The organism is Bacillota bacterium (genome assembly GCA_013314855.1).
In the GTDB taxonomy this organism is placed as follows: Bacteria; Bacillota; Clostridia; order Acetivibrionales; family DUMC01; genus Ch48.
The window spans coordinates 1-42,506 of record JABUEW010000027.1 but is presented as its reverse complement, the minus strand read 5'-3'; the positions used below and the strand labels follow the sequence as shown (position 1 = coordinate 42,506).

Sequence of the window (42,506 nt, the reverse complement as noted above, 5' to 3'; positions counted from 1 at the left end):
CCTTAATTGCACCTGATAAAATACTGTAATGATTTTGTACCAGCTATTTTCCATGCTGGAATATGTCACTGAAGATTAAATTGTCTTAAAATATTGCTTTTACTGAAAATTATTCTGTCCTATAACAAGAATCAAACAATAAATAGAAAGTCAGAGCCTATGCTTTTATGTATGTATAAAACATCCTTCGGATTTTATTAAAGCTTATGCGATAGTATATACATAATTATTTAAGTTTTACCGAGGAGTAAAATTTGGCTTTCTGATATTAATACCTGTGGATTTGATGGGTAACCTGCCAGAGTCTGATGGATAATGCATGGAAAACTTGACGCTAAAGCTTGAATTGGGTATGGATAACAAAAACCGTGTTACCCACACCCAATTCACAAGTTTCCCACACCTTATCGCACAGCCTCAAAACGGCAGGTTACCCACAAGCTCCACAGGTACTATGACTACTACTTTATATGCTATTCTAAAAAACAAAATGATATAGAGGTTTTAATTTTATGAGCTCTTTTATACAAAATTGAACTTTATTATTTACATGCATTCGTATGAAAATTGTAAAAACCTATTGAAAAATATGATTTAAAAATGTAAAATTAAAACACTCGACAAGGTGTCCGGATGTTTCCGGTTTAGTGTCCGGATGCCTCCGGATTCACTGTCCGGATAAACCGGAATACGCAGAAGCCCCACATTCTAAAAGTATACAAAGAATTTTACGATGAAATTGAAAGCATCTATGAAATGTTAGAGCAGGACGAAATAAAAGTATACTGGGATTATATTAAGAATTACAAAATGAAAGGTTGCATTCTTCATTAAGCAATAGAAAAAAGGCATTAGCAGGAATTAAATTCTGCCAATGCTTTTCTTCTTATTAGATTTAGCCTGTAGTTTAGTGAAAAAGAAAGGGTAGGAAATTTTACAACTGAAAAGATAACCAAAAGGTTTGTAAAAATATTTTTTACAAACTGTATTTTTTTTTACACTTTTGGTGTATAATAAAGTAGGAGGTGTAAAAAATGAGCATGGAATTATTATTCGAAAATCGAAAACTAATTGGCAAAAATATATTAAACATCATTAAAGATAATGGATATACAAAGTCTTCCTTCTCAAGGCTTACTAATATTTCAAGACCTACTTTGGATAAATTAATAAAAGGAGAAGTTGACAGCCTTGCCACATTTAAAACTCATGTTCGAAAAATCTTGGAAACACAGGGCATGGATGAAGAACAACTACTAAACTATGTTCCAAAGTATAATGCAAAAAAGGAACTTGTTTTTGCACTGTCTGACAATGCTCCAGAGAATCATGCCCTGAACCCTAAGGCTCAAGAGATGTTTGGTATTTTAGAGGATATAGTTCATATGTATGAACTGTATTACAATTAAGAAGGTGCGGATTATGTCGGAATTGATAACGAGTAATAACCTTGAGCAGGTTATTGAAAAGAATAAACTGATTAAAGATGATATGTTAAGATTAACAAATGATTTTACAGTCAGGTTTAATAAGTCGGGAGTAACGGGGCAGGATAAACTATCTTTTTCGGTACTAAAGGAGAACCATTTAATCCAGATTCCCATCGATGATGAATATTGGGGCGGGGCTATTATTACAAAGGGAAATATTAAAATACCAGTTATCAATACAGCCCAGCCCCGTGTCTATCAATATTTTGTTGCATGGCATGAAATATATCATTTGTTCTATGACCTCAGTTTAAGAGATGAGACCCATAATATTGCCGTTGATATGGATTTAAATGAAAGAAGAGCAGATTATTTTGCTGCAAAAATGATTTTTGGCAATGTGTACGACTACTACTATTCATTAGATGATGAGGATTTTATCGATAGAGTTATAAAATGCATGGATGTATATAAGGCACCATATAAGGCAGTACTGATAGAACTGTTTGAAGAAGCCGTTACAAAATATAATGATATAGATTTAAAAGAAAAAATTCTTGAGCATTTCGATAATAAGCCTGAGGATTTAGTGCAAAAATTTATAGATTTAGAACTAGATTCAGAGTTAGTAAAACCCTCCTATGTTGTAAGTTTAGGTGGATTGGAGAAGAAAATACAAAGTGTTATGAAGGAGAACCCAGATGTTTCCCACCATAAAGATAACTATCAGTTTTTATTGACGCTAAAGAATAAAATTAAAAAAGGAGTGGAGGGGTTTGCCAAATGAAAGGAGAAAGCATGAATGACTTAAAAAAATACCTTTCCATAGGTAAGTCTCTCAAAATTTGCATCCTGGATAATAACTCTGTTGAATTTTTGACATGGGTACGCAAGAACGTCATCCTTGAAAAGATATTTAGCCAGTATGATATGATTCTTATTCCCCAATGGGTATGGACTGAGGTTTGTGATAGCGAAAATAGAAAAAGTTACATAAATGATCTAAAACATTATTCGAAGGTCCAAATTATAGATGAAGTTGATTATTTAACATTGGTGGATTACAAAGAAGCAGAATTATACTATCTGTTCCTGTACTGCTGTTACAATGTGAGCAGGCTTGTTAGTTTTATCAAGAAAAACATCTTAAAAAATAGACCTGTAGAGGATTTAGACCCTTATGAGGAATGGCTTGGTGTATTTTATGAAGAGGGACTAGACCAAAGAAAACTTTCAAACGGCAGAATTCAAAGGAAGAATGCAGGAGAGATTTCAATTGCCATTTTAAGTTACATCCTTTCCTATTATTACAGTGGAAGCATTGATATTATAACTATCTTCAGCAGTGACAGGGATACATATGAATTTGTTTCTAAGGCTAAAGAAATACTTTATAAAGACGAGCGCTTTAAAGACAGAAGCAATACTTCCATAACTTTCAAATCGAATGACTTTTTGATTTATGAATGGACAAGGCTTGGGTATATAGATGAGCAAAATATTCATACCTTTGTGGACAGTTACAGGCAAACGAGAAGAATAAAATTCACGAGAAAAAAGCAGGATAATTCAATTGAGGAACAAGACAAATTGATAGATAATGCAGCATTTTTAGAGATGTTAAAGGACAGCACGATACATTTAATCTTTTGAATATACTGGACTATAGCAAAAAGGTTTTAGTAGATTTTAAGCCTACTAAAACCTTTTTCTCATAACTTTAATGTTCCTTATCTTTCTCAAAGACCGATTGAACTTTTGCGGTAAAAGAAAGAAATATAATAAGTGACATGCCTAATAAAGAACCTGCAATAAAGCGAATAATTATATTTTCTGCAATTACAGTAAATGGTATTAAAAATATGCTCATGAGAATTACCAATTTTATAGTCAAAAAACACTATGCCTCATAAAATACCTCCTTAGTCATAGAGTTATAGAATTTTACATATTTCCTATATAGCATTTCAAGGAAGGTTTTACGTTTAAAACAAAATAAATTTGTGATAAAATATTATACACACAATAAATGGTTCAAATGCCATTGACACAGACACCCTTAGAGGTGTTCAACTGTTGTCAGTGGCATTTTTTGTTTTGAAATTTAGGTGTTCAGGGATAAGGACTATTACCATTATACTAATTCTTGCCCCCATAAACCTAGTCTCTAATCCCTATTACGGAGGTGTTTGCATGGCTAAAAGAAATATAAGTTGGGATAAAAATAAATTAAATAAATGGATACAGGAGGGCAGGGGGCAGGGAAAAGGAAAAGACTACAAGCCCTGGCTTACTGTCCAGGACTTCCCTTCTAAAGGAAGGGTTACACGTATATTTGGATGGAAAACAAAAAGAACGCATCACTTTTTCACGGATACAGAGACAAGATATTTTTATTTGCTTGAATGGCAAGATGATGTATTGGATATCAGGGAACATTTTCCTTTATTCAACTGTGAAGAAGTGATAGAAAATAAGGCTGGTTTAAATTTTGACTTATTTAAAGATAAAGATACAGGAACCCCTTATATTCTATCTACATCATTTTTAATAACATTGAAAAAACCAAACGGCAAAATAACGTATCTTGCAAGAAGTCTTAAAGCGGATTATGAACTTGAACGAAAGACAGCCCTAGAAAGGCTGGAAATTGAAAGAAGATACTGGCAGAGCCAAAACATTGATTGGGGAATAGTAACACAAAAAGAGATTCCAGTAGTTAAAGCAAAGAATATCGAATGGATTCACTCATCCTTATATCCTACTGATGAAAGAGGATTTACAGATGAAGAAGCAGACTATTACTGCAATGCTTTTGTTGAAAAATTGGCAGGAAGCAATACTTCGATTAGAAATTTCGCTATCCAATTTGACAGGTTATTTAACTTGGATACAGGGTCAGGGGTGTATATATTCAAGCGTTTAATTGCCCTTAAAAGAATAATGGTGGACATGAATAAGAAAATAGACATTAATGATTCGACCCAAAGTATAGAAATTGCACAACAAAGTTTGCCAGAGAGGGTGGGGGTACTTTGATTGCAGTAAATACACTAATTAAGTGGGTACAGGATAATGGTAAAGAAAGTGTGGAAAGGATTTTGTGGCTTAATAGGCAGCAAAACCTTGCATACGTTATAAACATATATTTAAATGAAAGTCCTTTCCCAAGAAGTATTTCTGATATCGAAGAGGGCATAAAGCAGGAAATTGCATTTATATTGGAAAACGACCCATTTGTTAAGGTTGTTCATGAAGAAGAATTGTCAGAGAAATCAAGACAAATACGGGATAAAGCATGGGAATTTATTAAAGAACTTGTTAGACTTGAACCTGCTATTTTTGATAAGAAAGAACGGAGAGAACTAGTTTTAAAAGTCTCGTCTATTTATAACCTACATGAAAAAACTGTTTTAAATTATCTTAAAAGATTCTGGAAGAGAGGGAAAATAAAGAACGCTTTACTTCCAGACTACTATTTATGCGGAGGTCCAGGTAAAGAAAGACGGGCAGGAGATAAAAAGCGTGGCCGAAGACGGAAAAATGTGGAACTGATGGGTGATGGAATCAATGTAGATGAAGAAATTAAAAAGATATTTAATATCGCTATCAATAAATACTATCACACAGGTACTAAAAATACTCTTAAACTTGCATATGAACTGATGAGGAAAGAATTTTTCAGCGATGAATTCAAAATAGAAAACGGCATAAAAGTTCCTGTTATAAAACCTGTGGGTGATGTACCTACATATGCACAATTTCGTTATTGGTATTATAAAAATGTGAACTATAAAAAACAAATCACATCCAGACAGAGCAACAAAAAATATGAACAGCAATACAGGCCTCTTCTGGGAAATTCAACTTCAGAAGCCATTGCACCAGGAAGCATCTATCAAATCGATGCAACTGTAGGAGACATTTATCTTGTAAGCCGCTTTAACAGGAACTGGATAATTGGAAGACCAGTGATTTATGGGGTTATAGATGTTTTTAGCCGAATGGTTGTTGGTATTTATGTTGGTTTAGAGGGTCCCAGTTGGATAGGAGCCATGATGGCTCTGGCTAATGCTGCAGCCGATAAAGTTGCCTTTTGCAGGGAGTATGGAATAGATATTGAAGAAAAGGACTGGCCAGTCCACCATCTTCCAGAGGCTATTTTGGCGGACAGAGGGAAACTTGAAGGTAAGAATGTTGAAAACATCATAAATTCCTTACATATAAAAGTACAGAATACTCCTCCGTATAGGGCAGATTGGAAAGCGGTTATTGAACAGCATTTCAGAATAACCAATTTAAGGGTAAAACCACTTTTGCCTGGTACTGTAAACCCTGATATTCGGGAACGAGGCGACAGGGATTACAGACTGGATGCCAAACTGGATATTTACCAGTTTACACAGATTATTATCAAATGTGCCCTGTACCAAAATAACCAGTATTACCTTAAAAATTATGACAGGGAAGAGTTGATGGTTGCTGATGAAGTAGAATGCATCCCACGGGAAATATGGAACTGGGGAATTGCAAACCGTGCAGGCAGATTGCGGAGTGTACCAGAGGATATTGTTAAACTAAATCTCATGCCTTCGGATACGGCAACAGTAACAGCAAAGGGAATAAAATTTAAGGGCTTGTATTATGCTTCCCAAAAAACTCTCAAGGAGAGGTGGTTTGAAAAGGCGAGGAATAAAGGGACATGGAAAATTGATGTATCCTATGACCCCCGCAATATGAACTTTATTTATATTAAGGACCAAAATGGTATGGACTTTGAGAAATGTTTTCTCCTGGAACACCAAAACAGGTATAAGGATAAAAATTTTGAGGAAATTCAATACCTTCTTGAGGAGGAGAAACTTCATCTAAAGATGGCAGAAGATAAGGAACTTCAGGCTAAGGTTGATTTAATTGCTGAGATTGAAAATATAGCAAAAGAAGCAGAGAAATCCTTCAAAGAAGAAAAGTCAGATGAAAGCGATTCGAAGCGTAAAAAAGGCATTAGAAATAATAGAAGGCTAGAGAAAATGATAAATAGAGAAAAGGAAGCCTTTGAACTGGATAGAAAAGATATAGGAAATAACGCAGAAATTATATCGTTTAATAGGACAAAGCAGAAGGAACAGTTGAACGAGAATAACACAATAGACCTTTTGATAAGGAAACAGAAGGAGGCCTTAAAGAAAATCCATGAATAAAGTGATAATACCTAATGGCGCTAATGCTGTAGTTGCAGAATACAAGGAACAGTTGATACCTGAATACTGCGGAAACCCGTTTATTGAAGCACTGCCACCAATTTATTCCCAGGAAGAAGTAGTGGAGAAACTTGCACTTTATCCGCGCTATAACCCAGAAGAAAGGCAATTGGAAAGCCACTACCGCATCCATATGGTTCAGCGGTTGTTCCAGTGTTTCCAGCCGCTTGGTATTCATCTTGACCTTGAAAGCAGGATAAGCAGGGTTATAAGGCAGGGATACCTGGCACGTAACCCATTTAAACCTTCCTATGCTGAAAGTCTTCAGGATGGATATAAGGCGATACAAAGCCTGAAATGGGAATTAAGCAGCAATGAGTCCTTCAGGACTACTGCAGCAGGCTTTACGATGATAGGGGTAAGCGGAATGGGCAAGACAACGGCTATCAACCGTGTATTATCCCTTTTTCCTCAGATAATTGTTCATTCACAATATAAGAATATCAATTTTAGCATGTACCAACTGGTTTGGCTGAAATTAGACTGTCCTTTTGACGGCTCTTTGAAGGGGCTCTGTATAGAGTTTTTCCATAAGGTAGACGACCTGTTGGGTACGGATTATTATAAGAAGTTCGGGGTAGGGAGGAAAACCGTAGACAATATGCTCTCTATAATATCCCAGATAGCCAGAAATACAGCCTTAGGCGTATTGGTCATAGACGAGATTCAGCATTTGAATGGGTCAAAAAGCGGTGGGGATGAAAAGATGCTTAACTTTTTTGTAACCCTTGTCAATACCATTGGAGTACCAGTCATACTTATCGGAACTACAAAAGCATTATCGGTTCTACAATCGGAATTCCGTCAGGCAAGGCGAGGCAGCGGTCAGGGGGATATGATTTGGGAAAGGCTGAGCAAAGATAAAAGTTGGGAACTGCTAATCAATGCACTTTGGGACTATCAGTGGACCAAAAAGGAAGTACCTTTAACACCTGAATTAAACGATGTAATTTATGAAGAGTCACAGGGCATCATTGACATTGCGGTAAAACTTTATGCTATGTCCCAAATACGGGCAATCCTCTCAGGCAGGGAGGATATTACTGTAAATCTGATTAAGCAGGTTGCAAAGGATAATTTGAAATTGGTCCGCCCTATGCTGGAAGCCTTAAAATCGGGAAACATTAAAGAAATCGCCAAGTATGAGGATATTTGTACTGTAGACATTGATTTTCTGGGATTTGTAGACAAAAGCAAACAATCATTAGAATGGGATATGAGGATGAAGATGCTCCAAAGGCAGCAGAAGGAAAAAGAAAAGGAAGTGAACCTTTACAGGAAGGAACAGGCGATTTTAAAATTATTGGACTTAAATATTGATGCAAAAAAGGCTCAAAAAGCAGTAGAGCAGGTTCTTGATGGTGAAGAAGGACTTGAAGTCTCAGAGATTGTAATAAAGGCTGTGCAGATGATATCAACCAATGATAAACCAAAGCGAAAGGAAAAGAGTAAAGCAAAGAAGATGGATGAAAATGATATAAGGTTTATTGTGGAAGAAGGCAGGAGAAATAAAAAATCAGCCTATGAATCATTAAAAGAAAAAGGACTTATCAGGCAAGTGGAAAATGATTTTTTCAAGGCGGTGTAGCACAAAATGATGACGTTTTTTCCTGTGCCTTATGAGGATGAAGTATTATATAGCGTCCTTGCAAGGTACCATGTGCGAAGTGGAAATACAAGTTATAAGGCGACAATGAAAGACCTTTTCGGTTCAACTTCCGTAACAGCAGTGATGGACCTGCCTTCCAATATACAGAACCTTGTTAATAATATGCCCCTTAATTCCCGATATACAGAAGAATATCTCATAAAAAGCCATACACTTTTTCCCTTCTACTCTGCCTTTTTGCCTCCAAAACGTGCAGAACAGATTTTTAAATCAATGATAGGGGAAAAGGGAGGTGGCATATACAGCCGAATTGGAATTATGGCCAGTTCCATTACATTAAACCAATATTTTAAGTTCTGCCCTGTCTGTGTTAAAGAAGATAAATTGCGGTATGGAGAGTTATACTGGCATAGGGTTCATCAAATTCCTGGAGTACTGATATGTCCAAAACATCATGTTCCTTTATATGACAGCCAGGTGCCTATCAGGGGATATAATAAACACGAATATCGGGCTGCTGGCGAGGAGAACTGTGTAGAACCCGATATTGTTATCAACTACTCTGATGATGTTTTTGAAAAACTGATTAGGCTCGCAGAGGATGCTCAGGTTTTGCTTAACAGCGACTTTGAAAAGAGAGATATAGAATGGTATAAAGAGCAGTATCTTGCAAAGATGATGGAAATGGGATTTGCAACTTCAAACGGAAAAGTGCATCAAAAGGAGTTTATAAAAGAGTTTATTGATTATTATGGCGAAAAATTTTTAGAAATTGTTCAGTCCAGGGTTGATGTCGATAACAATTCAAATTGGCTAATGGATATGATAAGGAAGAAAAACAAGACTGCTCATCCTATCAGACATTTGCTTTTGTCCCGTTTTCTTGGTATTTCTCTTCCTGATTTATTTTATAAAAAGATGGAATATCAGCCTTTCGGAGATGGACCATGGCCTTGCCTGAATGCAGCGTCAGACCACTACCTAAAACCAGTTGTTTCTGACTTAAAAGTCTCATACAGTACGGATTTGAAATGTCCTGTTGGGACTTTTTCTTGCACTTGCGGATTTGTTTATACAAGGAGTGGACCAGATGAGTCTGAGGATGCAAGATATAGGTTTGGAAGGATAAAAAAATTTGGGCAAGTGTGGGAGGAGAGACTTAAAGAATTAGTAAACCAAAAGTTGAGTTTAAGAGAAACAGCGAGGTTATTAGGTGTAGACGCTAATACGGTCAAGAAGTATACCAAGAAACTTGGGTTAACTACCTACTGGGAAAAGCGGAGTGAGTCCGATAAAGAATGTGATAGCAATCGTAATAATACTTCTTCAATGAATTTGGAAAGGAGTTATTACAGACAGAAGTGGAAGGAATTAAGAATGCAGCACCCAGAGATGGGGAAGACGCAATTACGGGAAATGGATAAGGCTTTATTTTCTTGGCTTTATAGAAATGACAGGGAGTGGTTGAACCGGAACTCGCCTGATAAAAAGACGACTAATACTATTAATAGCAGAGTTGACTGGAACCAAAGGGATAATGTGATATTGTCTCAGGTAAAAGAGATTGTTGATAAGATACTAAATTCAGATGGAAAGCCTGAAAGAATTACTGTTAGTCTAATTGGCGGTAAATTAGGTGTAAGGGGCTTGCTTGAAAAGCATTTAGATAAAATGCCAAAGACAAAGGCATATCTGGACTCTGTTAAAGAGACTAATCGTGACTTTCGTTTGAGGAGGATGCGCTGGGCAGTTAGAGAATTAGAAAAAGAAGGACAAGAACTTCAGTTGTGGAAGATAATGAGGAAGGCTGGAATAAGGGAGGAATATAAATTTGAATTTAGTAAAAGGGATGAAGAGTAAATAGTTACAAGAGCAATAAATATGGTTATATACTTGTTAGTTGTGCTATTATTTATATTATTGTTTAGTGATTGGAATTATGAATTCCTGCAAGAAAAGCAGGAAAATAAAGGTTAATGACGAAATATTAATTATAATTAATTATATGGTTGTATAAGATAATATGATAGACTTTCTTTAAAGAGAAGGTGATATAAGAATGCATAACTATGAGAAACTATTAAATAAAATTAGAAATAATGAAGTAGTTCTTTGGGTAGGAGCAGGATTCTCTAAATATGCAGGAGTGCCGACGGGAGGAGAATTAGTACAGAAAATTAAATCATATGCAACGCCAAGTGAAAAGGAACTGTTGAGTTATTATAACACTTTACCAGAAGTAGCAGAAGAATTTGTGAAAATGCGTAATAATAAAAAAACAGAGTTATTTTCAATAATTAAAAGTGCTTTACAAGTAAATATTAATATTTCAGATTTATATGTACATAATTCATTAAAAAACATACCGCAAATACAAACAATAATTACGACAAATTTTGATGATTTATTCGAAAAAGCATATGGAAACGATATAGAGGTAATTATTAGAGATGAATCTATTGCTACAGCATTTTCATCGATTAATTCTGACAAAGTTAAATTATTTAAAATACATTCTGATTTTACTAATCCAGATTTAATTATAATAACAAAATCTGATTATCTGAAATTTTTTGATGGCGATATATACAGGCCATTATGGACAGAGATAAAATCTATTATTGCCAAAAAATCAATTTTCTTTGTTGGATATTCTTTAGAAGACCCTAATATCCAATTTATTTTTGATAAGATAATTGAGAAGTTGGGACAATTTAGTAATGAATGTTTTTTAGCAAGCCCACAATTACCAGAGTATAAACAAATTAATTTATCTACAAAAAATATATCGTATATTCCAATGACTGCAGAAGAAATTATTCCCAAATTAGAAAAGGATATTAAAGATAAATTAATAGAGGATTGTAGTAAACGATTAGTAGACTTTCAGAAAGTAAAAAAGGTTTTTGAAAACGAAGGTATTAAATTGGATTTTCAAATTATTGGACAGAACCCATATTTATCTTCTATAGGTTTATTAAAAGGTAATGCTGATAACGTTGACATGAATGTTAGTATTAGTTTCGAAAATAATAAAAAAGACGAAGAGTATATTAATACAATGAAAAAATTATATGATTTTTTAAATGGTAAGAGTTTTGAACCTATTACTATACCTGGCGAGTTTATTAAGGGAGTTGATAGTAAAATTAATGGCTATAACATAAATCCAGTTTCACAAAATTTACAGAAGTTTACCAGTTTCTATCTATCTCCTTATCCAGAGGAGGAATATGCAGGACATCTATATTTTCAAGACATAGATGAACCTGAAAATGTCATATTTAAAAGATATGTTTCTAAGTATTTAATACAAACTGAAATAAATCATAAAAGTTTTAAAATAGTATTCAAGTTTTCGCTAATAAGTGTTGACGAGCATCATAGTAAAATTGATGACAAAAAACTTAATATTCAATGGTTAAAACCTTCAGATATATTTGAAGGAAGTAAAATTTCAAAGTTGCTTTTGAAATGGTTTAATGGGGAAAAAGTGTCATTATATAAAGCAGACGATTACAGTATTCATTTTGATTTGCCTGATATATCGGTTGAAAAAGATAATTTGAAAGAATTTGTTGAATCGTTTAAACTACAAGAGTATGTTTATTCTAATCTTGTAAAAATACAAAGATATTATCATGTGAATTTTAAAGTGCCAGATAATATATTATATGATGATATTGATAAAATTAATAGATTAAGCAGTATTGTTAAAAACGATGGTAAATTATATATTAAGGAATTACCAATTTCAGATGAAAAGATAATTGCTTTACATAATAAAGAAAAAAGTGATGTGTTTGAATTTGATATAGTGGGTGAGGATGAAGAAACTATAGAACTCTTTGGCACTGAATTGACATTAGGTCGTCCGCATATTCACTGTGATGATGCTTATATAGAAACTCAAAATATGGTGTTAGATGAAAAAGAAAAAAACTCCTCGGTAATAATAAAAAGTAAATCAGGAAATTTATTTATTGAGTATAAGCAGAATATATAAATTTTTGCACTTATATAATATTTCGTCGCATTAAATATTTTTTATAATTGTGTACGTTAATTGTATGATTAAGATAAGAATATAGATATTTAGGTAAAGTTTGAATTAAAGGGGAATCGAATGATATGAGTGTTATGGTTAAAAGAGGGGATATATTTTATGCGGATTTAGGGAGTGGAGTAGGAGCAGTACTAAAAGGTATAAGACCAGTTATCGTTATTCAAAATGATATTGGAAACCAATACTCACCAACAGTAGTAGTGGCAGCAATTACATCACAGTTGAATAAGGCAAAATTACCTACTCATGTTGCCATATTTTCGGGAGAATTTGGGTTATCTAAAGATTCAGTAGTTTTACTTGAACAGATTTTCACTTTAGATAAAAAAATGTTAAGACAAAAGATAGGAACAGTTAATGATGCTGTTTTAAAAAAAATAGAAAATGCTTTGAGTATATCTGTAGGGGTAGGTAAAGGTACGGAACCTCTTGAAATTCAAGAACTTAAAAATTATATATCACAATTAACAAGACCTTTAGTTATTACAGAAGGAAAAACAGATGTAATATTAATTGAAACTGCTTGGCAAAAACTTTATCCTAAAACACAAATGTTTTTTGAATGTCAATCCTCTGGAATAGAATTTGAAGAAGATGAAAGGAAAGGAAATGCTGACAGTGTAAGAAGAAAACTTGAGCATTTATCAACTATAGCAACCAGACCTATAATTGGATTGTTTGATAATGATAGAGAAGGAAATGAACAATTTAAATCCTTAAGTAAAAAAAATATTTGAAAATAAGATATAAAAAACTCTTTAAGAAAACACATACATAACAATATTTGGGGTATGTTATTACCAGTACCTGACGAAAGAAAACTTTTTGTTACAGACGATGATATAACACAAAGATATTTTGTTATTGAACACTATTTTTCTGATGATATATTAAAAAGACATTCAATGTATGGGAGCAATATATTAGGAACATCTGTATTTAAAATCAATAATAAAAAAAAGAATTTGCACAGGAGGTAAATAATTTAGAACCTAAAGAGTTTGAAAAATTTAGGTTACTATTCGAGAAGATTAAGGATATATTTAGTAGTATTACTCAAAATAAAGAGGAAACTCTGCATCTATTATAGAGAGTTGAAGAAGGCTTTATTTCCGTAGGAAACTTTCAAATAATGACCTCTATGTTGTAAATTTTTTATATTGCGCAACAGGTATAAAAATACTTTTTCCTTATCCCAAGTCTTCTTGAACCTAACTATGTATAATACAATTAAACTCCACTCCATGATAATAAAGTTGACTCTATGATAATAAAGTTCGTTCCCAAATCCCGTAGTAAATGCAGGATAATTCCTGTTTTGCTGCGGGGTTTGCTTTTTTTACAGGGGAAAGGGCTAAGGTGTAAGGGTTGAGTGGATTAGATTTTTCATTAGAATTCTTTATTGGTTACAGCCTTAAAACTATTGATTTTAAAGGGATTGAGAGAAGTATTGACTTCTGTATTGAAGATAATATTGATACAAAAAACTGAAGAAGTAAAATAAAGACTTAACCTTTATCCATGAAACTTGACCCTATTTTCCTTTCAAAACATCCCTTTTTAGAACCAACTTTATTTTAAAAATTGTTACAAGAATTAAGGTAAAAATGTTAATAAATGGGATGAAATTAAGGAATTTTAGAGCGGACTTTATTATCTGGTAGAAATTAGGATATAGGAAAATCAAGGGTTTGAGGGGTGTGGGTGGAGTGGAGATTATTTTAAATATACACCATGTGTATAACCCAAAAAAACTCGTGTCACAAATAAAAAAGTCGTGTTAAAAATAAAAAAGTTGTGTTAAAAGTCATGGTGAAAATAGGGTAGAAAACCTTATTGGAGCCATGATTTTTTGTTAGGATTATTAGGGTTAAGGAGTAAGGGATAAGGGTAAAAGTATTGATTTTGAAGGATTTGAAAGGTGTATTGATGAAAGATATTGATTAAACTTTCCCCTTTTTCCTTTTAACTTTTCCCTATTCTTGACACGACTTTTTTATCTAAAATGAGGCTTAAAATAGGAAAATATTAGGAGAAAGAGACAAGGAAAATGGGTGATTTTTGACATGACTTTTTTATCTGGAAGTAATTAGAAGAATAGGGTTAAGGATAGATGGGACAAGGGGTTGAGGAGTGTTGGGTTTTGACATGAGTTTTTTATGTATATACATAGTTAGGACTATGTTTTATTCTAAAAAGGGCAAAGGGATAAGGGGAAAAATAAAAAAGTTGTGTCAGAGATAAAAAAGTTATGTTAGAAATAATAAAGTCGTGTTAAAGATAAAAAAGTTGCGTTAAAAATAATAAAGTTTTATCATATAGATAATGAAGTTGTGTTAATAAATTTAATGTATAAAAGTAGAATGTTACGAAACAAAGATTTAACACTTATGGAGGTATGAGGTATTATGATAGGAAAACTCAAAAAATTTTTAATGCCATTTGGAATGATTGGCGTACTATTTTATTTTACGCATACCATCTTAGGGAGAATTTTGTGGAAAGAATATAATCCAATTACAATGGATATCAGTTCTCTTACCGCTGATGGAGCACCTAATGCACATTTATTACGAATGCTTACTTTTATTTATGGCATTTGCATGGTTTTATTTATAGTGGGACTGATTAAAAAATCATTCAGCGAATATCATAGCCTATTAAAAACTGGATATATAGTTTTAATGATAATGCAATTAACTTCAATATTTGGTTATAGTTTATTTCCACTAAGTGGGGATAAAACAGAGATGAATTTTCAAAATATCATGCACATTATTGTGACAGTTATTGTAGTGTTTACAACAATCGCTTCATCTTTTTTAATTTCATTTGGGTATTTAAAACAGGAGAAAATGAAAGGGCTTGGAAAATTCACCTTAGTAATGGCTATACTTATTACTGTATTTGGAGTATTTAATCCAATTTCTATGAATTTGAAACTAAATATATTAGGTTTAACAGAACGATTAGTTATTTACACTATACAAGTGCTCATGTTTGTGCTTTCTTACTACTATACTTTTAAGGAAAATAAGTGAGTGAAAATCATACTATTCTTATTACGTGCATTAATTGGAGGGATTATCCTGTTCGAATATGTAAAATTACAAAGAACAATGTGTTTTGGAACATGCCCTGTTTATACTGTGACAGTAGACAAAGAGGGAAACGTAAAATATTATGGAGAAATGTTTGTATATAAAAGCGATGAGCATCACTGGAAAATATCAATGAGAAAAGTGAAACAGTTAAATGATTTGATTGTAGAATTTGGATTTGAGTCTTTCATATATGAGCCAGGGGATGAGTTTATTACCGACTGTCCTTCTTGCATCACTACAGTAAAGTATTCTAATGGGAAAACCAAAGAAATTGACCACTATTATGGACATGTTTTGATAGATGATAGCCTGACAGCATTTGAAAAGATGATAGAGAGAATAATAGGCACTAAAAGATATGTAAATCCTAAATTATACATATATCAAGTTGAAGAAAAGATTTCAGAGCCGTCAATTAGATTTATAGTTATCTCTGATTCAGAAAAAGAAGCCATAGATTTAGTAGAAAAAGATTGTGTCAGGCAGGAATTAATTGAATGGCGGGTACAGAAGATAGGGATTACTACGGACGTTTATTATGAACCTGTAATCATTATGAAAAATATTAAGGAGTCATAGTATGTCAACAAAACCAAAAGAAAAAACCGAAAGGATTGTATAAGGAGATTATAAAGGAAGTGAATAGTATGGAAAAGAAATTAACGATAGAGGATTTAAAAAGAATCGTCGAAGAGACAAAGCACCTTAATAAAAAACCATGGAAGTAAAGATTCCTGAAAGTATTAAAAAATACGATAAAATTGAAATAGCGAAAGAGAGAAGTAGAAAAATTTTAGGAATGGATTTCTATATTTTGGAAAATAAAAAAATAATGTATAATGATAATAGAATATTGTTTTTACTATTGTAGAATATAGAGAAATAACAAAATAGAAGTACATCAATACAAGTAAAAGGAGCCGTGAGGTTATGAAAATTCTTCAGTTGAAAATAACATTAAAAGACGTAAAGCCTCCTGTCTGAAGAAGGGTATTGGTTAAAGACGATATCACGTTTTATAAACTCCACAGGATAATCCAGTATGCGATGGGATGGTTTGAATCCCACCTTTATGAGTTCAGTCTGGGAGATATGATTATAGGGGAAAAAGATGATGATTGGGACTTTAACAGCAGATATGAAGTAAAAAGTGCAAAGAGGGTAAAGTTAAGCAGTATGAACTTTGCGCCCAAGGATAAATTCAGATATGTTTACGATTTTGGTGATGACTGGAGACATGACATTGTTGTTGAGAAGGTGCTTGATCCAGAAGAAGGCGTTAAATATCCAATATGTATCGGTGGTAAAAGAAACTGCCCGCCTGAAGATGTAGGGGGACCATGGGGATATGAAGATTTCCTTGAAGCAATACAAGACCCGCAGCATCCAGAGCATGAATTCATGCTTGAATGGGTGGGTGGTTCTTTTGACCCTGAAGAATTTAGTGTGGATGAAGTTAATTATGCATTGAAGATGATAAAGTAAAAGTATGGGGGATAGTAAGGAGAATGAAAACTTTTTAAAAAAGAATATCTCTCACTGTAAAAAAGTTACTTTTGATTAAGAGAGGTTAATTAACATGGTTTTGTGGGGGATTTTCATTAGTGCTTTTTTAATAGGCTTTTCAGGAGCATTAATGCCTGGGCCTATGTTGGGGGTCACGATTGATGGCAGCCTTAAAAAAGGGTGGACAGCAGGCCCTTTGACAGTATTAGGACATGGAATCCTGGAATTTATACTAATTATCATCATGACATTCGGACTTAAAGATTTTTTCTCTAATCCGACAGTTGCGGGATTTATTGGATTATTTGGCGGTGCTTTTCTTGCATGGATGGGGTATGGAATGATCAAGTCTGGTATAAATAAGTCAGTTTCTCTGGAGAACCAAAGAGCAGGGAATAGTGCAGGTATGAAAAATCTTGTATTAGCGGGAGCACTTGTAAGCGCTACTAATCCTTACTTCATTCTCTGGTGGGCGTCAACGGGGATGGAGTCAATACGCCAGTCTTATACTTTAGGGTTAATTGGTGTTTTGTTCTTTTTTATAGGACATATTTTATCGGACTTTGTGTGGTATTCAGCAATTTCCATAGCATTTTCCAGAGGCAAGAAACTGATAAGTGATACTGTATATCGCTGGATTATTTTATTGTTAGGTATATTTATTATAGTATTTTCAGTATATTTTATAAGCAGCGGATGGAAAATGCTTCGGATGCCATGATATAATTTTAGGATGGACCTGATGAAAAAGATGCGTTTACATTATTTATCTTGGAGGGAAGTATAAAATGACAAATGAAAAATTAAATAAATGTTGTTGTAGTGAGAAAATAGAATCATCTCATAAAATAGAAACTGACAATAATGCTGCTTATGAACGTCACAAGAATATGGGGTGTATATGTTTTGAAAACAAGTCTATGGGGATTTACTTTATTGAAGACCCTGACGGATATTGGATTGAAATTATTCCTCAGAGAAAATAACAGGGGAGAAAGAATTGTAATACCGGTATATTGCATGTTATAATGGACAATGTTAGGAATCAATACATACATGGAAAGGGAAGAAGTATGAGATCATATATAGATTGCGTACACTGTTATCTAAAGCAGGTAGTTACCTGTATGAACCTTGCAGGAGTAGATGAGGATACCCAATATGAAGTTATTTATAAGCTGATGGACTATGTAAAGAGTTTTGATAGAAATGATTCCCCTGCCGAAAACTCAACTAAAGCCATCCTGAAAGCGTATGAAATGATTGGAGTGAATGATCCATACAAAAGAGCCAAAAGGGAATCTAACGATATAGCACTTTCACTATATCCAAAACTCAAGGCAATTGTAGAAGATTCCAATGACAGTTTATATCAGGCTTTGAAGGTAGCGGTTGCCGGAAACGTCATTGACCTTGGTATCAATAGGAGCTACGATATAGATGCAGGCTTAAAACATAGTTTAGAGATTGGGTTTTCAAAGGATGATTATGCAGCTTTTATAAAAAAACTTAATATCGTTGAAGAGGTACTGTTTTTAGGGGATAATGCCGGCGAGATTGTATTTGACAAAATACTGGTCGAGGAATTGGTCCGAAGGGGAAAAAAGGTAATATATGCAGTTAAAGAAGGGCCTATTTTAAACGATGCAACTATGTGTGATGCCATTTATGTCGGTATGGATAAAATAGCGGATGTAATAACTACAGGAACTAATTTTTTAGGAATTAGTCTAAAGCGGCTTTCCAAGACTTTTCTAAATAGGCTTGAAAATGCTAAACTGGTTTTATCCAAAGGACAGGCCAATTTTGAATCTTTAGAGGAAGAGGCTTTAGTCAAAGATAAGGTTTTCTTTCTTTTGAAGATTAAATGTCAAGAGGTCAGTAAGGTAGCGGGAGCAGAATTTGGTGATGTGGTGTTTTTTGCTAGATAGGCTACGGTAATCCTACTGCGGTTTGTAGGTATAAATTGGGTATGGCCATATTAATGATGATACCAGGTATGCCTTTGGTAACGCTGCCGATAATGAACACGATAGGTCCCGGTAGGTTGGCTGTAAAAAAGGTTGCAAGAACCCAAACAGCGATACCTGCAACAATCCTGCCTGCAATCATGCTTCCGATAAGTGATATGTATACTTTTACTTGTCCCAAGAAATTTGTTAAAAGAACAGATAGGGATTTTAAAGATAGACACGGTACATTTGAAACTCATCGATATAATAAGGTTGATGGATGTATTCGCAGTACCGTTTAAAACCATTGTGTTACGGCTTTTTGAGACTGGATTGATAGACTATATCCAAAAAAGCGTGGATAAGATTTTTAAGAGGGAAGGGTGAGAAAGTTGGGCAAATTGGATATTTCTGTACTTGATATGCACTTGATAGTTAAATCAGCAGTCTCCCCTTCCCCCAATAAACCTACATTATTAGAAAAAATAACTGGATACTGGGGATATAGCGAATCCTAAATGCTGTTCAAAAATAAAACTTAATTGAAATAATTTATTAATTTTCTCATCCTTTAATTCGACGATTATGGTTAGAAACTAAAAGTATTGTTTATAATCAAGATATATTCTTAATATAAATTTCATGAAAATTACATTGAAAATATATATGAATTAGCATATACTATAATTAGAGATGATTAGTTTTAACTCATATAAAGAGGTGGTGGTTTGATGCCTGACACAGTAAAACTTGATTTAAGAGATGTGATCGGCAGACTTATATCTGTTTCTGATTTAAGCAGAGGCATGGCTTCAAAGATTATACAACGGGTTGGGAAAAACAAAGAGCAGTATATTATTGTAAAAAACAATAAACCAGAGGCGATAATACTGTCTGTTGATGAATATACAGATCTTTTGGAAACAAAGGAGAACTTTGAGCTTTTGAAGATGGCAAATGAAAGAATAAAAAATTTTAACCAGAATGAAACCCTAACCCGCGATGATATAATAAAAGAATATAATATTAGTGAAGAGCGGCTCGATAAACTTATGGAGACAGTGGAGATTGAATAAATGTGGCAGGATAAATATTTAAAAGAGGCAAAAGATGACCTTGATAAACTTGATCCAGATTTACGGGAGATTGTATTGGCAGGTATTAAAAAAGTCAGACAAAACCCTCTGTCACAGAGTGAAGGTGGGTATGGTAAGCCTCTTGGGAATAAGGGCGGGAATAATCTAACTGGCTTTTTTAAAATTAAATATAAAGGAATTGGTATAAGAGTAGTATATACATTGGTAAGAGATGTAAAAGTAATGAATATAGTGGTAGTATCTAAACGAGATGAAACCTACTGTTATGAAACTGCTGCAAAGCGTAAGAGAAAATATGGTGATAATGTATTCAAGGATATGATTGATTGATTTATCCTTATTATAATGAGAATGAAAAAGTTAAGAATCAGATTCTAATAAAATACGACCCTGAAGATATAATCCTTTTTGGCTCATGTGTAAAAGGTTCTATTAAGCGTGGTAGCGATATAGATATTTACGTAATCCTTGAGACAGAAGACAAGAGAAAAACATTAAGAGAAATGCTTGTTGAGATTGAATACGATATAGATTTAGACATTGTTATATATACTCCGTCCGAATGGTCAAAGTATAAAGATGATAAAGCAACTTTTGTGAACATTATCAATAGAACAGGATTCAGGACTACTAGCATTAGATTTTCCAACCTGGACACAGAAACAGTTTGGTAATGCCAAGAGAGATGCTTTATCAATTGGCAATTTATGCGATAAGCGGCATAGGGAATAAAACTGTAGCCATACTTTATCCATCTATGAATGATGTACCGACAGTTCAAAAAATAGATATTCACGTAAAAATCCACAAGACCAAATATTGTTGAAAAAAGTTAAATTTACTAAAATTGGTAATTTTAAAAAATAGTTAGGGCTGCACGGGAAAGTACTGAGGCTGTCGGTACAGTCTCCTCCCGTGCTATATTTCTTTAATTTTCAACCTTCATTTTTAACTGCAAAACTTCTTCAGTAGACAACTCAGCAGCTTCTGCTACTTGTTCTGCTGAAAATCCCAGTTTCAAAAGGTTTCTAGCTATTTTTCTTTTTCCCTCTATAATTCCTTTTTGCATTCCTTTTTGCATTCCTTTTTGCATTCCTTCTTTAATAAGTTGTTCTGCTATTGTCATAATCTCCTCGCTCCTTTCTAAAGAGATTTTTTTTGCTGCTTCATAGACATCTTTTATATTGATGTCGTTTCTTGCATTCATAATATATCTAACAAAAGTCTCAAAATAGTCTATGCCTTTTTCCTGATGTTCCAGTTTTTCTAAGGCTTCAAATGACCTTTCCAGAGTTTTTATAAATTCATCAAAGTTTTCATTGAATATTGCCTTTAGTATCTCTAAAAAAATCCTAAGTTTTACATTTCCTTTTATTTCTTCTTCTCCATAGGGTGATAAGTCATATAGAATATATTCATAGTGGGGAATGTATTTTCTAATGTTTTCCGGCAAGTCCCCTATCCCTTCTATCATCCCTGTAAATCTTATATCTATGTTCCACTTATCCTCTCCATGGTAAACTACTAAAGGAATAATTATGGGTAACTTACTAATATTTTCTTTATTAATTTTTTGTTCCCATATTCTAATCATATACTTTAATAACTGTAAAGGTGTTCTCTCTGATAAATAGCTTTTATGTTCAAATAAAAAATAAATATATCCGTCTTTTCCATTAATAATGGTCTTAAATAATACATCTGAAAATAGTTCTTTTAATTCTTTGTCAATAAAGCTATCTTTCTCAGCCGAAATACTATCTAGATCAATTATTTCTAGTAACTCTTTGGGCAGATAGTTGAGCATGAAATCTTTTGTAGTTTCAAGATCACTTAAAGTTTCTTTAAAAAACTTATCATGTGGCTTGTTTATAATACTCATATACAGTCCTTTCTACCAATTCACCCTATTAGTATTAGCAATATATTCACCTAATGCTATTATACCACAGAAAATAGTTTTTCTACAATTATTTGTTTTCCGTGATGTTGGGAAAGTGGGGCTTCAAAAAGTCAAGGATTTAGCTTGGTATAAAGTGTTGACAAAAATAATTCAAGTATTTATAATTTAATTTAGTATATACTTAATTGAATGCGAGGTGATTGTTATTGACTGAATTAATAGAAATCTTGAAAGCACTATCTGATGAAACCCGTTATAGTCTTGTTAAACTTCTTGTAAGTCATGATTATTGCGTTGGAGCATTAGCCAAACAGTTGAATATTTCAGAATCTGCTGTATCTCAACATCTTAAAGTCCTGAGAAATGCTGGAATCGTAAAGGGAGATAAACGGGGATATTATACTCATTACTGGGTAGACCGGGAGCTTTTGAAGGATGTAGCCAATAAAATCATCGAATTGTCATGTGTAACTCCTGCAGATGACGAATGTGATAAGCATACATACAAGGACAGAAATACAACCCGGGAAATAATCCAGAATATAGAAGAATTTGATGATAGGCATATTTTGGAAATATTCAATAATTACAGCAGTTATAAAAAGTATATACTCATACCAAGGAAGTTTGTTGTAAATGAAAAAATGAAAAAATACAAGGATTCACTTATGAAATCTTCAAAAATAGAAAACTATATATAATGGTAATACCGGCAGTTCTGTTTTTTTTATTCAATTCATATATGCCAATGTTCGGTATATATCTTGCTTTCACACGGTATGATTTTAGAGGCGGTATTTTCGGCAGCCCGTTCATAAGTTTTGAGAATTTCAGATACCTGTATGAATCAGGCTCTCTCTGGACCATAACGAGAAATACCGTTCTGTATAATTTGGCGTTTATTTTTATCTTTATCGCAAATGCTCTTTAGATATTTACAGCAATACTTCTGGCGGATATTCCCTGCAGATTTTACAAAAAGACGACCCAATCGCTCATGTTTTTGCCGTATTTTGTTTCTTAATAATAAGGAACTAATCAGGCTTTCAATGACAGACCCTCTGTGTGAAACATATAACAGAGCGAAATTGAATGTTGAGTTGAAACGATGAACAGCACGCAATAAACGAAATATTCAGAATAATGCACACCATAAAGAGTTCTTCTGTGGTGATGCTCTTTAACAATATATCCACCCTTGCCCATTCGATTGAAGATTTGTTCTATTTCCTGGAAGAGCTTGAATGGATTGAACTTGAAAGATGATAGATCCATGAAGAGGTAAGTTTCCTTTAAATTAATTTTCTAAGCAGTTGCATAGGTTTCCAAACTTTCATATAATTATTATATTATCTTTTATTTAGTACGTACGAAAGGAGGACCAGTTATGGAGAAGGCTCTTGTGGTAGAAAATCTTGAGAAGAATTACGGTAATCTTAAAGCATTAAAAGGAATCAGTTTTGATGTAAGCCCTGGTGAAATCTTTGCCCTGATTGGACCCAATGGAGCTGGGAAAACGACAACTTTAAGGATTATTGCAACAATTCTTTCTTCGGATGGTGGCGACGTATACATTTACGGTATAAGCGTAAAAAAACAGCCGGATAAAATTAGAAACATAATAAGCTATCTTCCCGAAGAAGCTGGGGCATATAAGAACTTAACCGGAAAGGAATATTTGCGTTTTATGGCAAGCCTTTTTGCACCGGATGAAAGAACCTGCGAGGAATATGTGAGGGTTGCCTCGGAAATTGCAGATCTTGGGGACAGGTTGAAAGATAAGATATCCACATTCAGTAAAGGTATGACGCGGAAATTGTTGCTGGCCAGGGCAGTGATGACTAGGCCTAAGCTGGCAATACTGGATGAACCTACTAGCGGGCTGGACGTAATAAATGCGCTTGAAATAAGAAATACCATAAAAAGGCTTGCAAAATCCGGTATGACAGTCCTGGTTTCAAGCCACAACATGCTCGAGATTGAGTACCTGTGCGACAGGGTTGCCATAATCGATAAAGGTAAAATACTAGAAGTTGGAACCCCTGAGGAATTAAAGAAGGAATTTGGAGCGCAGAATCTTGAAGAAGTGTTTGCGGAGGTGGCAAGATGAATAGATTTATGGCATTATTTAAGAAGGAGATAAGAGAGCTCCTGACACTCCAAATGATTTTACCGTTATTAATTGGCATAATGATTTTTGTGTTTATAGGGAATGTGGTCGGAAAAGAGAGCAGGAAAGCAAGTAGTTCACAAAGCATTATAGTTCATGACCTCGATTCTTCCCCCACTTCACAAATGGTTGCAGATATCTTAGAATCTGCAGGGTACCAGGTGTTTCTGTATAGCGAAGAAACGGTTGATTTAGTTATTGAAGAAGCAAAGGAGAAGAATATATACAATGTAATATCCATCCCCTCAGGTTTTGAGAAGGGCCTTCTGGAATTCAAGCCTCAGAGGATTGAAAATTATAATATCCTACAGGGATTTTCAGTTTCCGGTTTAATGAGCTCCGGTTCGGGTACGCGGGCATTTAAGATTATAAATGAACACTTCAGCAATATGTTAATTATGAAAAAGGCTTTATCGGAAAACCCAGAAGAATTAAAAAATCCTATTACTGCTGAGAATCTGGTTGTATTAGGCAGTAAGACTGCAAATGTGAGCTTGGAAGAACTGATGGGTTTTATCAATTCACAAACAATGTTTATACCCATTGTTATTTTTGTAATCATTATAATGGCATCTCAGACAGTGGTGGTTGCCATTGCTTCAGAAAAGGAGAATAAAACCCTGGAAACGCTTTTAAGCACGCCGATAAGCAGGACATCTCTGGTGACGGCTAAAATGTCTGCTGCTGGCATCGTATCTCTGATTATGGCAGCTGTATATATGGTCGGAATGAGCTATTATATAAGGGGGGTAACAGGTGACGCTTTCAAGAGCGAGTCCAGCCAGAAGTTGATTAGCGCCTTGAACCAGCTTGGCCTGACTCTTGGTATCACGGACTATTTGCTTATAGGCGTTTCACTTTTCCTGAGCATACTGATAGCGCTTGCCGTTTCACTGATCCTTGGAGTCTTTTCAGAGGATGTGAAGAAAGCACAAAGCCTGATCGCTCCAATTATATTTATAGTAATGATACCATATTTTATTTCCATGTTCATGAACCTGGACACGGCTTCGCCGGCCCTTAAGTATTTTGTTTACGCCATTCCATTTTCACATTCATTTCTTGTATCGCAGGGCATATTCTTTCGCAGGTACATGACCGTGACATGGGGAATTATATACCAGTTAATTGTATTGATTTTGCTTATAATTATAGCAGCGAAGATATTTACTACCGACAGGGTGCTTACTGCTAAAATTAAGTTTAACAGAAAGAAATAAAAATGCACCCGAACATTTCCTTGAATTCACAATTTTGATGTGCTATCATAGATAATAAGTAAAATGGTAGTACGGTAGGGAAAAATGTAAACTTCCATATTCCCTCCGTCAATAAAAAGAAGGGGGATTTTTTATGTCTAAAAAAGTAATTGCTATTGCCTTGGTAATAATGCTCATCTCAATTAGTTTTGCCGCATGCAGCGGCACATCTTCGGACAAGGTAGTCAAAATAGGTATATCGCAACTAGTACAGCATCCTGCCCTGGATAGCGCACGTGAAGGCTTTATTGAAGCACTCAAGGAAGCTGGCTATGAAGATGGTAAGAACATTAAGATTGATCTTCAAAATGCACAAGGTGATGTAACCAATGCCCAGACCATAGCCCGTAAATTTGTTGATGAAAAGGTGGACATGATACTTGCCATAGCTACACCGGCAGCCCAAGCCGCAGCCAATGTTACTAAGGATATACCCATACTTATTACGGCGGTGACCGATCCGGTATCGGCAGGCTTAGCTGAGAGTCTCGAGAAACCTGGTGGCAATGTAACCGGAACAACCGATATGAACCCGGTAGCCGAGCAGATTAAGCTGGTCAAGGACCTGATACCGGGGGCCAAAAAAGTTGGTATACTGTACAATGCCGGTGAGATCAATTCCAAGATTCAAGTAGATATAGCAAAGGAAGCCGCTGCTGCTCTTGGTTTAACTTTAGTGGAAGCCACTGTTAGTAATAGTAGTGAGGTCAACCAGGCTACGCAGTCGCTAATGGGAAGAGTGGATGCTATTTACGTTCCTACTGACAATACCATAGTTTCCTCCATAGGGGCAGTTATAAAAGTTGCAAATGATAACAAGATACCGGTTATAGGTTCGGAGCGGGGTCAGGTAGATGCAGGAGCCATAGCGACAAAAGGAATAGATTACAGGGAGCTGGGTAAGCAGACCGGCCAGATAGCTGTAGAGATTATAAAGGGTAAAAAACCCCAGGATATACCGATAGAAGGGTCCAAGGTTGTCACTCTTATAATTAACCAAAAGGCGGCTGAAACCATTGGCCTGACCATACCGAAGGATATACTGGATAAAGCCGATGAGGTTATAGAATGATTATGAGGTGGTTCGATTGTTCAGCCTAGTGGCTACGTCCTTGGAGCAGGGACTTGTGTTTGGCATAATGGCGCTTGGTGTTTATATTACGTTTAAAGTACTTGATTTTCCTGATCTGACGGTAGATGGAAGCTTTCCGCTCGGAGCAGCGGTAGCTTCCATCCTGATATTCAACGGAGGTAACCCCTTTTTTGCATTGCTTCTGGCTGCAGCGGCCGGCATGGTTGCCGGCTATATTACCGGTTTCCTCAACACACGAGGAAAGATAACCGGGCTGCTTGCAGGTATTTTGACTATGACAGCTCTTTACTCTATAAACCTGCGCGTGATGGGGCGATCCAATGTTACGCTGCTAAATGCCAAGACAATATTCACATATATTGAAGACTGGGGCATACCCCGCCAATGGGTATTCATGACAGCATTCGTAATTGCAACTGTCATAATAAAGATCCTGCTTGATAGTTTTTTGAAAACCCAGCTTGGTTTTGCGCTTAGGGCAACAGGCAACAACCCTGGCATGGCGCGAGCCCTGGGTGTAAATACTGATGCCATGAAAATGTTGGGGCTATCCATATCAAACGGATTGGTAGCACTTTCCGGAGCACTTGTGGCACAGTACCAGGGTTTTTCCGATATAGGCATGGGTGTAGGCACTATCGTGGCCGGTTTGGCGTCGGTAATAATAGGAGAAATGATCATGGGAGAAAAAAGTGTAGGCTTTGCCACTTTTTCAGCTCTGCTCGGATCTTTCATTTATAGGCTGAGTATCGGTATCGCATTGAGGTTAGGTTTTGCAGCAACCGATTTAAAGCTGCTCACTACGATACTGGTGATAATAGCATTAGGTACGCCCAAGATAAGAAAGTTGATTCGCAGTGCTGCATAGGAGGATTTTTTATGTTGGAATTAAAAGGAGTAACAAAGATCTTTAATATTGGGACAGTTAATGAGAATGCCGTACTCCGCGACCTTAACCTTAATGTTAACGATGGTGATTTTATTTCTATAATTGGAAGCAACGGTGCAGGGAAATCTACGCTTTTAAATGTTATAGCAGGTGTATATCCTGTTGATGGGGGATGCATATTACTCGATGGCAGGGATATTACCAGGCTGCCTGAATATGAAAGGGCTAAATTTATCGGCAGGGTTTTTCAAGATCCCATGATGGGTACTGCTCCGTCTATGACCATAGAGGAAAACCTATCGATGGCATACTGCCGTGATAAGCCCCGCAGACTCAAGTGGGGTCTTAACGAGGAACTGAGAGAAACATTTAGACAGAGGTTGGCTGAGCTGGGGTTAGGGTTGGAGAACCGCATGGACTCCAAGGTTAAACTGCTTTCAGGGGGTCAACGGCAAGCCATGACATTGCTTATTGCCACCATGGTAAAGCCGAAACTGCTTCTTCTAGACGAGCATACTGCTGCACTGGATCCGTCTACCGTCCGCCTGATAAACGATCTCACAGAAAGAATCGTTCTTCAGAAAGGCATAACTACGCTTATGATTACGCATAATATGGAACATGCCATTAAAATGGGCAATCGTCTTATAATGATGGACAAGGGGCAAATAGTACTGGATATAAAAGGTTTGGATAAAACATCACTTACCGTAGATGAGTTGGTGGATATGTTTGAGCGCGCTGCACACAGGAAATTTGATGAAGACAGGGTTATGTTAGGATTGAAAAATTAGTATTTTCTTTAAGGCTATGAAGTATCCGCTCTTTCCGACATCTTCTGATAGTGTTTGTAAAGAATGCCGAAACGATACGGATAATTGCGGTGCCAAGGCTTGTGTTTGCCGCAGAAGTGTAGAATAACTGTGTTGTGAATGATATAATCTATATTTACCCGCCCCTTCGATGAAATTAGATATGAGCGGTAGCGGCGTGCATCATAGTTGTACAAGTATTCATCCAGGGGCTTGATTTTATCCCAATAAAGACCGTTGAGAACATCCTGATCGGGTAGTATAAGCTCATTGACATGTTTTTTAATATAGTTATACAACTGAGAAACGTCAGTTTCGGTTCGCAGTCGTGCTACATTGATGAGCAGCACACCGGAGTTATAATACCTGTTAGACTCTGTCTTGAGACGAATTTTATTGATGTAGCTTATCATTGGTTTTGCATGTGCAGCAGCCGCAAAAAAGCAATCTCCTAATTCGATCCTGTACAATGGTTCAATAGGGTTAAGGACCAATATATCCGGATCAAGATAGAGCACTTTATCGACATGGTCCGGCAGTAAGGTATGTGCAATCAGGCGGTAATACATTTCTTTTGAATAGTAGGAGTTAACCGGAGCATCAGAAAACACATTTTTATCAACAAGCAATGGATACAAGGTATGCCCATGCCTTGTGACAAATTTGGAAAGCTGGTTTATCTCTGCTTCTCTTATATCAGCATGCATAAGGTAAATATCAAGGCTTTCGGAGCAATTATCAAACAGTGATTTGAGCATAACCTTGAGCGGTGAAATATAAGCAGCATTTAAAGTAACCAGTATATTCACAGATACACACCCTTTCCTCAAAATATATCCGTAGCTTTTATTATACTATAAAAATTTGGAAATGTTTATATTTGTAAAATCAAAAATTGGCTCTGGAAATAATCTTGTGAATAATCTTGTGTATATCATTGGCAAATTAAAATAATCGGTGAGAACAAAATAAGTAAGGATAAAAATAAGGGAGGATAAGGATTAAACCCATATCCTTACCCTTACTTTATCCTTTTCTTTACAATTTGTGTACTGAGAGCATACTCATATTATTGTATATTATTCAAACCAGAGTTGCCTTTTGGCATAGCACCTTTTTTTATAGCACCTCTAAAACCGCCCTTTTTGGCTGTCTTGCCGTTTGACCACCCAAGGTTGTCAGGCAATCCGTTTTCATTGATGTCCTTTTGCACTTCATCAATTTTCCGGATGCAGTTATCTCCTTGCTCTTTAGTTATTAAACTGTAAGTAACCATCTTGTTGACCAGTTCTTTCTTTAGATCAGCCATTTTATTGAAATAGTCTATTAAATCTTTTTCTTGTTGCTCTGTGAGCTCAGAGACCTTTGGAGCATAGATTTTAATACCGTTTATACCCCAAAAGCCGAAGTTACCGCATAAGCCTTCCCCTAATAGCAAACCATAGGCTAAATTTTCGTCATTACTAATAATACTGTCTAGCTTTTGGGTAATAGCATTTGCTTGTTCTTCGGTCAACAAACTATTTGCAGCCATCTTGTTAATCAGTTCTTTTTGAAGTTCAACTATCTTGTCTATAGACTCCTTTAAATCAGCTTTTTGCTCATCAGTAAGGTTAGAAACGTCAATTCTGCTATTATTAAAACTTCTTCCCTTAGCAAAACACTTAAAACCTCCAAACCAGTTTGCAAAACCTTCCAATCCATTCTCAAGCATTTCATCAATCTTTTCTATGGCAGCATCTCCTTTTTCTTTTGTTATTGAACCATTTTCAACCATCTTGTTAATAAATTCCTTTTTCAAATCCGCCATCTTTTTGGAGTATTCTTCAACATCTGCTTTCTGTTGTTCGTTGAGTTTTGAAACATCTATCCCCAAAAATCCTCTTACCGCTTTTGCTGCTTGGGTATCAGAAGTGGCTGCAAATACGGAAAAAGGTATTGCAATGACCATAGCAAGAACCAAGAATATAACTAATTTCTTTTTCATTTTGTTCACCTCCTTCCTTCGATTATTTATTGGCATTTTTATTCTACCCAATTTATTTGACTAGTACATGAATAATTTGTTAAAATTTTGTGAATTTTAGGTACTTTAAAAAGAAATTCCACCCGGTGGCCTTTATATGTTGCGGAAAATTAATTTCTGTAGTAATATTTTGCTATACATAAAGTTTGGGAAGTTGTTATAGGAGAAAGCGCAGGACTTATATAAAAATTAGGGGTGCAAAGGTTATATATGGATCATAATACTTACAAAGCAAATTGCGAGTTTCAGATAGATGATTTTATTAAACAAGAGTTTGGTATAGATGAAAGTATTAGTAAGATATCTCATATTGCCGAAAAAGAGTGCAGGGATATTTTCTTACGTATCGATGCTGTGAGGGAATACAACCAGTTAAAGGTTATAAAAGCCATGCAAAAGAACAAACTTAGCGACTCCCATTTTGCAGGTTCTACAGGGTATGGCTATAATGACAGGGGAAGAGACATACTGGAAGGGGTATATGCAGACATATTCAAAGCCGAAGATGCATTGGTGAGGCACCAAATTGTTTCAGGTACCCATGCTTTAGCCTTGTGCCTTTATGGTAACCTGAGGCCAGGAGATGAAGTGTTGTCGGTTACAGGGAAGCCATATGATACCCTTGATAATGTAATAGGTATAAGAGAAAGCAAAGAAGGTTCTTTAAGAGAGTTTGGGATAGGTTACAGGCAAGTGGATTTACTCCCTGATGGAAAAGTGGATTTTGAAAAAATTAAGGGAACAATAAATGAAAAAACGAAAATGGTTTTTATTCAGCGCTCAAGGGGATATTGTTGGCGGCCGTCCCTTAAGATTAGTGATATTGAGAATATTGTTAAGTTTGCAAAAAGACTAAAAAAAGATATAATAGTATTGGTAGATAATTGCTACGGGGAGTTTGTTGAAAAAAGAGAGCCTGTTGAAGCAGGTGCGGATATAGTCGCCGGCTCACTTATCAAAAATCCTGGAGGAGGATTGGCACCTACCGGAGGCTATGTAGTTGGTAAGGAAATATATGTCAAGAATGCTGCATGCAGGTTAACTACTCCAGGACTTGGGAAAGAAGTAGGGGCATCTCTGGGGATTAACAGGTTGTTTTTTCAAGGATTATTTTTTGCACCCCATGTAGTTGCCGAAAGCTTAAAAGGTGCGGTATTTGCTGCAGCAGTAATGGAAAAGTTGGGATTTGAAGTATCCCCATCCGTAAATGAAGAAAGGGGAGATATAATTCAGGCAATTAAGTTTAGTGACCCGGAGAGTCTGATTTTATTCTGCCAGGGGATACAAAAAGGTTCTCCAGTGGATTCATTTGTAACGCCCCAACCATGGGACATGCCTGGATATGACAGCCAGGTAGTAATGGCTGCCGGCGGATTTATCCAGGGAGCTTCCATAGAATTAAGCGCCGATGCACCTGTTAAGGCACCATATATTGCTTATTTGCAGGGCGGCCTGGTTTTTGAGCACGTTAAATTAGGTGTAATGACAGCTATACAGGTAATGAAAGAAAAAATTAAATGCCATATTTAGGTGGGGAGAAATATGGAAAACAAAAGAAAAAATTTAAAAAACAATGTTAGAAACAAGCATACAGAAGACGAAGCATATAGTCAAAAAGACCGTAAAAAAGCCAGGAAAAAATTCAGAGTGGGAAGATTGCTGACAGTTATATTTGCGTTAATATATGTACCTTCTCTTTTTTACTGGTTTTATGGAAATAGTATAGCAACTGATATTATCCGTATTGGGAAGATTGAAGATTCAATAAATGTTAATGCATTGCTTGTACGGGATGAAACAGTATTAAAAGCTCCTTTTAACGGAGAATATATACCTCATGTTGAGGAAGGAAACAAGATTTCTGCATATTCTACAGTTGCAACAGTTGTAGATGATTCATCTTTAAAATTGCTGAAAGAAATAAACGATATAAATACAAAAATTCTTGCTGCCCAAAAAGAGAAAAATAAGAATAAAGAAATATTTAATCAAGATATAGTAAAAATTGAGAATGAAATTGGACGCAAAGTAAAATTAATTGTTGCGGAAATGAATAGTAACAGGCTTAGCAGGATAAAACAAATAAAATATGAAATAGATGAATTAATTAAAAAAAAAGCTGAAATAATAGGAGATGATGGAATTGATAGTATTTATATAAAAACTCTAAAAGAACAAAGAGACAAATTGATGAAAAATATGAATACGAGTATATCAGAAAAAAAAACAGACTCATCCGGAATAGTATCATACATTGTTGATGGTTATGAAAGTATTTTAAAACCTCAGGCTATTGGGCAATTAACACCCGAAGTGTTTGAAAGCATATTAACAGAAAAAACTGTTGAACGGGATATAAGCGATAGAAAAGTTGAAGCAGATAAGCCTTTTGCCAAGGTAATAAATGATTTTCAATATCAGATTGTTGTATGTTTGAAATCTGAGCAAAATACCCTTTTAGAAAAAGGGAAAAAACTATTAATTAGGATTAATGATATAAACAGGAAAATGACAGGCACTGTTGAATTTGTATCAAAAGAACAGGATGGAAAACAAATAATTGCTATTAGAGCTGATAAATATACAGGAGAGATAGCTGGTTTGAGAAGGGTTAATATTGATTTAGTAAAATCTTCATATGAAGGCCTTACAGTACCTTTAAAGAGCCTCAGAAATGTCGACTTAAACATGAATACAGCAGAAATTGTGATTTTAAAAGGTGATATAGCAAGTGTAAGAGAAGTAAAAATAATAGGGAGAAATAACGAATATGCAGTAGTTGAAGCTATGGATAGGTCTAAGGGTATATACCTTTATGATACATATATATTAAATCCGCATAATATTCAGGATGGGCAGGTGATAAATTAATGATAAATAATTTAATAAAGCAAAACATAGACAAAATAAAAGAAAGGATTGAAAAAGCATCAAAAAAAGCAGGAAGAAAACCTGAGGACATTAAAATAATAGGTGTTACAAAAAACGTGGAACCTGTTAGGATACTTAAAGCAATTGATGCAGGAATTGTTGACCTAGGGGAAAACAGGGTGCAGGAATTGCAGGAAAAAATAAATACTATTAGGGCTGCTAATAAAAATGTAAACTGGCATATGATAGGCCATTTACAAAAAAACAAAGTAAAGTATTTAATTGACAGTGTGGTTATGATTCACTCTTTAGACAGTGTGGAACTTGCCCAGGAAATAAACAAAAGGGCGCAAAAAGCCGGAAAAATAATTGATGTCCTTGTGCAGGTTAATGTTGCTGGAGAAGAATCTAAATTTGGGATATCCAAAGATGAAGCTATGAATTTTATAAAAGAAATAAGCAAATATAGGAATATTAAGGTAAAAGGACTTATGACCATAGCTCCTCTCGTTAGCGACCCCGAAGAAATAAGGTTTGTTTTTAAAGAACTTAGGAAAATATTTATTGACATAAGCAGGGAAAACATTGATAATATAGATATGGATTACCTGTCTATGGGAATGAGTAATGATTTTGAAGTTGCAATTGAAGAAGGCGCAAATATTGTAAGGATAGGTACTGCCATATTTGGGAAAAGATAATACTAAAGAGAAGGGAGTACATACACTATGGCAAAGCTATTTGACAAAGTGTTGAATTTTGTAGGTTGGGAGACTGAAGAGGAAATGGAAGAGGAGTATACCGAAAGGGATCAGGCTGATGAGGAGGAACAACCGAGGTTTTCCTTTAGTACAAATAATAGAAGGCAGCAAGGAAAGGTAGTTAATATCCATTCGTCTTCCCAATTTAAGGTTGTTGTTATTCAACCACAAAATTTTGATGAGGCACAGAATATTTGTGACCATTTAAAAAACAAGAAACCTGTTATTGTTAACTTGGAATTGTTGGAAAAGGATTCTGCCCAAAGAGTGGTTGATTTTTTCTGTGGAGCGGTTTATGCTCTTGATGGGAGTATTTATAAGATATCCGGTTCAATTTTTTTAATTGCGCCTCATAATGTAGATGTATTGGGAGATTTTAATGATGGATTAAAAAACGATGGGGTATTTCCTTGGATGAAGTAACGGAGGATTATAATGGCTGGAACAATTTATAGAGCAATAGACTATTTATTAATATTTATACAATATGCAATATTTGCAAGGGTGATTATTTCATGGATACCTATACCGAGAAATAATAGTATTATCAGGTTGTTGTATCAAATTACCGAGCCCATTTTGGCGCCTTTGAGGGAACTAATCGAGAGATCGGCTATTGGGCGTAATATGATATTTGATTTTTCTCCTGTGCTAGCGTTCTTAATAATTGGATTAATAAGAAATATTATTTTTAGATCTTCTTTCTTTTGAGGTGATGGAGTATGAATTATACACCAAATGATATACAAAATTTAACGTTTAAGAAAACTATTATGGGTTATAGCGAAGACGAAGTAAATGAAGTATTAGATAGGATAATTGAAGACTATAATGCATATATTAGGGAAAATCTTGAGTTAAAAGATAAACTTTCAGTGCTAAATGAAGGCCTTCAGCATTACAAAACCATAGAGGACTCTTTACAGAATGCTCTTTTAGTTGCTCAGAAAACAGGGGAAGAAATAAAGAAGAATTCCTATGATAAGGCTGAAAATATTATTAAAGAAGCAGAAATAAAGGCACAAAGAATGATAAATGATGCCAACCAGGAAGTAATGAGGATAAAATTTGAATACGAGGAATTGAAAAAAAAATTGCATATTTTTAAGTCGAAAGCAGAAGCACTATTATTATCTCAACTTGAAATTCTAAAGCAAATGTTTGATGGTTCAGAGGATGCTTGACATTAAAACAACCTGTGTTGTATAATTCAAATTAATTTAAAGCTTATTACGATTAATATAATTTAATATGTGATTTAATATTGAAAAAACGATGATTGGAAAGAGTAGAAGGTCTAAAACCTTTTGAGAGAGCAGGTGGCGGTGGAAATCCTGTAAGGTAGGCCTTTGAAAATCATCCAGGAGTTGCCCCCCTGAAATTGTATTACAAAATTGCATTACAAGAGTAGGAGGGGCCGGCAAAAACCGTTATAAAATGAAGTGATTATGATATCATAGTCATAATAATTAGGGTGGTACCGCGTGAGAATATCCCCTCTCGTCCCTTAAGCAGGATGAGAGGGTTTTTTAGTGTGAAAATGGTAATAATGCGATAAATTTAAAGGAATAAAGGAGGCATTTTAAGTTGTACCGAAAAGTATCTACAAGCTTAAACTTTGTTGAAAGAGAATTAAAAGTTCTAGAGTTTTGGAAAGAAAATAAAATATTTGAGAAGAGTATTGAAATAAGAAAGGATGGCCCCACATTTACTTTTTATGACGGGCCGCCTACAGCTAATGGTAAACCACATATAGGACATATACTTACGAGGGTAATAAAAGATATTATACCGAGATATAAAACAATGAAAGGTTACAAAGTATTAAGAAAGGCGGGTTGGGATACCCATGGATTGCCTGTTGAACTTGAAGTTGAAAAAGAACTTGGTATAAATGGGAAACCTGAGATTGAAAAGTTCGGGATAGAGCCTTTTATTCAAAAATGCAAGGAAAGTGTATGGAAATACGAAAAAGAATGGAGAAAAATAAGCGACAGGGTAGGTTTTTGGGCTGATATGGATAATCCATATGTAACCTACCACAACAGTTATATTGAGTCGGTATGGTGGGCATTGAAGCAGATTTGGGATAAAGGCCTTATTTATAAAGGGCATAAGGTTGTTCCTTATTGCTCCAGATGTGGTACATCATTGTCAAGCCATGAAGTTGCCCAGGGCTACAAGGATGTTAAGGAGCCATCGATATATGTTAAATTTAAGGTTAAGGGAGAACCTGGGGTTTACCTTCTGGCATGGACCACAACCCCATGGACTCTGCCGTCTAATGTGGGTCTTACTGTAAATCCAAAAGAAACCTATGTCAAGGTTAAATGTGGAGAAGAGGTGTATATTCTTGCTGAAACTCTATTAGAGACAGTTTTAACAGAAGAATATGAGATACTGGAGAAGAAAATCGGCAATGAATTGGTTGGTATAGAGTATGAACCACTGTTTAATTTTGCTAAAGTTGATAAAAAAGCATTTTTCGTAGTTGCGGACGATTATGTAACTTTAACTGAGGGTACAGGTATAGTCCATACTGCTCCGGCATTTGGCGAAGATGATGCAAGAGTTGGGCGTAAATACAACTTGCCTTTTATCCAACTGGTAAATGAACAGGGTAAATTCATTGATGATGTAATCCCATGGAAGGGCATTTTTGTGAAAGATGCCGACCCTCAAATAATTAAGGACCTTGACAGGAGAAACCTCCTGTACAAAACAATGGATTATGAACACTCATATCCCTTCTGCTGGAGATGTGATACACCTCTTTTGTATTATGCTCGAAACACTTGGCATATAAAGACTACTGCTGTCAAAGGGAATATGCTTGAAAACAACAAAAAGATTAATTGGTTGCCGGAAAGCATAAGAGACGGAAGGTTTGGAAATTTCTTAGAGAATAATATAGACTGGGCTTTGAGCCGTGAAAGGTATTGGGGTACGCCGTTGCCCATATGGGAGTGTGAGTGCGGCCACCGGCATATGGTAGGAAGTATTGCTGAGCTAAAAGAGATGGGTGAAAATGTCCTTGATGATATAGAGCTCCATAAGCCTTATATAGATAGTGTTTTATTAAAGTGCCCAAAATGTAGTACGGGGAAGATGAAAAGAGTACCTGAAGTTATAGACTGCTGGTTTGATTCGGGAGCAATGCCGTTTGCCCAGTGGCACTATCCTTTTGAAAACCATGAGCTTTTTAATGATAACTTCCCGGCAGACTTTATAAGTGAAGCCCTTGACCAGACCCGGGGATGGTTCTATACACTCCACGCAATATCTACACTGCTTTTTGACCAGCCTGCATACAAAAATTGCATTGTTTTGGGATTGGTGCAGGATAAGGACGGCCAGAAAATGAGCAAACACAAGGGGAATGTAGTGGATCCGTGGACTGTTCTTGATAAACAGGGAGCAGACGCAGTTCGTTGGTATTTTTATACAGGAAGCGCCCCATGGTTGCCAAGCCGTTTTTATGAAGAGGCTGTAAGTGAAGCACAGCGTAAATTTATGGGTACATTATGGAATACCTATGCCTTCTATATTCTGTATGCCAATATTGACAAGTTTAATCCTATTAATTATAAGCTGGAGTATGAAAAGCTTTCGGTTATGGACAAATGGATCCTGTCAAAGCTCCACTCGTTGATAAGATATGTAGACAAAAACCTTGAAAACTACCGTATTACTGAATCTGCAAGGGCTATACAGGATTTTGTCGATGATTTGAGCAATTGGTATGTGAGAAGAAGCAGGGAACGTTTCTGGCAAAAGGGTATGGAACAGGACAAAATTAATGCTTACATGACTCTCTATATAGTACTTGATGCTGTAACAAAACTGTCTGCGCCTTTTGTTCCCTTTATGGCTGAGGAAATATATCAAAACCTTACAAGAACCATTGACCTGTCTGCTCCGGAGAGTGTCCATTTGTGTGATTTTCCCGTATATAATGAGGCATGTATTGATAGAGAACTGGAGGAAAACATGGATACTGTTTTGAAAATTGTCGTTCTAGGCCGTGCAGGAAGAAACACTGCTAACATAAAGACAAGGCAGCCTGTGGGAAAGATGTATGTAAAAGCCGAATTTAAACTTCCTCCCAGTTTTGTAAGACTCATTGAAGAGGAATTGAATGTTAAGGAAGTAGTATTTACAGAGGATACGAAATATTTTACCGAGTATAAGCTTAAACCTCAACTTAAGACGGTGGGGCCAAAGTTTGGGAAACTTGTGCCGAAAATAAGTAAGGCTTTAAGTGAAGCTGACGGTTTGGAAGCAGTAGAGACGTTTAAAAAAGGTGAAGCCTTTGTATTGGAAGTTGAGGGGGAAAAGATTGAACTGGCTGAAGCTGATGTACTTGTTGAAGTAACCCAAAAAGAAGGTTTTGTATCTACAACTGATTATGGAGTTACTGTAGTGATTGATACAAACCTTACTCCTGAACTTATTGAAGAAGGCTTTGTGAGAGAAATAATAAGCAAAGTTCAGACAATGAGAAAAGAGGCGGACTTTGAAGTGGAAGACAGGATAAGGTTGTTCTATAAAGAAAATAAACGGATTGCCGGCATAATTGAGAAGAACAAGGATATTATTTCGGAAGAAGTACTTGCAAATGAGGTAAGTGAAGGTGAAGGCCCTTGTGAAGCATACAGCAAGGAGTGGAATATTAATGGGGAGAATGTCAAATTTGCAGTTGTCAAAACTAATTAATTTAACTATTGGGTTGGGTGAAAGGAGTTATCCCATATATATTACAACCGATTACAAAAGTATGGGTATGTGCCTCCGGGAAGCAGGTATAGATGTGGATGGCAAGCTTGTTGTTATAACCGATAAGAATGTCGATAGTTTCTATGGAACTTGCTTCATGGAGGCTTTGGAAAGCGCCGGTTATAAACCGGATAAGTATGTTATTATGCCGGGAGAAAAAAGCAAGGACCTAAAAACCGTAGAGGATATATACAGGTTTTTAATAGGACTGAAACTAGACAGGAAATCCGTCATTATAGCTCTCGGAGGCGGTGTTGTGGGGGATATTACGGGATTTGCCGCTTCCACATATTTAAGGGGTATTGATTTCATACAGGTTCCTACAACCTTATTGGCCCAAGTAGACAGCAGTGTGGGAGGGAAGACGGGAATAGATTTTGAGGGAGTAAAAAATGTCATTGGTACCTTTTATCAGCCAAAGTTGGTTTATATAAATGTGAATTCCTTAAAAACCCTCCCACTGAGGGAATTCAAGTCCGGTATGGCAGAAGTTATAAAACATGGGCTTATTATGGACAGTGAGTTTTTTAATTACATTGGAAATAACTTGGATAAAATATTTGAGTATAATGAAGATGTAATGAAACACGTAATTAAGGTTAATTGCTCAATTAAAGGCAATGTAGTTGAACAGGATGAAAAAGAAAGCGGTTTAAGAGCCATACTTAATTTTGGTCATACTATCGGCCATGCAATAGAAAGTGTTTCCGGTTTTGGCCTCCTGCATGGGGAATGTGTTTCTGTCGGAATGGTAGGAGCGTTTAGAATGGCTTACTATATGGGAATGATAAATAAGGAAGCAGTAAATGATGTAACCAACCTACTGGAAAAAGCAGGGTTACCCACGGTAGTAAAAGGCATTAGCCCTGAAAAGGTATATGAAAAAATGTTTTATGACAAAAAAGTAAAAGGGGGCAGGCTTTTATTTATACTGCCCCGCGCTATCGGTGATGTAATGCGGTGTTTTGTAGATGATGAAAAACTTATAATGAGAGTCCTTTCAGAAGTATTAGTGCTACCTTAATACATTCCTGATAACTGAAATACGCGCCTTTTCTTCAATGGAATCATCCAGTTTATCCAGGCTTGTGAAGTCCTTGTATTTCTGTTTCAATGCCAATGATATGAGATAGTCGGTAAGCCTTGGATTTTTTGGAAGGAGACTTCCGTGGGAATATGAACAGTAGGTGTTTTTATAGACTGCACCTTCAAAACCGTCTTCACCATTGTTACCGTATCCCTTTATTACCCTGCCTAGTGGTTTTATCTCCGGGCCAAGATACGTCTTTCCGGAGTGGTTTTCAAAACCTACAACCCTGCCATTGAAGTCTTCCGAAATAAGAAATTCGCATTCGAATACCATGTTCCCTATCATACGTTTTTTGCAGCCTATGGTCCACAGATTAAGAGCACCCAAAAATTCCATTTCCTTTCCGTCCCATGTCCTATAGTATTTGCCTAGAAGCTGGTATCCGCCACAGATGCATAAAAAAACCTTGCCGTATTCTATAGCGTTCCTTATTTCATTACCCTTATTATTTAAGAAGTCGTCCTTAATGATTTCCTGTTCATAGTCCTGTCCTCCACCGAGAAAGATGATATCGAAATTTTCAGGTGTGAAGTTTTCACCGAGTGAAACATTATGTATATTAGCCTGTATACCACGCCATTCACAGCGCTTCTTTAAAGCTATTATGTTTCCCATATCGCCATATAAGTTCAACAGATCAGGATAAAGGTGGCATATATCAACAGTATACATAATATTATTCCCAAAACTCCTTTAGCTTAAAATTTTTTTTGAGCATATCCCTGATATCGAGCATTGCGGTATATGTAGGCAGGATATAGAAGGTGCTGCCTTCCGGAGTTCCCGCCAGGCCATTGTCAATAAGCTGGCTGTAATTATTCATGATTTTTATCTTTTCCGGGTTGAAACCTGCATATTTAAGCCTTACTGCCATGTCAGGACCTCTGATACCTGAAACGTAAGCGGTTATAATTTTATCATAGATTTTTTCCAGTTTTTCAAAATCAACGTCCCACAACCATGAGATATCCCTTCCGTCTGCTGCCCTGTCATTGATTAAGAAAGCTATTTGCATTTTCTTATCTTCAGTAAGAATATAATCCAATACCTGGTTGAATCCTGTGGGATTTTTTACGAGAATGACCTTGATGCTTTTTCCTTCGGTTATTATAGCTTCCATCCTCCCAAACCCGCACTCAAATGTGCTTAAAGCCCTTAGAATGTTGTCGCATGGTAATCTCAGTACAGCACCACAAGCTGCTCCTGCAAGACAGTTATAAATGTTATAAATGCCCGGTAGATTTATTTTAGCATCAGCTGTAGTGCCATTTATATCGAGTTTTATCCGGGTGTAACTGCTGGTAAGCTCAGTAACTTCAAGACATGTTATTGTTGATTCCGGACGCCTGTAACCGCATTGTGGACATATGAAGCCGCCAAGATGCCCGTATATGTGGTTTTCATAGTTATACCTGGTCTTACAGTACAGGCAGAACATTGCATCGCTGTTTACGGTATTCTCCGTATTGCTCCATGCAGTAGAAGAAAAACCATAATAAACTGCCCTGTTGCTTGATTCCCTTCCGAGGCTGGCACAGAGTGAATCATCAGCGTTTAAAATAAGTATGGAACCCGGTGTTTTGCGGATACCGGAAAGGACACTATTCAAGGTAGTATAAACTTCCCCGTAACGGTCCAATTGATCTCTGAAGAAATTGGTGACTATTGTTATATACGGCTCAGAATGCTCCATAACTTTATTGAATGCAGCTTCGTCAATCTCTAGGAGAGCTGTTGGTATAAAGCTTCTTCCCTTAAGATCCACTGCTTCGATAAATGAAGTGGTTATGCCGTTCAAAAGGTTGGCTCCTGATTTATTGGTAATATAACCGATGCCGTTTTCTTTCAATATCTGACCTATTACCCGTGTGGTAGTAGTTTTGCCGTTTGTACCTGTAACTGCAATTATTTTAAATGTTTTTGAAATCTCTTTTAACACGTCGGGATATATTGTAAGTGCAATTCCTCCGGGAAGGCTGGTTCCCCCCCGGCGTATCAGCCTGCAAAATTTAACGGCAATTTTCGATATGATTATTGTCAGTATTAACCTAATGTTCATTATTGTTTTTAGTTATACCTCCATTTTTTCTTGAGAAATCATCTTTGCAATATATTTCCATAATATATTTTCCGCAACATAGCAATATAATTATAACATAAGGAAGACGTTGACACAAACTTTTCAAAGAGTTGTGTTTGAACTTCCTTGGTTCATTAAGCGGTAGCAATGCCCATGTTCACATTAATAGTTCTAAAAGTGGATAAAATAATAAAAGAGTAAAATTGAAAGGAAGTGAAGGAGAATGGACGCACCGAAGATGTACGTTAAATGTGGCGTAACAAACTGCCATTATAACAGAAGCCGTATGTGCCATGCAGACAGCATAGAAGTCAATGCAAAGGGTAATGGCAGAGCGGATACAAGCGATGGTACTTGCTGCACAACATTCAAAGACAATAAATAATCGATAAATAATCGATCAAAACGCCCTTTAACCAGGGCGTTTACTCCATTTACGGGGGATTAACCATGAATGTTTTAACCAATATCTTTTTAGCTGTTTTAAGCGCTTTTATTGCCGGTACCATTATCGCAGTTTTGCTGTTACTCGTTAAAGTATTCATCAGAGATGAAGCACGAATTTAAAAGAAAGAGAAAACAAGAGTTATAGAGAGTAGCAAAAAAATATTTTCGCAAAACCGAGTTGGACACGTACAAGATTAGTATTGTATAGTAGACTTGGGGGAGGTAGGTAATCAAGTCATGAACAATACTAATAGAACATTTTCAGGTAGGACATTTAGTCCTGAAGATATAGAAATGATAAAAT

At 35.7% G+C, this 42,506-nt stretch carries 38 protein-coding genes, 3 pseudogenes and 1 other annotated feature; of the genes and pseudogenes, 36 read left to right on the top strand and 5 right to left on the bottom strand.

The window, feature by feature from the left end:
- Window positions 1–319 precede the first annotated feature (319 nt).
- The 20 genes and pseudogenes from HPY74_06815 (at window position 320) to HPY74_06720 (ending at window position 20,699) form a co-directional block, all read left to right on the top strand.
- Complete coding sequence (locus HPY74_06815) at window positions 320–499, top strand: hypothetical protein (GenBank protein ID NSW90374.1); 180 nt, start codon at window positions 320–322, stop codon at window positions 497–499.
- Between the two features lie 535 nt (window positions 500–1,034).
- Window positions 1,035–1,409, top strand: coding sequence for a helix-turn-helix transcriptional regulator (locus HPY74_06810; GenBank protein ID NSW90373.1), 375 nt, complete (start codon window positions 1,035–1,037; stop codon window positions 1,407–1,409).
- A 13-nt stretch (window positions 1,410–1,422) separates the two neighbouring features.
- Window positions 1,423–2,217, top strand: a complete 795-nt coding sequence (locus HPY74_06805) for a hypothetical protein (protein ID NSW90372.1) — start codon at window positions 1,423–1,425, stop codon at window positions 2,215–2,217.
- Window positions 2,214–3,083, top strand: a complete 870-nt coding sequence (locus HPY74_06800; GenBank protein NSW90371.1) for a hypothetical protein — start codon at window positions 2,214–2,216, stop codon at window positions 3,081–3,083. Before HPY74_06805 ends, HPY74_06800 begins: the two co-directional genes overlap by 4 nt.
- 540 nt (window positions 3,084–3,623) lie before the next feature.
- Window positions 3,624–4,469 (top strand): TnsA endonuclease C-terminal domain-containing protein, encoded by an 846-nt coding sequence (locus HPY74_06795; GenBank protein ID NSW90370.1) that lies wholly within the window; start codon window positions 3,624–3,626, stop codon window positions 4,467–4,469.
- The gene (locus tag HPY74_06790) at window positions 4,466–6,631 is read left to right on the top strand and encodes a DDE-type integrase/transposase/recombinase (GenBank protein NSW90369.1); all 2,166 of its coding nucleotides are present in this window, start codon (window positions 4,466–4,468) and stop codon (window positions 6,629–6,631) included. Before HPY74_06795 ends, HPY74_06790 begins: the two co-directional genes overlap by 4 nt.
- Entirely contained in the window at window positions 6,624–8,279 is a 1,656-nt protein-coding gene (locus HPY74_06785) for an ATP-binding protein (GenBank protein ID NSW90368.1), read from the top strand. The genes HPY74_06790 and HPY74_06785 overlap by 8 nt, the downstream gene beginning before the upstream one ends.
- 6 nt (window positions 8,280–8,285) lie before the next feature.
- Window positions 8,286–10,160, top strand: a complete 1,875-nt coding sequence (locus HPY74_06780) for a TniQ family protein (GenBank protein NSW90367.1) — start codon at window positions 8,286–8,288, stop codon at window positions 10,158–10,160.
- A 199-nt stretch (window positions 10,161–10,359) separates the two neighbouring features.
- Window positions 10,360–12,306 carry an SIR2 family protein gene (locus tag HPY74_06775; protein NSW90366.1) on the top strand — a complete coding sequence of 649 codons (1,947 nt, stop codon included), beginning with the start codon at window positions 10,360–10,362 and terminating at the stop codon, window positions 12,304–12,306.
- A gap of 125 nt (window positions 12,307–12,431) precedes the next feature.
- On the top strand, window positions 12,432–13,103 hold the full coding sequence (locus HPY74_06770; protein ID NSW90365.1) for a type II toxin-antitoxin system PemK/MazF family toxin: 672 nt from the start codon (window positions 12,432–12,434) through the stop codon (window positions 13,101–13,103).
- Between the two features lie 1,698 nt (window positions 13,104–14,801).
- A complete protein-coding gene (locus tag HPY74_06765) occupies window positions 14,802–15,407 on the top strand; it encodes a DUF998 domain-containing protein (protein ID NSW90364.1) in 606 nt (201 codons plus the stop codon).
- Window positions 15,408–15,455: 48 nt separating this feature from the next.
- Window positions 15,456–16,049, top strand: a complete 594-nt coding sequence (locus HPY74_06760; protein NSW90363.1) for a hypothetical protein — start codon at window positions 15,456–15,458, stop codon at window positions 16,047–16,049.
- 351 nt (window positions 16,050–16,400) lie between these two features.
- Window positions 16,401–16,955 (top strand): annotated as a pseudogene (locus HPY74_06755) (plasmid pRiA4b ORF-3 family protein).
- Between the two features lie 94 nt (window positions 16,956–17,049).
- Window positions 17,050–17,697, top strand: a complete 648-nt coding sequence (locus tag HPY74_06750) for a LysE family transporter (protein ID NSW90362.1) — start codon at window positions 17,050–17,052, stop codon at window positions 17,695–17,697.
- A 145-nt stretch (window positions 17,698–17,842) separates the two neighbouring features.
- A pseudogene (locus HPY74_06745) lies at window positions 17,843–17,962 on the top strand (lactoylglutathione lyase).
- 87 nt (window positions 17,963–18,049) lie between these two features.
- Window positions 18,050–18,907: a DUF89 family protein gene (locus HPY74_06740; GenBank protein NSW90361.1), complete on the top strand. Its 858-nt coding sequence runs from the start codon at window positions 18,050–18,052 to the stop codon at window positions 18,905–18,907.
- Window positions 18,908–18,975: 68 nt separating this feature from the next.
- A complete protein-coding gene (locus tag HPY74_06735) occupies window positions 18,976–19,230 on the top strand; it encodes a hypothetical protein (protein ID NSW90360.1) in 255 nt (84 codons plus the stop codon).
- A gap of 429 nt (window positions 19,231–19,659) precedes the next feature.
- A complete protein-coding gene (locus HPY74_06730; GenBank protein ID NSW90359.1) occupies window positions 19,660–20,004 on the top strand; it encodes a type II toxin-antitoxin system Phd/YefM family antitoxin in 345 nt (114 codons plus the stop codon).
- Window positions 20,005–20,355, top strand: coding sequence for a type II toxin-antitoxin system RelE/ParE family toxin (locus HPY74_06725; GenBank protein ID NSW90358.1), 351 nt, complete (start codon window positions 20,005–20,007; stop codon window positions 20,353–20,355).
- Window positions 20,355–20,699, top strand: a complete 345-nt coding sequence (locus HPY74_06720) for a nucleotidyltransferase domain-containing protein (protein NSW90357.1) — start codon at window positions 20,355–20,357, stop codon at window positions 20,697–20,699. Before HPY74_06725 ends, HPY74_06720 begins: the two co-directional genes overlap by 1 nt.
- Window positions 20,700–20,953: 254 nt before the next feature.
- Here HPY74_06720 and HPY74_06715 read toward each other — a convergent pair whose 3' ends face one another.
- Entirely contained in the window at window positions 20,954–21,907 is a 954-nt protein-coding gene (locus HPY74_06715) for an Rpn family recombination-promoting nuclease/putative transposase (protein ID NSW90356.1), read from the bottom strand.
- Between the two features lie 227 nt (window positions 21,908–22,134).
- Here HPY74_06715 and HPY74_06710 point away from each other — a divergent pair, with 227 nt between their 5' ends.
- From HPY74_06710 to HPY74_06680, 7 genes and pseudogenes are all read left to right on the top strand, one after another.
- Window positions 22,135–22,629: a winged helix-turn-helix transcriptional regulator gene (locus HPY74_06710; protein NSW90355.1), complete on the top strand. Its 495-nt coding sequence runs from the start codon at window positions 22,135–22,137 to the stop codon at window positions 22,627–22,629.
- Between the two features lie 442 nt (window positions 22,630–23,071).
- A pseudogene (locus HPY74_06705) lies at window positions 23,072–23,167 on the top strand (hypothetical protein).
- A 148-nt stretch (window positions 23,168–23,315) separates the two neighbouring features.
- Window positions 23,316–24,038, top strand: coding sequence for an ABC transporter ATP-binding protein (locus HPY74_06700; protein NSW90354.1), 723 nt, complete (start codon window positions 23,316–23,318; stop codon window positions 24,036–24,038).
- Window positions 24,035–25,318, top strand: a complete 1,284-nt coding sequence (locus HPY74_06695; GenBank protein NSW90353.1) for an ABC transporter permease — start codon at window positions 24,035–24,037, stop codon at window positions 25,316–25,318. Before HPY74_06700 ends, HPY74_06695 begins: the two co-directional genes overlap by 4 nt.
- A 133-nt stretch (window positions 25,319–25,451) precedes the next feature.
- Window positions 25,452–26,429, top strand: a complete 978-nt coding sequence (locus HPY74_06690; protein NSW90352.1) for an ABC transporter substrate-binding protein — start codon at window positions 25,452–25,454, stop codon at window positions 26,427–26,429.
- Window positions 26,430–26,496: 67 nt separating this feature from the next.
- Window positions 26,497–27,318 (top strand): ABC transporter permease, encoded by an 822-nt coding sequence (locus HPY74_06685; protein NSW90351.1) that lies wholly within the window; start codon window positions 26,497–26,499, stop codon window positions 27,316–27,318.
- 11 nt (window positions 27,319–27,329) lie between these two features.
- Window positions 27,330–28,133, top strand: a complete 804-nt coding sequence (locus tag HPY74_06680) for an ATP-binding cassette domain-containing protein (protein NSW90350.1) — start codon at window positions 27,330–27,332, stop codon at window positions 28,131–28,133.
- Between the two features lie 14 nt (window positions 28,134–28,147).
- Here the strand turns inward: HPY74_06680 and HPY74_06675 are convergent, their stop codons facing one another.
- Together HPY74_06675 and HPY74_06670 are read right to left on the bottom strand one after the other, a co-directional pair.
- Complete coding sequence (locus tag HPY74_06675; GenBank protein ID NSW90349.1) at window positions 28,148–28,960, bottom strand: glycosyltransferase family 8 protein; 813 nt, start codon at window positions 28,958–28,960, stop codon at window positions 28,148–28,150.
- A gap of 260 nt (window positions 28,961–29,220) precedes the next feature.
- Complete coding sequence (locus tag HPY74_06670; GenBank protein NSW90348.1) at window positions 29,221–30,138, bottom strand: DUF2680 domain-containing protein; 918 nt, start codon at window positions 30,136–30,138, stop codon at window positions 29,221–29,223.
- A gap of 249 nt (window positions 30,139–30,387) precedes the next feature.
- Between HPY74_06670 and HPY74_06665 the strand changes: the two genes are divergently transcribed.
- The 8 genes from HPY74_06665 (at window position 30,388) to aroB (ending at window position 39,609) form a co-directional block, all read left to right on the top strand.
- On the top strand, window positions 30,388–31,707 hold the full coding sequence (locus HPY74_06665; GenBank protein ID NSW90347.1) for an aminotransferase class I/II-fold pyridoxal phosphate-dependent enzyme: 1,320 nt from the start codon (window positions 30,388–30,390) through the stop codon (window positions 31,705–31,707).
- Window positions 31,708–31,719: 12 nt separating this feature from the next.
- Window positions 31,720–33,048: a hypothetical protein gene (locus tag HPY74_06660; GenBank protein ID NSW90346.1), complete on the top strand. Its 1,329-nt coding sequence runs from the start codon at window positions 31,720–31,722 to the stop codon at window positions 33,046–33,048.
- A complete protein-coding gene (locus tag HPY74_06655) occupies window positions 33,048–33,749 on the top strand; it encodes a YggS family pyridoxal phosphate-dependent enzyme (GenBank protein ID NSW90345.1) in 702 nt (233 codons plus the stop codon). The genes HPY74_06660 and HPY74_06655 overlap by 1 nt, the downstream gene beginning before the upstream one ends.
- A 27-nt stretch (window positions 33,750–33,776) precedes the next feature.
- On the top strand, window positions 33,777–34,232 hold the full coding sequence (locus HPY74_06650; protein ID NSW90344.1) for a cell division protein SepF: 456 nt from the start codon (window positions 33,777–33,779) through the stop codon (window positions 34,230–34,232).
- A gap of 12 nt (window positions 34,233–34,244) precedes the next feature.
- Complete coding sequence (locus tag HPY74_06645; GenBank protein ID NSW90343.1) at window positions 34,245–34,520, top strand: YggT family protein; 276 nt, start codon at window positions 34,245–34,247, stop codon at window positions 34,518–34,520.
- A gap of 11 nt (window positions 34,521–34,531) precedes the next feature.
- A complete protein-coding gene (locus tag HPY74_06640) occupies window positions 34,532–34,993 on the top strand; it encodes a DivIVA domain-containing protein (protein ID NSW90342.1) in 462 nt (153 codons plus the stop codon).
- An 82-nt stretch (window positions 34,994–35,075) separates the two neighbouring features.
- Window positions 35,076–35,320 (top strand) — a binding site (T-box leader).
- 76 nt (window positions 35,321–35,396) lie between these two features.
- A complete protein-coding gene (locus HPY74_06635) occupies window positions 35,397–38,525 on the top strand; it encodes an isoleucine--tRNA ligase (protein NSW90341.1) in 3,129 nt (1,042 codons plus the stop codon).
- Window positions 38,494–39,609 carry a 3-dehydroquinate synthase gene (gene aroB / locus HPY74_06630; protein ID NSW90340.1) on the top strand — a complete coding sequence of 372 codons (1,116 nt, stop codon included), beginning with the start codon at window positions 38,494–38,496 and terminating at the stop codon, window positions 39,607–39,609. The genes HPY74_06635 and aroB overlap by 32 nt, the downstream gene beginning before the upstream one ends.
- Here the strand turns inward: aroB and HPY74_06625 are convergent.
- Both HPY74_06625 and HPY74_06620 read right to left on the bottom strand, forming a co-directional pair.
- Window positions 39,601–40,347: a type 1 glutamine amidotransferase gene (locus HPY74_06625; GenBank protein ID NSW90339.1), complete on the bottom strand. Its 747-nt coding sequence runs from the start codon at window positions 40,345–40,347 to the stop codon at window positions 39,601–39,603. The genes aroB and HPY74_06625 overlap by 9 nt on opposite strands.
- A gap of 4 nt (window positions 40,348–40,351) precedes the next feature.
- The gene (locus tag HPY74_06620; protein NSW90338.1) at window positions 40,352–41,734 is read right to left on the bottom strand and encodes a DUF1727 domain-containing protein; all 1,383 of its coding nucleotides are present in this window, start codon (window positions 41,732–41,734) and stop codon (window positions 40,352–40,354) included.
- A 244-nt stretch (window positions 41,735–41,978) separates the two neighbouring features.
- Here HPY74_06620 and HPY74_06615 point away from each other — a divergent pair, with 244 nt between their 5' ends.
- Window positions 41,979–42,140 carry a DUF1540 domain-containing protein gene (locus tag HPY74_06615; GenBank protein NSW90337.1) on the top strand — a complete coding sequence of 54 codons (162 nt, stop codon included), beginning with the start codon at window positions 41,979–41,981 and terminating at the stop codon, window positions 42,138–42,140.
- The last annotated feature ends 366 nt before the right edge of the window (window positions 42,141–42,506 follow it).

What these genes read in the sequence shown, in the direction of transcription:
- HPY74_06725 (NSW90358.1), top strand. Translation starts at nt 20,005, where the DNA reads ATGTGGCAGGATAAATATTTAAAAGAGGCAAAAGATGACCTTGATAAA.
- HPY74_06715 (NSW90356.1), bottom strand. Translation starts at nt 21,907, where the DNA reads ATGAGTATTATAAACAAGCCACATGATAAGTTTTTTAAAGAAACTTTA.
- HPY74_06670 (NSW90348.1), bottom strand. Translation starts at nt 30,138, where the DNA reads ATGAAAAAGAAATTAGTTATATTCTTGGTTCTTGCTATGGTCATTGCA.
- HPY74_06765 (NSW90364.1), top strand. Translation starts at nt 14,802, where the DNA reads ATGCCATTTGGAATGATTGGCGTACTATTTTATTTTACGCATACCATC.
- HPY74_06650 (NSW90344.1), top strand. Translation starts at nt 33,777, where the DNA reads ATGGCAAAGCTATTTGACAAAGTGTTGAATTTTGTAGGTTGGGAGACT.
- HPY74_06660 (NSW90346.1), top strand. Translation starts at nt 31,720, where the DNA reads ATGGAAAACAAAAGAAAAAATTTAAAAAACAATGTTAGAAACAAGCAT.
- HPY74_06700 (NSW90354.1), top strand. Translation starts at nt 23,316, where the DNA reads ATGGAGAAGGCTCTTGTGGTAGAAAATCTTGAGAAGAATTACGGTAAT.
- HPY74_06795 (NSW90370.1), top strand. Translation starts at nt 3,624, where the DNA reads ATGGCTAAAAGAAATATAAGTTGGGATAAAAATAAATTAAATAAATGG.
- HPY74_06615 (NSW90337.1), top strand. Translation starts at nt 41,979, where the DNA reads ATGGACGCACCGAAGATGTACGTTAAATGTGGCGTAACAAACTGCCAT.
- HPY74_06690 (NSW90352.1), top strand. Translation starts at nt 25,452, where the DNA reads ATGTCTAAAAAAGTAATTGCTATTGCCTTGGTAATAATGCTCATCTCA.
- HPY74_06655 (NSW90345.1), top strand. Translation starts at nt 33,048, where the DNA reads ATGATAAATAATTTAATAAAGCAAAACATAGACAAAATAAAAGAAAGG.
- HPY74_06685 (NSW90351.1), top strand. Translation starts at nt 26,497, where the DNA reads ATGGCGCTTGGTGTTTATATTACGTTTAAAGTACTTGATTTTCCTGAT.
- HPY74_06815 (NSW90374.1), top strand. Translation starts at nt 320, where the DNA reads ATGGAAAACTTGACGCTAAAGCTTGAATTGGGTATGGATAACAAAAAC.
- HPY74_06800 (NSW90371.1), top strand. Translation starts at nt 2,214, where the DNA reads ATGAAAGGAGAAAGCATGAATGACTTAAAAAAATACCTTTCCATAGGT.
- HPY74_06680 (NSW90350.1), top strand. Translation starts at nt 27,330, where the DNA reads ATGTTGGAATTAAAAGGAGTAACAAAGATCTTTAATATTGGGACAGTT.
- HPY74_06810 (NSW90373.1), top strand. Translation starts at nt 1,035, where the DNA reads ATGAGCATGGAATTATTATTCGAAAATCGAAAACTAATTGGCAAAAAT.
- HPY74_06805 (NSW90372.1), top strand. Translation starts at nt 1,423, where the DNA reads ATGTCGGAATTGATAACGAGTAATAACCTTGAGCAGGTTATTGAAAAG.
- HPY74_06645 (NSW90343.1), top strand. Translation starts at nt 34,245, where the DNA reads ATGGCTGGAACAATTTATAGAGCAATAGACTATTTATTAATATTTATA.
- HPY74_06695 (NSW90353.1), top strand. Translation starts at nt 24,035, where the DNA reads ATGAATAGATTTATGGCATTATTTAAGAAGGAGATAAGAGAGCTCCTG.
- HPY74_06730 (NSW90359.1), top strand. Translation starts at nt 19,660, where the DNA reads ATGCCTGACACAGTAAAACTTGATTTAAGAGATGTGATCGGCAGACTT.
- HPY74_06770 (NSW90365.1), top strand. Translation starts at nt 12,432, where the DNA reads ATGAGTGTTATGGTTAAAAGAGGGGATATATTTTATGCGGATTTAGGG.
- HPY74_06665 (NSW90347.1), top strand. Translation starts at nt 30,388, where the DNA reads ATGGATCATAATACTTACAAAGCAAATTGCGAGTTTCAGATAGATGAT.
- HPY74_06625 (NSW90339.1), bottom strand. Translation starts at nt 40,347, where the DNA reads ATGTATACTGTTGATATATGCCACCTTTATCCTGATCTGTTGAACTTA.
- aroB (NSW90340.1), top strand. Translation starts at nt 38,494, where the DNA reads ATGTCAAATTTGCAGTTGTCAAAACTAATTAATTTAACTATTGGGTTG.
- HPY74_06735 (NSW90360.1), top strand. Translation starts at nt 18,976, where the DNA reads ATGCCTTTGGTAACGCTGCCGATAATGAACACGATAGGTCCCGGTAGG.
- HPY74_06620 (NSW90338.1), bottom strand. Translation starts at nt 41,734, where the DNA reads ATGAACATTAGGTTAATACTGACAATAATCATATCGAAAATTGCCGTT.
- HPY74_06640 (NSW90342.1), top strand. Translation starts at nt 34,532, where the DNA reads ATGAATTATACACCAAATGATATACAAAATTTAACGTTTAAGAAAACT.
- HPY74_06750 (NSW90362.1), top strand. Translation starts at nt 17,050, where the DNA reads ATGGTTTTGTGGGGGATTTTCATTAGTGCTTTTTTAATAGGCTTTTCA.
- HPY74_06785 (NSW90368.1), top strand. Translation starts at nt 6,624, where the DNA reads ATGAATAAAGTGATAATACCTAATGGCGCTAATGCTGTAGTTGCAGAA.
- HPY74_06775 (NSW90366.1), top strand. Translation starts at nt 10,360, where the DNA reads ATGCATAACTATGAGAAACTATTAAATAAAATTAGAAATAATGAAGTA.
- HPY74_06740 (NSW90361.1), top strand. Translation starts at nt 18,050, where the DNA reads ATGAGATCATATATAGATTGCGTACACTGTTATCTAAAGCAGGTAGTT.
- HPY74_06780 (NSW90367.1), top strand. Translation starts at nt 8,286, where the DNA reads ATGATGACGTTTTTTCCTGTGCCTTATGAGGATGAAGTATTATATAGC.